Origin of the sequence: Kocuria sp. CPCC 205235, assembly GCF_040980905.1 — a bacterium.
GTDB lineage: Bacteria > Actinomycetota > Actinomycetes > Actinomycetales > Micrococcaceae > Kocuria > Kocuria carniphila.
The window spans coordinates 57,672-115,342 of record NZ_JAVKPR010000008.1 but is presented as its reverse complement, the minus strand read 5'-3'; the positions used below and the strand labels follow the sequence as shown (position 1 = coordinate 115,342).

Sequence of the window (57,671 nt, the reverse complement as noted above, 5' to 3'; positions counted from 1 at the left end):
GTGGGGCCCTGGACATGATGGGGAAGTGGGGGTTATAGGCCAAAATGTGTGTACGGGAGGGGTGCGGGGAGTCCCGGCATGCGAAAACCCCGGCACTTTCGTACCGGGGTTTTTCTTTGGTGCGCGATACTGGGATCGAACCAGTGACCTCTTCCGTGTCAGGGAAGCGCGCTACCGCTGCGCCAATCGCGCTCAAACAATCTCGTCGAGCGAGGGTGGTTAGCACCGAGGTGGAGACGGGATTCGAACCCGCGTAGACGGCTTTGCAGGCCGCTGCCTAACCACTCGGCCACCCCACCGGGACCAGATCCTTGTAGGACAGGGTCTCAGGTCTCGACATGGTTGTCGATTACTGCGAGCGGACGACGGGAGTCGAACCCGCGACCCTCACCATGGCAAGGTGATGCTCTACCAGCTGAGCTACGTCCGCATTGTTGGTTGAAAGACTTTCCGTGAACCGGTTTGCCGTTCTTCCGAGCGGAAACTCTATCACAGTCCGTCAGCGCCTGTTCCGTGAAGTTTTCAACCGGTGGGGGTTGATCGCTTCGCCGTTCTCGGCTGTGCCAACGAGCTAGAACATTACCCACACAATTTCGTTCGAGCAAATCGACGGTGACCCCAGCGGGTCCACCCGGTTAACCGATGTGAATGAGGCGGGGGTGAACCACAACCGATTGGCATGTGACCAAAAAGTGTTCTATGGTTTTCAACGTTGCAAGCGCGATTGGCGCAGCGGTAGCGCGCTTCGTTCACACCGAAGAGGTCACTGGTTCGATCCCAGTATCGCGCACAATGAAGGCCCCGATTCCAGTAGGAATCGGGGCCTTGTGCATTCCAAGACGAACACGTGGTGGGCGCTCGTGTGCCTGTCGGAACCGGGTCGTAGTCTGATGCCCATGACGCAACCACGCTTGGCCCAACAAACTCCCTACGGACGCATGTACGCGCGTGCGGAGGGGCAGGATCCGCAGGTTCCGTCCATCACCACGGTGATCGGCTGCGAGTCCAATGACCTGGGCGGCTGGTACGGCTACAGCGCTGCGCAGGCCTTGGCAGCGGACCCGCAGCTTCCCGACGCGCTGCGCGATTCACGACGCCGCCGCGCCCTGGTCAATCACGCGGCCAAGGCTGCCGAGCGCCACAGGGATCGCGCTGCCGAGCGCGGCGATCGCGTTCACGACTACTGCGAACAGTTGGCACTGCGAGCCATGGGGCGGGAGCATCGGGTCGAACAGGCCCGCGAGACGCTGGCCGAGAATCAGGAATCCCGTTTCGCAGATAGCGCTGACCAATGGTGGGCGCTGTACCGCCCTGAGCCGCTGGCCGCCGAAATCACCGTGTGGAACTCCACGGTGGGCTACGCCGGAACTCTTGACCTGGTGGCGCGCATCGGCGGGAAGGTCTGCCTGATCGACTACAAGACGCGCGGCACGGACCGCAATGGACGGGTCAAAGCTCCTGACGCCAAGGTGGTCACCCAACTCGTGGCCGGTTTGAAGGCGGAGGAGTCCCTGGTGGACGCTGCAGCCGGTGAATGGCAGCCGTGGGAGTATGCGAACGCGGATGTCCTGATGGCGGTGGCCATTGGTGACACAGAGGCCCTGTCCGTCCAGGCGGTTCCGGATCAGCTGCCGGCCCACTGGTTCAAGTTCTGTGCTCTGGCCAAGGTGTGGGCCCGATCAGCGGAGATCGAGGCCGCAGGCCAACAACTGCGAGCCATTGTTCCGCCGCCGCTCGACCACAACCCGGTGGGCAGGGGCGCCATGTCCGTGACCGTAGACTTGAAGGAAACCCAGATTCAGGCAACCGAGGAGAGCAATTCGCAGTGACTATCCTGCGCATTCGAACCCAGGGCGACCCAGTCCTCAGGACACCGGCACTCACCGTCACGGATTTCGACGAATCGCTGCGCACGCTGATCAGCGACATGTTCGAGACCATGTACGCAGTAAAAGGTGTGGGGCTGGCGGCACCTCAGGTGGGTGTGGGACTACAGATCTTCACCTGGGATATCGGCGATGATTCCGGCCACGTGATCAACCCCAGCATTGAAGTGGGGGACGAGCCCCAGGAAGGCGGCGAGGGCTGCCTGTCGGTGCCGGGGCCGGGTTATGACACGCCGAGAGCCAATCACGCGATCATCACGGGCGTGGACATGAACGGAGAACCCGTACGCCGAGAGGGTACCGGGTTGCTCGCACGCTGTTTCCAACACGAGACGGACCACCTGCACGGCACGTTGTTCGTCGACCGGCTGGAAGGTGAGGTTCGCAAGGAAGCGATGCGCGCCATGAGGGCTCCCGAGTACCAGGACATCGTGGACACCGTGACTCGGGAACGCGAAACTCAGCGACTCGGTGCCTCGGCCGATGCGACGTCTGCCACGAAATCATCCCTGCGGTCCAATGCCTTCCAGGGAGCTAACACGCGGTCGGGGTCGGCCACGAGCGGCTCGAAAGATTCCGTCGGTTCATCCTTTACCGGTTCCTCTTTCAGAGGTTCTCCCACAGGTTCCTCCTTCACAGGATCGGCCTTCAATCGCGGAAAGGACTCCTGATCATGACTGAGCGTCTCAAAGTTCTCTACGCCGGTACTCCGGCCACCGCGGTGATCCCCCTCGATGCCCTGGTTGACCGCGATGACGTGGACGTCGTCGCCGTCCTGACCCGCGAGGACGCACCCGTGGGCCGGAAGAAGGTCCTCACACCGTCGCCGGTTGCACAACGAGCCGACGAGCTGAACATTCCTACCCTCAAGGCCAACCGAGCCACGGCGGAGCTGGTCGACCAGTTGCGTGCCACCGGTGCGGAAATTGCGGCCGTGGTGGCGTACGGCGCGCTGCTGCCGCGTCCGGTGCTGGATGCCTTCGAACACGGATGGATCAATCTGCACTTTTCGCTCTTGCCGCAGTGGCGCGGGGCAGCCCCGGTGCAACGAGCCCTGATGGCCGGTGACACCATGATGGGCGCGACTACCTTCCTGCTGGATGAAGGTATGGACACGGGCGCCGTCGTCGGAACCCTCACCGACCCCGTCCGCAACGATGACACCGCCGGTTCCGTGCTGGAGCGGTTGTCCCACAGCGGATCGTCCTTGTTGGCGGATTCCCTGGTGGCCGTGGCCACCGGGCAGGCAAAGCCCGTTCCCCAAGAGGGAGAGGCCAGCACAGCCCCCAAACTGACCGGCGCCCAGGCACGGATCGACTGGAACCACCCTGCCGTGGCCATCTCCCATCACGTGCGCGGTGTGACCCCGGAACCGGGAGCCTGGACCGAGTACAACGGGCAACGGATGAAAATCGACCGCGTGATCCCCACGCCTGAGGTCACGGGAATGGCTCCCGGCCACGTGGAACTGCGGGACGGTGCGGTCTATGCGGGTACCGGTTCGTACGCGGTGGAACTCACCCGTGTGCAGCCCTCCGGCAAGAAACCCATGGCCGCCCTCGATTGGGCGCGCGGTCAGCAACGCAGTGAACAGGTGGTCTTCGGATGAGCGAGCGCGGTTACCGCAACGCCAAGGGACACGAGCGCAATCGGCGCGCGCAAAAGGATCGTTCATTCTCGGCGCAGGCCCCGGGGCAACGACGCCGCTCGTCCGACCCCGCGCGGCTCACGGCCTATCAAGCGTTGCGCGCGGTCAACGGCGAGGACGCCTACGGCAACCTGGTGCTGCCCCAACTCGTACGCAAGAACCGGTTGGACAAGCGAGACGCCGCCTTCGCCACCGAGCTGGCCTACGGTGCGATGCGCCGGCAGGGAACGTGGGACGCCGTTCTCGAACACTGCGTGGACCGTCCCCTCAAAGAATTGGATCCCCAGGTCCTGGACGCCCTGCGATTGGGAGTGCACCAACTCCTCGCGATGCGCGTTCCGGACCACGCGGCCCTCGATGCCACGGTGGGTCTGGTGCGAGGCGAGATCGGTCAGGGCCCGGCGGGTCTGGTCAATGCGGTGCTTCGCAAGGTCGCGCGCCAGAGCACCGAGGAGTGGCTCGATCAGCTCGAATCCGAGCAGTCGGATGACCTGCGCAAGCTGGGCGTGCGCTACTCCCATCCCGCGTGGGAGGTTCGTGCGCTGCGTCGTGCGCTGCGCATGAGCGGACGATCCCCGGAAGAGATCGAAGACCTCTTGGAGGCCAACAACGCACCCCCTCGAGTGCACCTGGTCGCACTTCCCGAGCTGGGGAGCCTGGACGCGGCCCTGGACGAGGGCGCAACGCCCGGAACACTCGTGGCGGACAGCGCCGAGAGCGCCGGGGGAGACGTGCATCGGATTCCCGGAACACGGGACGGCACCGTGCGCGTCCAGGACGCCGGCTCCCAGTTGGTGGCCCGCGTGCTCGCAGAAGTGCCGGTCGAGAACGACCACGGGAAGTGGGCCGATTTCTGTGCCGGCCCCGGTGGCAAAGCATCCCTGCTCGCCGCGCTGGCGGATCAACAGGACGCCCGGCTGTATGCCAACGAAGTCAGCGATCACCGGGCGGACCTCGTCGAACAGGCACTGGCCGCAGTGCCGGAACGGGCCTGGAGCCTCCGCGTGGGCGACGGTCGCGACATCCCCGGGGAGATGCCGGGTGGATTCGACCGCGTGCTCGTGGACGTGCCGTGCACGGGACTGGGCGCCCTCCGGCGTCGCCCGGAGGCGCGGTGGCGCCGCACCCCCGCGGACGTGGCCGAGCTGGGATCGTTGCAGCGGGAGCTCCTAACCGCCGCGCTGGATTCCACCCGCCCCGGTGGCGTGGTGCTCTACGCGACCTGCTCGCCGCACACCGCGGAGACGCTGGACGTGGTCTCGGACATCGTGGAGTCCCGTGATGACGCCCAGATCTTGGACACGGCTCGCTATGCTCGCGACGCCGCTCTGCCGGGAGCTCTCGACGGCGACCGGTCCGCCGAGCTCGACTGGCCGAACGGTGGCAGCAGCGTGCAGCTGTGGCCCCACGTGCACGGAACCGACGCCATGTTCATGATCGCCGTGCGGAAATCCGCCTGACCCTCACACCCCTGGAGACACCATGAGCCGTTGTGCCATCCACCCGTCCATCCTGTCCGCAGACTTCTCCCGTCTGGCCGAGGAACTGCAGCGCATTTCCAACGCCGATGCCGCCCACGTGGACGTCATGGACAACCACTTCGTGCCGAACCTGACGCTCGGGTTGCCCGTGGTGGAAAGCTTGCAGAAGGTCAGCCCCGTCCCCCTGGACATGCACCTGATGATTGAGGATCCCGACCGATGGGCTCCGGCCTACGCGGAGGCCGGATGTGCGTCGGTGACGTTCCACGCGGAGGCGGCCGCCGCACCGATCAAGCTCGCCCGTGAACTGCGGGCAGCAGGGTCTAGGGCGGGGCTTGCGGTGCGTCCGGCCACGCCTATCGAACCGTACCTGGACCTGCTGCCCGAACTGGACATGCTGCTCATCATGACCGTGGAACCCGGTTTCGGGGGGCAGAAGTTCTTGGACGTGACGCTGCCCAAGCTCCGCCGAGCGGCCCAGGCTGTAAAGGCCCACGGTGGCACGGTGGCGCTACAGGTGGACGGCGGGGTCACGGAGGAGACGATTGTGCGGGCCGCCGAGGCCGGTGCAGACACGTTCGTCGCGGGCTCCGCGGTGTACGGCAAGGATGATCCCGCCGCGGCAATCGACGCTCTGCGCGAAATCGCGAGGGCCCATCAGGACGGCTGAATCGAGTGCTCCATGCCGCGATTGAATCCCGTGTTCCTCGGTGCCAGCGCCCGCTATGAGCAGCGTACGAGCACGACGAACCGCGGCGAGAGTGCACTCTGGCGCGGGCGAACTTTCGTGCGAGTCCCGCGCACCGTGGCATAATTCAAATCACAACGTGTTCCGGGGTCGGTGTAAGTCCGAACCGGCGGTTACAGTCCGCGAACCGTGAACGCTCGTCGCACAGAGTCACGCGATGGAGTGGGAACGGCCGAACCGGTGAAATTCCGGTACCGACAGTCACAGTCTGGATGGTAGGCACACGTGGATATCGGCTCGCCACCCTTTTTCAGGGGTGCCGTTGCGATGCTCGTACCCATGGGCATGATCCGCTATCTCCGCCCCGGAGCCGCAAGGATTCAGGGCGAGAGGATGTTCCGTGGACGTATTGCGCTGGCTGTTCGACGCGCAACTGCAGGTGGGTAACGGATTCATCCTGTGGCGAGAAGTGCTGGGTAACGTCTTCGGTCTGCTGTCCGCGCTCGGCGGCATGCGCCGCAAGATCTGGGCGTGGCCCGTGGGCATCCTGGGCAATCTGATTCTGCTGACCGTGTTCCTGGGCGCGGTGTTCGACACCCCCAATCCGGTCAACCTGCTCGGCCAAGCCGGCCGCCAAGTCATGTTCATTGCGGTATCGGTGTACGGCTGGGTGCAGTGGCGTCGCTCAAGGGGTAACAACCAAGAGGCCGTGACGCCGCGCTGGGCTACCGGCAAGCAACGCTTCCTCCTGATCGCCGCGCTCGTGTTCGGCACCGCACTGCTGACCCCCGGCTTCCGCGCACTGGGCTCCTACGAACCGGTCTGGGCTGATGCCTGGATCTTCATGGGTTCACTGCTGGCGACCTACGGCATGGCCAAGGGCTGGGTCGAGTTCTGGCTGATCTGGGTGGCCGTGGACCTGGTCGGAGTGCCGTTACTGTTCTCCGCCGGTTACTACGCGTCCGGTCTGATGTACGTGTTCTACGGAGCGTTCACACTGGTGGGATTCTTCGTCTGGTGGCGCGTGAACTCCAAGCAGCGCAAACAGGCCACGATCGAGACCGGATTCCCGGATCTCCACCTGAAAGTGGGGGACGACTCGAAATGATCCCCTCGGCACAGGAACGAACGGACCCCGGCTTCACCTCCGCCGAGCACACGGCCATGACGGCCGCGCTCGACGCCGCGGCCCGGGGGGTGCGTGGCGCCAACCCCGTGGTGGGTGCGGCCCTGCTCCACCGAGATGGCCGCATCCTACACACCGGTCATCACAGCGGCGCAGGCACACTCCACGCCGAGGCGGACGCCCTGCGCAAGGCCAAAGAAGCAGGCACAGACCTTGCCCATGTGACCATGGTGATCACCCTGGAACCTTGCAACCACATGGGGCGGACCGGCCCCTGCACGGGCGCGATCCTTGACGCGGGAATCGACAGCGTTATTTTCGCCGTTCATGACGGCACGGAAGCCGCCAGCGGGGGAGGCGCGTTCCTCGCGGATCACGGGGTTTCGGTGCGTCACGGGCTGTTGGCCGAGCAGGCCGCCGATCTCAATGACCGGTGGTTCAACGCTCAGTTCCAGAACCGCCCGTTCGTGACGCTCAAGATCGCCCAGTCGCTGGACGGCAGGGTGGCTGCCCCGGACGGAACCAGCCAGTGGATCACGGGCCCGTCCGCCCGCGAGGCAGGCCACGAGATCCGCGCCCGAGTGGATGCCATATTGGTGGGCGGCGGCACGGCCCGCGTGGACAACCCCACGCTGACGGCCCGCGACGCTCAGGGCAACCCCCGAGACCACCAACCGCTGCGAGCGGTCATGTCTCGCACCCCTGTGGCCCACGACGCCCGGGTACGCCGCGGCGTCGTTGCGCGCGAGGACAGTGGCGAGACGTCCGACGGTCGCTTCGTCTGGCTCAACACCCACGATCCCGCCGAAGCCCTCGCCCGGTTGGGTGCGCTGGGCGTCGCCCACGTGCTCGTCGAGGGCGGTCCCACGGTCAGCGCCGCGTTCCTCGCCGCGAACCTCGTGGACGAGCTCTGGCTCTACCAAGCCCCCATGATTCTCGGCGATGGGAAAGCCGCACTGGCACCCCTGCCGACACAGACCCTCGCCGACGCCGCTCGCTGGCGTTCCGATCCCGTGGCCGGGCCGTCGGTCCGCACCTTGGGAAACGACGTCGCGTGGCATTTACGACCCGCCGCGGTCTCGGCCTCGAAGTAGTTCAGTACGAAGGAGCAGGACATGTTTACCGGAATTGTCGCGGCACAGGCCACGGTGGAGCGCATTGAGCGACTCGCCCAGGACGCCGCACGGCTGCACGTGGACGCTGGGCAGATCATCGCGGATCTGCCTCACGGTGGTTCTCTGGCGGTCAACGGTGTGTGCCTGACCGCCGTGCCCGCACCCGAGGCAGGCGCCGGACGTTTCACCGCCGACGTCATGGGCGAGACCCTTCGCCTGACCACTCTGGGAGAACTGTCCGAGGGCGAGAACGTCAACCTGGAACGCTGCACCGTTGCCGGCGAACGTTTGGACGGCCACGTGGTGCAAGGCCACGTGGATGGCGTGGGAACGGTGGTCTCCCGCACGGAGCACACCGGGTGGCACACGGTACGCATCCAGGTTCCCACCGAGCTCGCGAAGTACATCGCGGTCAAGGGATCCATCGCCGTGGACGGCGTGTCCCTGACGGTAACGGCCGTGAACCCTGCGACCGAGGACCCAGCGTGGTTCGAGGTGGGCCTGATCCCCGAAACCCTGCGTGCCACCACACTGGGACGCCGCACCGAAGGGTCCACCGTCAACATCGAGGTGGATGTGTTGGCCAAGTACGCCGAGCGACTGGCCTCGTATGCCGCACCGGCGGCGTCGGCACGGGTACGCCTGGATCCCGTACCCGCGGCCATTTCGGCCATCGCCGCGGGGCACGCCGTGGTGGTCGTGGACGACGAGGACCGCGAGAACGAGGGCGACTTGGTGTTCGCGGCCCAGCACGCCACGCAACAACTCATGGGTTTCACCATCCGCCACAGCTCGGGGGTCGTCTGCATCCCCATGCCTCACGAGCGAGCTGATGCTCTGGCACTTCCGGCCATGACCGTGCACAACGAGGACTCCAAGGGCACCGCCTACACGGTCACGTGTGATGCTCGGGTGGGCGTCAGCACCGGTATCAGTGCGGCGGATCGAGCCCTGACCTCGCGCTTGCTCGCCGACCCCGGAACCGGTCCGGCAGAGCTCACACGTCCCGGCCACATCCTGCCGCTGCGCGCGGTGGACGGTGGCGTGCGCGTGCGCCGAGGACACACCGAGGCCTCCGTGGAACTGGCACGCCTGGCCGGTTGTGAGCCGGTCGGCGCTATTGCGGAGATCGTGGATGACCAGGGTGAACTGTTGCGCGCCCCCGCGCTACGCGAGTTCGCGGACCGGCACGGGCTGTTCATGATCAGCATCGAGGACCTCGTGGACTACCTGGAGCAGCGCGCGGCGGGTGAGGCAGCGGCGTCGTCGCCGGTGGACGCTCCCACCGACACGCGGGACCTGTCCGCATGAGCACGGGACCCGAAACCCTGGACCACTCGGAAGCGGTGACCATCCCCACCGAGTACGGCACATTCTCCGTGATGGGTTGGTTGGTGCCTGAACCTAACGGCCGGGCCGCCGCCGAACACGTGTCGCTGAGTGCCGCGCCCACCAGCGCGGAAGAAGCGAGCAAGCCGACCCTGGTCCGATTGCACTCCGAATGCATCACCGGCGACGTGTTCGGCTCGTGGCGCTGCGACTGTGGGCCCCAACTGCACCTGGCGCTGGAGCGGATCGCTCAACACGGCGGGACCGCGCTGTACTTGCGCAATCACGAGGGCCGCGGTATCGGCCTGATCAACAAGCTGCGCGCCTACAAGTTGCAGGACCGCGGCGCGGACACGGTCGAGGCCAATACGATGCTCGGCCTGCCCGCCGAAGCCCGCGACTACACCGCGGCCGCCCGGATCCTCAAGGAAATGAGTCTGACGCGCATCCGCTTGCTCACCAACAACCCGGACAAGGTCAGGAAGCTGGAAGCTCTGGGGATCACCGTGGAATCCGTGGTGCCCCATGAAGTCCCGCCGCGTGAAGAAAACCTACGGTACTTACTGACCAAGCGCGACCGGATGCACCATCACCTGACCGAACTCGCGTCCATTGAACCCGGTGCCACCAAACACAGCACCGACACCACGAATCTCAACACCACGAACCCCAGCACAGGAGAAGAATCATGAGCGGACACGGAGCTCCCGTCACCAACGCCGGCGAACTCAACGGCGAAAACCTCACCGTGGCGGTTGTCGCGGCCAGTTGGCACGACCAGATCATGGACGGACTGCTGGACGGCACCCGTCGCGCGCTGACGGACGCGCGCGTGGGCAACGTGGTCGAGGTGCGCGTGCCCGGTAGCTTCGAATTGCCGGTGGCGGCGCGTCGACTGGCCGAGACCGCGGACGCCGTGGTGGCCCTCGGCGTGGTCATCCGCGGCGGAACGCCCCACTTCGACTACGTGTGCTCCGCCGCGACCACCGGTTTGACCGACGTCTCAGTGGTCACCGGCAAGCCCGTGGGTTTCGGCGTGCTCACATGTGACACCGAGGAACAGGGCCTGGACCGCGCCGGCCTGGAGGGCTCGAGCGAGGACAAGGGCTACGAAGCAGCGGAGGCTGCCGTGCGTACCGCCCTGACCCTGCGCGAACTCGGGGTCTGAGGCGGGCCCCGCGCCACGGTTCAACTGATAGGGCACGAAACCATTACCCTAAAGGGGTGAAGACCTTCGAAGCCCTGTTTGCCGAAATCACCCAAAAAGCCGCTGACCGTCCGGAGGGTTCCGGAACCGTCAAAGAATTGGATTCGGGAATCCATGGCATCGGGAAGAAGGTCGTCGAAGAGGCCGCTGAAGTCTGGATGGCCTGCGAATACGAAACCGACGACCAAGCCGCCGAAGAAATCTCGCAACTGCTCTACCACCTGCAGGTCATGATGGTGGCCAAGGGCCTGCGTCTCGAAGACGTCTACAAATACCTGTGATCCCGTGCCGGTCAGTTCCGGCCCTCCCCATTCCAGCCCTTTGGAAAGGAACCCCATGCTGCGAGTAGCCGTGCCCAACAAGGGCGCGCTGTCCGAAGCCGCCATCACCATGCTCACCGAGGCCGGTTACCGGCAGCGGCGCAACAGCCGCGAGCTGGTGTTGGTCGACAACGAGAACAACGTCGAGTTCTTCTACCTGCGCCCCCGGGACATCGCCATTTACGTGGGCGGTGGCACCCTGGACCTGGGGATCACCGGCCGCGACCTGCTGCTGGACTCCGGTGCCGAGGCCATGGAGGACCTGGGGCTGGATTTTGCTCGCTCGACCTTCCACCTGGCCGGGCCCACGGGACAATTCGCGTCCGTCAAGGAACTCGAGGGCAAGCGAGTGGCCACGAGCTACGAACTGCTGCTGAGCAAGTACCTGGAAAAGCACGGCGTCAACGCTGAGGTCGTCCGCCTGGACGGTGCCGTGGAGTCCTCGATCCGCCTGGGCGTGGCAGATGCCATTGCTGACGTGGTGGAAACCGGCAACACGCTGCGCGCGGCGGGCCTGGAAATTTTTGACGAGCCCATCATGCGCTCGGAGGCACTGTTGATCCGTCGTCAGGATCAGGGGGAGCCGGAGGGCCTCGAGGTGCTGCGCCGTCGACTGCGCGGTGTACTGGTCGCTCGCCAGTACGTGATGATGGACTACGACATTTCCGAGGATCTGTTGGAAGCCGCCACCAAGATCACCCCCGGGATGCAGAGCCCCACCATTTCCCCGCTGGACCGAGACGGGTCGGTGGCCGTGCGCGCCATGGTGCGCAAACGCGACACCAACAAGATCATGGACTCCCTCTACGAGGCCGGGGCCCGCGCGATCCTCGTCTCGCCCATTCAGGCAGCCCGGATCTGACGCGCGTACGCTACCCGTTTCAGCAAGTAGTTAGGACAGCACTATGGGTGTGGCCGTACGAGTGATCCCGTGCCTCGACGTGGACGCGGGGCGCGTGGTCAAGGGCGTGAACTTCGAGAACCTCCGCGACGCCGGCGACCCGGTGGAACTCGCCGCTCGGTACAACCTGGCCGGCGCGGATGAACTGACGTTCCTGGACGTCACCGCCTCATCGAGTGACCGCGCCACGATGTTCGACGTTGTCTCCCGCACCGCGGAGCAGGTGTTCATCCCGCTCACCGTGGGTGGTGGCGTGCGTACCCCGGAGGACGTCGACCGTCTCCTGCGCACCGGCGCGGACAAAGCCTCGATCAACACTGCGGCCATCGCCCGGCCCGAGGTCATCAACGAGATCACCAATCGATTTGGCAATCAGGTGCTCGTGCTCTCGTGCGATGCGAAACGCACGGGTAATACGCCGTCCGGCTTCGAGGTCACCACGCACGGTGGCCGACAGCTCACCGGCATCGACGCCCTGGACTGGTGTCAGGAGGCCGAGGAACGCGGAGTGGGGGAGATTCTCCTCAACTCCATGGACGCGGACGGCACCCGCGAGGGCTTCGATCTGGACATGATTCGCGCGGTGCGCGAACGCGTGTCCGTGCCGCTGATTGCCTCCGGAGGAGCGGGTTCCCCCGAGCACTTCCCGCCCGCGGTCGCAGCCGGGGCCGACGCCGTTCTGGCCGCCTCGGTCTTCCACTTCGGTCCCGTGGGTGCAATCGCCGAGGTCAAGGACGCCCTGCGATCAGCAGGGTACGAGGTGCGTTGATGCGCACGGAAGAGTTGAGCGTCGTGGACAACACGCCCCAAGAATTTTTCGACAGTCGTCTGGACCCGCAGGTCGCGAGCCGTCTCAAGCGGGACTCCACCGGGCTCGTGGCCGCCGTGGTCCAGCAGTACGACACCGGCGATGTGCTCATGCTCGGCTGGATGAACGACGAAGCCCTGCACCGGACTCTCACCGAGGGCCGGGTCACGTTCTGGTCCCGTTCGCGCCAGGAATATTGGCGCAAGGGTGATACCTCCGGCCATATTCAAAAGGTGCATTCCGTCAGCCTCGATTGCGATGGAGATGCCCTGCTCGTCAAGGTCGATCAAACCGGTGCCGCATGCCACACCGGCGCGCGTACATGCTTCGACGATCGTGACCTGAACGCTCACCAGGCGGTTTAAATGCAACAGCTCGGCACCATTACCCCCACCCTGCAGGAATTTCGCGAGTACGCCGCCACGCGCCGTGTGATTCCCGTGCGCACCACGGTGCTCGCGGATTCCATGACGCCCATCGGCCTGTACCGCTCACTCGTGGTGCGCGGTGGCAAGCCGGCTCCGGGTACGTTCCTGTTGGAGTCCGCGGCAGAGGGCGGCGTCTGGTCGCGGTACTCGTTCGTGGGCGCCCGTTCCTTCGCGACACTCACGGCCAAGGACGGCCAGGCGCACTGGCTGGGGGAGGCTCCGGCAGGTGCGCCGGTGGACGGCGATCCGATGGAGGCACTGCGCGCCACCATGGATCTGCTGCACACCGAGCCCTTCGAGGGCGTACCGCCGTTGACCTCCGGCATGGTCGGTTTCGTGGGCTGGGAAGCGGTGCGCCGTTGGGAGAAGCTGCCCAACCCGCCCGAGGATGACCTGAACATGCCCGAGCTGGCCATGAACCTGGTTGCGGACATGGCCGTGCACGACAGCACAGAGGGCACCGTGATGCTGGTGGCCAATGCCGTAAACGTCAACGGCACCGATGAGAACGTGGATGCCGCCTATCACGACGCCGTCTCTCGGCTGCGGGAGATGGTCAACCGCCTGGCTACCCCGCTCGAGCGTTCCACGGTCTCGGTCATGGACCCCAATGCCCAGGACATCACCGACATCGAGGGCGCGGCCCGACAGTCGTGGGATCGCAGCCTGTTCATCGACGCGATCAACCGTGGCAAGAAGGCCATCGTGGACGGGGACATCTTCCAGGTGGTCGTCTCACGGCGCTTCGAGGCCGAATGCCGCGCGGACGCGCTGGACGTCTACCGCACGCTGCGCCGGATCAACCCCAGCCCGTACATGTACTTGTATGCGTTCGAAGATGCGGACGGTCGGCCCTACTCCATCGTGGGTTCCTCTCCGGAGGCCCTGGTCACCGTGACCGGTCGGCAGGCCATGACGCACCCGATCGCGGGTTCGCGTCCCCGCGGGGCCACCGTGGACGAGGACGTCGCCCTGGGCCATGATCTGCTCGCGGACGAGAAGGAGCGTGCCGAGCACCTCATGCTCGTGGACCTCGCGCGCAACGATCTTTCCAAGGTAGCCGTGCCCGGTTCCGTGGACGTCAGCGAGTTCATGGAGATCGAGCGCTTCAGCCACATCATGCACCTGTGCTCCACAGTCGTAGCCAAGATGCGCGAGGGCGTTTCCGCCTACGACGTGCTCGCGGCGACCTTCCCCGCGGGCACGCTCTCCGGCGCGCCCAAGCCGCGTGCCCTGCAGCTGCTCGACGAGTACGAACCGCTGCGCAGGGCCGTGTACGGCGGCGTGGTCGGCTACATGGATTTCGCTGGGAACATGGACATGGCCATCGCCATCCGCACCGCGTTGCTCGTCAATGACACGGCCTACGTTCAGGCCGGCGGCGGTATTGTGGCTGATTCGGACCCGGAGACGGAAGCTCTCGAATCCTTGAACAAGGCGACCGCACCCCTGCGTGCCGCCCTGGTGGCCGAGTCCCTGCGCGATCTCTCGCGCTGACCTGCCCCCACTTTCAGCACTAGAAAGGACCACAGTGTTGCGTCGTACGGCACCCGCAGTTCTAGCCACCCTGGTGTGCGCGATCGGACTGTTCGCCGCCTCAGCCGCCACGTGGATCCATGCCACGGTCGAGACCACCCTGCAACCGATCACCGTTGATGTCGCGGGGTCCGACGCCGCTCCGGCCGTCACGGCCCTCGGTCTCGTCGCGGGCGCGGCCGCCGTGGCCTCGACCCTTGCGGGTCGAGTCTTGCGAACCATCGTGGGTGCGGTCGTCTCGCTGGCGGGAGTCGGTGCGATCTTCGCGGTGCTCTCCGTGACCGCGGACCCCGAGAACGCGTCTCGCGGCGCCGTCGGCACCCAGACCGGAGCCGTGGGCACGGGTGGCGAGTTCGTGCTCACCGTGTCTCCTTGGCTCGCCCTCGCTGCCGCGGTCGGTTTGATCCTGTGCGGGCTGTGGCTCGTGCTGGTAGCGCGCAACGCGCGGAAGAAATCAGGGCAGCGCTACGACCGTGAGGCACTGGCGGGTAACAAAGCGGCGTCGGCGGATGAAAAGACGGTGACCACCGAACACTCCGACGACATCGACGCCTGGGACGCCTTCACGCGTGGCGAGGACCCCACTCGCGGGCCGCGACAGCGCGAGTAACCTGAGTGTGGTGCTGAACCAGCAACGCCCGAGGTAATGGCACAATGGGAGCAAAAGAATTCTCGGGGCGCTCCGACGCGCGCCGATCACTGTATGAGCCGCACGGCTCAACCGGCACGGGAGAGTGGACACACATGTCGAACACCAACCAAGTCATCCTGGACCACACGGCCGCTGTCGGTCACGGCAATACCGTTGCCGCGTGGGCCTGCATCGCCATCATGGCCGTTGGCGTGATCGTGGGTTGCGTGGGCTTCACCATTGCCTCGACCCCCGTCACCGTAGTGGGCATCGGTTTGATCGTGGTGGGCCTCATCGTGGGTGCCGTCCTCAAGGTCATGGGCCACGGCAAGGGCAGCGAGAAGCACAACCACTGAGCAGCGTGATCTCAGGACCGGTGCGCGCCCATGTGCGTCACCGGTTCACCAGACCATGACCAGTTCCCAGCGCGGCGGAACTGGTCATCGTCATACGGGCGGGTTGTGACCTGACCGATGACGGAACAAATGTAAGTGAGGATTTGCATGAGTCAGCAACGCACCAACACGGTGCTCGACCAGATCATCGAGGGGGTGCGCGAGGATCTCGAAGCCCGCCGCGCCGTGGTGAGTCTGCAGCAGCTGCAGCGCACCGCCAAGGCTCAGGCTCCGGCGCTGGACGCGGAAAGTGCCTTGCGCGGTGAGGAGCCCGGTTCGGTCCAGGTGCTCTCCGAGGTCAAGCGGTCCAGCCCGTCCAAGGGTGCGTTGGCGGACATCGCGGACCCGGCTGCTTTGGCCGCGTCCTACGAACAGGGTGGTGCCTCCGCGATTTCGGTGCTGACCGAGAAGCGTCGATTCGGCGGTTCGCTCACCGATCTGGACGCCGTGCGCCAGGCCGTGAACGTCCCGGTGCTGCGCAAGGACTTCACGGTGGATGAGTACCAGATCTGGGAGGCCCGCGCGCACGGTGCGGACATGGTGCTGCTCATCGTGGCCGCCCTGGATGACGAGACCCTGCGTCGCTTCCTGGACCTGACCCACGAGCTCGGGATGCACGCGCTGGTCGAGACTCACACGCCCGAGGAGATCGAACGCGCCGTGGCCGTGGGCGCGCGGATCATCGGCGTGAACACCCGGAACCTCAAGACCCTCGAGGTGGATGTCCACACATTCGGTCGCCTTGCGGACCAGATTCCCACGGACGCGGTGATCATCGCCGAGTCCGGTGTCGCCGGCGAGGACCAGATCAAGCTCTATGCGGGTCACGGGGCCAACGCGGTGCTGACCGGTGAGGTCCTGGTCAAGTCCGACAATCCCGCACGCACCATTTCCCGGTTCCGCGACGTGGGTGCGGCCGCCCGCGCGGATTTCCTGGCGGGCAAGAAGCCCCCGGCCGCCCAGGCCGAGTTCGCAGCCCAGCAACTTGCCGCATCCGCCGACGGCGCTGCGTCGCCCGGTTCCGGCGAGGGTTCCCTCAAGAACGCCCCCGGCCCGTACTTCGGTGACTTCGGTGGCCGGTGGATGCCCGAATCTCTCGTGGCCGCGTTGGACGAGCTGACCGAGGTCTTCGACAAGGCACGGGTGGATGACGAGTTCCAGGACGAGTTCAAGCGGCTGTCCCGCGACTACTCCGGTCGCCCCTCCCTGCTGACCGAGGCCAAGCGCTTCGGTGAATCAATCGGCGCCCGCGTGTTCCTGAAGCGTGAGGACCTCAACCACACCGGTTCGCACAAGATCAACAACGTGCTCGGTCAGGCCCTGCTCGCCCAGCGCATGGGCAAGAACCGCCTGATCGCTGAGACCGGCGCAGGCCAGCACGGCGTGGCGACCGCGACCGCCGCGGCACTGTTCGGCATGGAATGTTGCATTTACATGGGCGAGGAGGACACTCGCCGCCAGGCCCTGAACGTGGCCCGCATGCGGCTGCTCGGTGCCGAGGTCGTGCCCGTCTCCCACGGCTCCGCCACGCTCAAGGACGCCATCAACGAAGCTCTGCGTGACTGGGTGGCCTCCGTGGACACCACGCACTACCTGTTGGGTACCGCTGCCGGTCCGCACCCGTTCCCCGCGATGGTGCGCTACTTCCACGAGCAGATCGGTGAAGAGGCGCGCGAACAGATCTTGGAGAAGGCCGGTCGCCTGCCTGACGCCGTGACGGCGTGTGTGGGTGGCGGGTCCAACGCCATCGGAATCTTCCACGGCTTCCTGGACGACGCCGAGGTCGAGCTCTACGGCAACGAGGCCGGTGGAGACGGCGTGGACACCGGTCGTCACGCGGCCACCATCACCCTGGGTCGTCCGGGTGTACTGCACGGTGCCAAGACGTTCCTGATGCAGGACACGGACGGCCAGACCATCGAATCGCACTCGATCTCTGCGGGACTGGACTATCCGGCCGTGGGTCCGGAGCACTCGCACCTGCACGCGATCGGCCGCGTGAAGTACGAGGCCATTACGGACACGCAGGCCATGGAGGCCTTCAAACTGCTGTCCCGCACGGAGGGCATCATTCCCGCGATCGAGTCCTCGCACGCCCTGGCCGGCGCCCGTGATCTTGCGGGCCGCTGGGTCAAGGACCTCGGCCCGGAGGCGGCCGCGGAAAAGATCATTGTGGTGTCCCTGTCCGGACGCGGCGACAAGGACGTGGCCACGGCCGCGGAATGGTTCGACATGCTCCCCGAGGACAGCCATGAGGAGCAGGTCGGTCAGAAAGGTGAACAACTGTGAGCGCCCCCGAATCCGTCCGTCCCGGAGTGGGCGGCTTGGCAGAACGCATCCTCCCCAAGGACCTCACCCGTAATCCCGACTCGAAGCTCGCCGCGCGGATCGCGCAGTGTAAGGCGGAAGGTCGTCCCGCGCTGGTCGGTTACCTCCCGGCCGGCTATCCGACCGTGGAAGAGTCCGTGGAAGCCGCGGTGGCCCTGGGCCAGAACGGCGCGGACATCATCGAGATCGGCATCCCGTATTCGGATCCCGTCATGGACGGCACCGTGATCCAGAACGCGACCACTCAGGCACTGGCCAACGGTGTGCGGGTTGCAGACGCGTTCACGGTCGTTCAGGCAGTCTCCGAGCGCACGGACGCCGTACCCGTGGTGATGACCTACTGGAACCCGGTGCTGCAGACCGGCGTGGACGAATTCTCCCGCCGTCTGCGCGAAGCCGGGGGAGCGGGCATGATCACCCCGGACCTCATTCCCGATGAGGCAGGCGACTGGTTTGAGGCTTCCCAGAAGTACGGTCTTGACCGGATCTTCCTGGTGGCCCCGTCCACCACGCGTGAGCGTATGGACATGACCGTCAAGGCGTCCTCCGGATTCGTCTACGCGGTCTCCATCATGGGCGTCACCGGGGCCCGTGACCAGGTGTCCTCGGCCGCCGAGGACGTCGTTGCGCGCGCCCGCGAAGCCGGAGCCGAGAACGTGTGCGTGGGACTGGGCGTGTCCAACCGCGGACATGTCGAGGAGATCGGCGCGTACGCGGACGGTGTGATCGTGGGAACCGCACTCGTGCGCGCCCTGGGCGAGGGCGGTCCCGAGGCCGTCGGCCGCTTGGCCGCTGAACTCTCCGGTCGCGGCTGATGCCTCCGGTGATTGCCGCAGCTATTCCCTCGCCGGATATCAGCAGCATCTCGCTGGGGCCGCTGACCATCCACTTCTACGCCCTGTGCATTCTGCTCGGCATGGCCGCGGCCGTGTGGCTCACCATGCGCCGCTGGAAGGCCCGGGACCAAGATCCCGACGTGCTGTGGGACATCGTGTTCTGGGCCGTGATCGCGGGCATCATCGGATCCCGCGCCTACCACGTGCTCATTACGGATCCCGTCGGCTACTTCGGTCCGGGAGCGAACCCCTTGGACGCGCTCAAGATCTGGGAGGGCGGCCTGGGCATCATGGGAGGCGTGCTCTTCGGGGCCGGTGCCGCATGGCTCGTGTCTCGGAAGAACGGTGTACCCCTGTGGTACTTCGCGGACTCCGTGGCACCCTCGTTGCTGTTGGCTCAGGGCATTGGCCGCTGGGGCAACTGGTTCAACCAGGAGTTGTTCGGCAAACCCACTGATGCGCCCTGGGGACTGCAGATCGACCCCACGTCCGCGAACTTCCCGGATGGTCTTCCCGCGGACACCCTGTTTCATCCGACCTTCCTCTACGAGAGCCTGTGGAACCTGGCGGGTGTGGTGATTCTCATCACACTCGGTAGGCGATTCCAGCTCACGCACGGCCGCGTGTTCGCCCTGTATCTGGTGTACTACGGCCTGGGGCGGCTCATGATCGAGCTGTTCCTGCGCATCGATCCCGCGCTGATGATCGCTGGTCAGAGGGTCCACGTGTGGACGTCATTGGCCCTGATCCTGTTCGGCATTGCATTATTTGCCGCAATAACTGTCAAAGTCCGCAGAAATCCAGAAATACCCGCGAACGGTGCCGCGCACTCGGCGCTCCGCTGAGCGGCGCGTACCACGTTGAACCCCCGGCCAACGCCGGGGGTTTTACGTTGGGTGTCGACGCTCACAATCGAATTTCGGATCGTGGTAAATTACCCGTGCGCCGCACCGGGGATTCGTCATCATGCGAGTCCCGCGTTCGGTGGTGATCCGTCGGTCTTTCCGAGCCCGACCCAGTGGTTCGCAGCGCCGCGGACACATTTGTCATCTGGATCAGATGATGTCCGTCCGCACTCCACCCCAGTTGCCCGGGCATCGTTGACACTTCAGACCTGCCCACCAACCCGGTGAGGAGCTCCCTATGAGCCACGTCAATCAAGTAGCCCCCGTGACCAACATCGTCACCGACGCGGTCAACCGCGACACGGGCCACCCTGACTCGCGTTCGGAGCTACCTCCCGCGGAATCCCCGTTCCGGGCGTTTTCCACACAGCCCGAGGACCACGGCCTGTACCGCGGCGAGGACGAGAAAGACGCATGCGGCCTGGCCGTGGTGGCCACCCTTGACGGCAACTCCACCCACGACATCGTGGAAGCCGCTCTCACCGCCCTGCGCAACCTCGAGCACCGCGGTGCCGTGGGCGGCGACGAGGGCACCGGCGACGGCGCCGGCATCCTCACGCAGATTCCCGACACATTCTTCCGGGACACCGTGAACTTCCAGCTGCCCCCGATGGGCGCCTACGCGGTCGGCACCGCGTTCATGCCCACCGGTGGCCAGCACCTCGAACCACTGCAGCGCGCACTTGAGGATCTCGCCGTCATGGAGGGTCTGCGCGTGCTTGGTTGGCGTGACGTCCCGGTCGTCGACGACGCCGTGGGCGCCTCCGCTCGCGCCGTCATGCCCACGTTCGTGCAGTTCTTCGTCGCGGACGAACGCCACAACGCACGGGGCGCGAGCCTGTTCGAACCCGGCGCGGCGGCGTCGTTCGATCCGACGCACTTGCAGCTGGAACTGGACCAGAAGGTGTTCCGCGTGCGTAAGCGCGCGCAGAACAAGTTCGGCGTGTACTTCCCGAGCTTCTCCTCACGCACGCTCGTGTACAAGGGCATGCTGACCACCGCTCAGTTGCAGCCCTTTTATCCTGATCTGTCCGACGAACGGTTCACGACCAAGCTCGCCGTGGTGCATTCGCGGTTCTCGACCAATACGTTCCCGTCGTGGCCGCTCGCTCAGCCCATGCGCACCCTGGCGCACAACGGCGAGATCAACACGGTCATGGGAAACCGCAACTGGATGCGCGCGCGCCAGTCCTCGATGTCCGGTGCCGTGCTGGGACGCAACCCCGAAGAGCTGTTCCCGATCTGCTCGGAAGGTGCCTCGGACTCCCAGTCCCTGGACGAGGTTGCGGAGCTGCTGCAGCTCGCCGGACGACCGGTCACCGAAACCATGCTGATGCTCATCCCGGAGGCGTGGGAGAACCACGAGAGCATGGACCCGGATCTGCGGGCGTTCTACCAGTATCACTCGACGCTCATGGAGCCGTGGGACGGCCCGGCGTGTGTGTCCTTCACGGATGGCAAGCGTGTGGGTTCCGTGTTGGATCGCAACGGTCTGCGCCCGGGGCGTTTCTGGGAGACCGAGGACGGTCTGGTGATCTTCGCGTCGGAGGTCGGTGTCATCGACATCGGTGACCGCAAGGTGGTGCGTAAGGGCCGCGTGTCCCCGGGCACCATGTTCCTGGTCGATACCGAAGAAGGCCGGATCGTCGAGAACCACGAGATCAAGGCCGAGTTGGCCGCCGCCAAGCCGTGGCGCGAGTGGGTCCAGGACTCGATTGTTCCGATCGGCGAGCTGCCCGAACGCGAGCACATGACCCACCCGGCGTCCTCCGTGCGGCTGCGTCAGAAGACCTTCGGCTACACCGAGGAAGAACTCAAGAAGATCATCGGTCCCATGGCCGTGGCCGGCGCGGAACCCATTTATGCGATGGGTACCGACACCCCCGTGGCCGTGCTGTCGGACCGCTCTCGGCTGCTCTACGACTACTTTGTGCAGTCCTTTGCACAGGTGACCAACCCTCCGCTGGACGCCATCCGCGAGGAATTGGTGACCTCGCTGACCGGAGCGGTGGGCCCCATGGCCAACCTGCTGGCCACACAACAGGCGAAGACACGCTTGATCAAGGTGGACTTCCCGGTGATCAACAATGATCAGTTGGACCAGATCCTTCACCTGGACGACGAGGACGGCGCCGCACTCACGCTGAAGGTGCGCGGCCTGTACCGCCCCGATGGCGGCGAAGAATCGCTTCGGACGCGCATCGCGGAGATCTGCGAAAAGGTCTCCACGGCTGTGAACCGCGGCGTGCAGTTCGTGATCATCTCCGATCGTGACTCCAATGGTGCCTGGGCACCCATCCCGTCCCTGCTGTTGACCTCTGCGGTGCACCACCACCTGCTGCGCTCAGCTACCCGCACCAAGGTCGCGCTGATCGTGGAATCCGGTGACGTTCGCGAGGTGCACCACCTGGCGCTGCTGCTGGGTTACGGCGCTTCCGCTGTGAACCCCTACCTGGCCATGGAATCGGCCGAGGAACTGGTGCGCCGCGGCGAGATCACCGGCGTGACCGAGGAAGAAGCCGTCTACAACCTGATCAAGGCGCTCGGCAAGGGCGTCCAGAAGATCATGTCCAAGATGGGTATCTCCACCGTGCAGTCCTACTGTGGCGCCCAGACCTTCGAGGCGCTGGGATTGTCGAGCGAGCTGATCAACGCGTACTTCTACGGAACGCGCACACAGATCCAGGGTGTCGGTCTGGATGTGATCGCGGAGGAAACCGCGTCCCGCCATCGCCTGGCCTACCCCGAGGACGGCGTCACCGAACCCCACCGTGACCTGGCCATCGGCGGCGAGTACGACTGGCGCCGCGAAGGACCGCGTCACCTGTTCGACCCGCACACGGTGTTCCGACTGCAGCACGCCACGCAGACGGGCCGCTACGACATCTTCAAGTCCTACACCGCACGCGTGGACGATCAGGCTCGGGAGATCGCCACCCTGCGCGGTCTCATGAGCTTCACCTCGGATCGGAAGCCCATCTCGATCGATGAGGTGGAGCCCGTGAGCGAGATCGTCAAGCGATTCTCGACCGGTGCCATGAGCTACGGCTCCATTTCCATGGAGGCTCACGAGACCCTCGCGATTGCCATGAACCGGTTGGGCGGCAAGTCCAATACGGGTGAGGGCGGCGAGGACCCGGAACGTCTGATGGACCCCGAACGTCGCTCGGCCGTCAAGCAGATTGCGTCCGGTCGCTTCGGTGTGACCAGCCTGTACCTGGCCACCGCGGACGACCTGCAGATCAAGATGGCCCAGGGTGCCAAGCCCGGTGAAGGCGGCCAGCTCATGGCGCAGAAGGTCTACCCCTGGGTGGCTCGTACGCGGCACTCGACACCGGGCGTCTCCCTAATCTCACCCCCGCCGCACCACGACATCTACTCGATCGAGGACCTCGCGCAGCTGATCTACGATCTCAAGCGCTCGAACCCCAAGTCGCGCGTGCACGTCAAGCTCGTGTCCGAACGCGGGATCGGCACGGTGGCGGCGGGCGTGACCAAGGCCAAGGCCGACGTCGTCCTGATTTCCGGTCACGACGGCGGCACCGGTGCGGCGCCGCTGAACTCGCTCAAGCACGCGGGTATGCCGTGGGAGTTGGGTCTGGCCGAGGCGCAGCAGACCCTGCGGCTGAACGGGTTGCGCGAACGCGTGGTCGTACAGGCGGACGGTCAGCTCAAGACCGGCCGTGACGTGGTGATTGCGGCACTTCTGGGTGCCGAGGAGTTCGGTTTCGCCACCGCGCCGCTCGTGGTCGAGGGCTGCATCATGATGCGCAAGTGCCACTTGGACACCTGCCCCGTAGGCGTTGCAACCCAGAATCCCGAACTGCGGAAGCGGTTCACGGGCAAGGCCGAGCACGTGGTGAACTTCTTCGAATTCATTGCCGAAGAAGTGCGTGAGTACCTGGCTCAGCTGGGCTTCCGCAGCATCGAGGAGGCCGTGGGGCACGCCGAGGTGTTGCGCACCCGCGACGCCATCGACCATTGGAAGGCCAAGGGCCTGGACCTGAGCCCCATCCTGGACTCGTTCCAGTCACCGGGTGTCAAGGACGGTCTGCGGAACACGCGCACGCAGGATCACGAGTTGGAGGATCATTTCGACAACAAGCTGATCCCGCTGGCATCGCCCGCGATCGAGAAGGGCGAGCCCGTGCGGGTCATGGAAAAGGTGATCAACACCGATCGCGCCGTGGGAACGATGCTCGGGTACACGGTGACGAAGGCCTTGGGCCTCGAAGAACTCGCTGACGACACCATCGACGTCACATTGACCGGTGAAGCGGGCCAGTCACTGGGCGCGTTCATTCCGCGCGGCATCACGCTGCGGCTGGAGGGCGACGCCAATGACTACACGGGTAAGGGCCTGTCCGGCGGGCGCATCGTGGTGCGACCACCCCGTGACGCGAGCTTCCCGACCCACGAGAACGTAATTGCCGGCAACGTGATCGGCTACGGTGCAACGAGTGGGGAAATGTTCTTCAGCGGCACCGTGGGCGAGCGGTTCCTGGTGCGTAACTCGGGTGCCACCGCAGTGGTCGAGGGCATCGGTGACCACGGCTGCGAATACATGACCGGCGGCGTCGCCCTGATCCTGGGGGAGACCGGCCGGAACTTCGGCGCGGGCATGTCCGGCGGCGTCGCGTACGTGCTGGACCTGGACGAATCGGATATCAACAAGCAAGCCCGGGAGACCGGTGAACTGCTCGTGGCCACCCTGGACGAACAGGATAGGGAACTGGTTCTGGGGCTGATCAAGCGCCACGGCGAGGAAACCGAATCGGACTGGGCGGCCACGCTGCTGCAGAACGCCGACGACACCATCGCGCGCATGACCAAGCTGCTACCGCGGGACTACTCCGCGGTGCTGTCGCTGCGTAATCAGGCCGAGGCCGCCGGGGACGACCCGGACGGCGACGGCACCTGGCTCAAGATTTTGGAGGTGACCACGCGTGGCTGATCCCCGTGGTTTTCTGAAAGTTCGACACCGCGAAGACCGTCCCAAGCGTCCGGTTCCCGTCCGCATCATGGACTGGAACGAGGTCCAGGAACGGCAGAATTCCCAGACCCTGCACGAGCAGGCCGGTCGCTGCATGGACTGCGGCGTACCGTTCTGCCACCAGGGTTGCCCGCTCGGGAACCTGATTCCCGAGTGGAATGACCTGGTCTGGCGCGGCCAGACGGATGAGGCCGTTGTGCGGATGCACGCGACCAATAATTTCCCGGAGTTCACAGGCCGCGTCTGCCCGGCTCCGTGCGAGTCCTCGTGCGTGCTGAGCATCAATCAACCGGCCGTGACCATCAAGCAGATCGAGTACGAGATCGGCGAAATGGCCTTCGACGAGGGCTACGTCAAGCCGTTCCTCCCCGCACGTCTGGTGGGTAAGACCGTGGCCGTGGTCGGATCGGGTCCGGCGGGTCTGGCGGCCGCACAGCAATTGACGCAGGCCGGGTTCACGGTGGCGGTGTACGAACGTGATGATCGCATTGGCGGTCTGCTGCGTTACGGCATCCCCGATTTCAAACTCGAGAAGTCCGTGGTGGATCGTCGCTTGGACGTCATGGCAGCCGAAGGAACCCGCTTCCGTACCGGCATCGAGATCGGTAAGGACATCACGTGGGACGTCCTGCGGCGCCGCTACGATGCCGTGATCGTGGCCACCGGTGCCACACGCCCCCGCGAATTGGGCATCCCCGGGCGCGATCTGCAGGGCATCCATCACGCCATGGACTACCTCGTGCGTTCCAACCGCTTGTCGGCGGGGGACGAGGTACCCGATCTGATCGACGCACGGGGTAAGAACGTGATCGTGCTCGGCGGTGGCGACACCGGATCAGACTGCATCGGCACCGCACACCGGCAGGGCGCGGCGTCGGTGACGTCACTGGCGATCGGTCGCAAGCCGCCGGTGGACCGCGCGGACGAAGAACCGTGGCCCATGATGCCCAAGGTCTTCGAGGTTTCCTCGTCCCACGAGGAAGGCGGTGAACGCACCTACTTGGCGTCCACGGTGGAGTTCGTGGGCGATGAGAACGGCCACGTCACGGGGCTCAAGGTTGCCGAAACCGAGTACCTGGACGACGGCCGCCGTGTTCCCAAGGAAGGGACCGAGAAGATCATTCCGGCCGACCTCGTGTTCCTGGCGCTGGGCTTCACCGGCAACGAGTCCGACGAGCTGACCTCGCAGCTGTCCGTGGAACTCGACCGCCGCACCAACGTGGCGCGCGACGAGCAGTACATGACCGCCGTCGACGGCGTATTCTCGTGCGGCGACGCCGGCCGCGGTCAGTCCTTGGTGGTCTGGGCGATTGCGGAGGGCCGCGCGTGCGCTGCCGAGGTGGAGCGTCACCTGACCGGACAAACGCGCCTGCCGCAGCCCGTGACGCCGTCGGAACGTGCTATTGATTTGAGCCTGTAGCTAAAGCCGGGCGAACCGCCGCCCTGGCCGTATCAATACATGGCCCCCGTTGCTAAGCTGGGGAGTGAATTCCGGCAAAGTGGCCGTGCTGGAGCAGCTTCGCGCTGTTTCATCGCGGCCATTTTGCTGTTTTCCCCCTGTAGTCTCCGACCGAAAGGGAATCACCCATGCGTCGAGCGAAGATCGTGGCCACCATTGGCCCGGCTATTTCCTCGTACGAGCACATCACCCAGGCCATTCAGGCCGGTATGAATGTGGCTCGCCTGAACATGAGCCACGGTGATCACAACGTTCACAACGCCTCTTACGAGAATCTGCGACGGGCCAGCCAAGAACTCGAAACCACGGTGGCCATCCTCGCCGATCTGCAGGGCCCCAAGATCCGTCTGGGCGCGTTCGCCAATGGTCCGCACAACCTCGAGGTGGGGGACACGTTCTCCATCACCACCGATGACGTTGAGGGCTCCCAGAAACTGGCCTCCACGACTCACAAGGGTCTGCCCGGTGACGTCAACGTGGGCGATCCGCTGTTGATCGACGACGGCAAGGTGGCGCTCAAAGCCACCAAGGTCACCGACAACACCGTGGAGACCGAGGTCATCGTGGGCGGGCCCGTGTCCAACCACAAGGGCATCAACCTCCCCGGCGTGGCCGTCAATGTCCCCGCGCTGAGCGAGAAGGACGAGGACGACCTGCGTTGGGCGCTGCAGCGCGGCGTGGACATCATCGCTCTGTCCTTCGTGCGCGACGCCAAGGACATCACCCGCGTGCACGAGATCATGAAGGAAGAAGGCCGGAAGATTCCGGTCATCGCCAAGATCGAGAAGCCGCAGGCCGTGGACAGCCTCCACGAGATCATCGACGCGTTCGACGGCATCATGGTCGCACGTGGTGACCTGGGTGTGGAGCTCCCGCTCGAGGCCGTGCCGATCGTGCAGAAGCGCGCCATCGAGTTGGCCCGCCGCTGGGCCAAGCCCGTGATCGTTGCGACTCAGGTGCTCGAGTCCATGATTGACAACCCGCGCCCCACTCGCGCCGAGGCCTCCGACTGCGCCAACGCCGTGCTCGACGGTGCGGACGCGGTCATGCTCTCCGGTGAGACCTCCGTGGGCAAGTACCCGGTCCAGACCATCGAGACGATGGCCAAGATCATCGAGGCCACCGAGACCCAGGGCATGGACCGCATGCCCCCGCTGGGCACCGAGCCCCGTACTCGCGGCGGCGCCGTGACCCGGGCGGCCGTGACGATGGCCCGTCAGTTGGACGTGAACTACATCTGTACGTTCACCCAGTCCGGTGATTCGGCTCGTCGCTTGTCCCGACTGCGCCCCAGCCGCCCGATCCTGGCGTTCACGCCCGTGCAGAACGTGATGGCCCTGCTGTCGCTGCTCTGGGGCGTGCATCCCATCATGGTCAAGCAGGTTCACCACACCGATGAGATGACCAAGCAGGTGGATCACTACATGCTCGAGAAGGGCCTGGCCGGTCCCGACGATTTGGTGATCATCTGCGCCGGCTCACCTCCTGGTGTGGCCGGTTCCACGAACCTGGTCAAGGTCCACCGCGTGGGAGATCTGGACGACGCCGGCGAGGCACCCGTGCGCGAAGAGCACGAGCGCGTCGGCCCCTGGCGTGAGAGCCTTCCCGGTTCCGCCGCCTGGCGCGAACCGTGATCGGTTAGTTCCGCTGCGTGAATGACCTCGGCGACCCGTGCACTCAGGTGCGCGGGTCGCCGTCGTTGTGTGGGCGGTGGGTTTCACGTCGGCTGGCCCTGGATTCTCGTGCCGGTGCCCTTCTCTCGGTTCCCTGCCTTCGGTGCCTTTCCCTCGGTGCCCTTCCCGCGGTGCCTCCGGGCCCCTGCGCGACATGTGGCGCGCCGTCAGAACCGTGCCGAACACCTGTTGCGCCGCTAGAACCCCTTCGGCGCCTCCAAGAGGGTTCTCACGAAACATCAGCCGTGATGGAGGGTTCCAATAGCGCCTGACGTGTGCACTAGAAATGCTCGTGATTCCGACAGCGGCGTGAGGGCACCTAGGTGGGAGTCCCTGGGCCTGCCCCGAACATTTGGGGCACGGGTTCGTGTCCTGGGCCTTCGCGCGGCATTCTTGGCAGAGGTTCGTAGCGTTGACGGGGTTTGAGTGGCGAACCTCGTCCCCAGATGTTGGCCGTGCGTTTCTCTGCCACAGATGCTCACGGCCGTGGGTTCTGGAAAAGTTCTCGGGTTCATCGCAGGCCCCAGATCCCGGCGTCTACTTTTTATCGCGCTACCGGCCGCCGACGACGCCGCCGCGCCCCGGTTCCATCCGCGGCGACACTAGGATTCCGCCGACGACGCCGCCGCCCCGGGATTCCACCACGGCCCGCTCACATTCTGGGCGCCTCTAGAACCCTTTGTTACGCCTGAAACGTCGTTAGAACCTTTTGGGGGAGCTGGAAGGGCTCCAGTGGCGCATGAGGTGTTGATGAGGGTCCTCCCGCCACCTGGAACGTGGGCAGCTCATGACTCCGAGTTCGCCTATGATCTCCCGTTGCTCCAGCCCCAGTACCGGCAAGGCCCGCTCACATTCTGGGCGCCTCTAGAACTCCTTGTTACGCCTGAAGCGCCGTTAGAACCTTTTGGGGGAGCTGGAAGGGCTCCAGTGGCGCATGAGGTGTTGATGAGGGTCCTCCCGCCACCTCAGTCGCAGGGGAGCAAGAATTAGCCTGTCCGCACCAACGAAAAACGGCCCCGTGTCAACGAGGCCGTTTCTCTACCGCTTTCACTAGGCGGTTTATGGTGCCCAAGGTGGGACTCGAACCCACACATGTTTCCATACTGCATTTTGAGTGCAGCGCGTCTGCCAATTCCGCCACTTGGGCAAGTGTCGTGCAGATTCACAAGCCATTGGCTGTGAGCAGCGGGTAACAGCTTACACGATGAGCGGTAGGCTGAAGACCAACGCACCGCGCACGGCTTCTCGTGTGGCGTGTCTCATGCGAGACCTGTCGTCATGACGTGGTTTGATGCGGTGTTCAGTTCGATTCCCCAGCTAACCAAGGAGTTCCCTCGTGACGGAATCGCCCGAAGCGTCCACTCCGGCTCCATCGAGTGCCCCCACCAAGACCGTTGTGGTCGCCGAGGATGAGGCGTTGATCCGCATGGACATCGTCGAGATGCTCCGCGAAGCCGGTTACAACGTGGTGGCCGAAGCCGAGAACGGTCAGCGCGCAGTGGACCTCGCTCGTGAGCACACACCAGACCTCGTCCTCATGGACGTGAAGATGCCCGTCATGGATGGCATCACCGCGGCGGAACACATCGCCGAGGAGCGGATCGCTCCCGTCGTGCTGCTCACGGCTTTCAGCCAGCGTGAACTCGTGGAGCGAGCCCGTGAAGCGGGGGCCATGGCGTATGTGGTCAAGCCATTCACCGTGGATGACGTGGTGCCGGCCATTGAGATCGCCATGTCCCGCTTCGAGGAGATCTCCGCGCTCGAGAACGAGGTCGCGGACATGAAGGAACAGTTCGCCACGCGCAAACTCGTGGAGCGTGCCAAGTCCCTGCTGCAGACCAAGATGGGCCTGTCCGAACCCGAGGCGTTCCGCTGGATTCAGAAGACCTCGATGGATCGCCGCTTGTCCATGCGTGAGGTCGCCGAGGCGATCATCAACCAGGTGGCCTGACCGCGCACTTCTCCGAGCGCTGAGGATGAGCGCCTAGGATGGACGCGTGAGTGAGACGAGCGACGCCCAGACCAACGCAAGCCAGGAAACCTCCGCCGATCCCGTGGTGGTGATCGGGGAGAAAACCGATTCCCCCCAAGAGATCACGCTGCCCGCGACGGTCAGCCGTCCGGAGCAGCGCCTCCTGCTGATCGACGGCCACTCGCTGGCTTTCCGCGCGTTCTTCGCGCTCTCACGTGCCGCCGAGTACGGGAACGGCCCTGCCTTTGTGACGTCCGAGGGCGTGCACACCGAGGGTGTCTACGGCTTTGTGAACACCATGGTCAAGCTGATCCGGGACTATCAGCCGACCCACCTCATCGTTTCGTTCGACCTCGAGGGCCCCACGCTGCGCTCCCAGGAGTACGGCGACTACAAGGGCGGCCGTGATGAGACTCCAGAGGAGTTCCACGGCCAGGTCCCCAACATCGAACGCATCCTCAAGGCGCTCGGGGTTCCGGTCGTTACGCTTGAGGGCTACGAGGCCGACGACGTTCTGGCCACCTTGGCCACGCGCGGCGCCGCTGAGGACTTCGAGGTCCTCGTCTTTTCCGGAGACCGTGACGCATTCCAGATGGTCAATGACCACGTGAACATCGTGTACCCGGGTCGCACCCCGTCCGATCTGCGGCGCATGGATGCCCAGGCGGTGTACGAGAAGTACAAGGTGGCACCCCAGAACTATCCCGACCTCGCCGCGCTCACGGGTGAGCAAGCGGACAATCTGCCCGGCGTTCCCGGCGTGGGACCGGGCTTCGCGGCCAAGTGGATCACCTCTTACGGCACCGTGGAGTCCGTGCTCGAACACGCGGACAAGATCACCGGCAAGAAGGGCGAGGCGCTGCGCGAGAACCTGGACCTGGTGCGCCGCAACCGTAAGCTCAACCGGCTGGAAACCGATCTCGATCTCGACATCGACTTCGAGCGGGCGGCACTTCCGACTCCGGACACCGACAAAGTGGACGAGGTTTTTGATGAACTCGAATTCGGTTCCGGCCTGCGCGGTCGACTTCTCGACGCCTTCGAGACCGGCGACGGCGGCCCCAGTTCCGATGCCCCCGTGGTGAGCACGGTCCGCCCCGTGACGTCGGCGGAGCAGTGGCAGGAGTGGCTCGACGAGAACAAAGACACCGAATCACCCGCCGTGGTGCGGCGCCTACTGCCGGATCCCAAGGCGGCGTCGGGCGGGGAAGTCACGGCCCTCGTCTTCACCGCGAACACTGCAGCCGTGGTCGACCTGGTCGCTGCGGACCAGGATCTGGCCAACGCCGTGGATCAGTGGCTCGAGGACGACCGGCAGCTCAAGATCGTGGACGGCCTCAAGGATCTGTTCCACGGTCTCGTGGACCGCGGCGTCACCCTGGACGGCGTGTACGACGACGTTCAGCTGTCCGGTTATCTCGTGCGCCCCGCGCTGCGCAGCTACGACCTGGAGGCGCAACTGGCCCAGCACCTGGAACTGGAGGTGCCCGAGGTCGGTGATGCGGCGGCGTCGTCGGCCAAGGGAAAAGCTGCCCAAACGGAACTGGACCTGGGCGAGGACAAGGGCCTGGACGCCATCCCGGACGACGTCCTGAACCGCGAGGCCAGCCTGGGCGCGGCATGCGCTCAGTTGAGTCACCACTTGCGTGCCCTGCTGGAGGCCGACGGACAACTGCCGCTGCTGCTCGATCTGGAAATGCCGCTCGCGGTGATCCTGGCGCGCATGGAGAACGTGGGTGTCGCGATCGACAAGCCGGGGATCGATCAGCTGTACAAGGACTTGCAGCAGCCCATCGACCAGAACAAGGAGATGGCGCAGGAGCAGATCGAAGACACGGTCAATCTGGGTTCACCGAAACAGTTGCAGACCGTGATGTTCGAGGAACTGGGGCTGCCCAAGACCAAGAAGACCAAGACCGGTTACACCACGGACGCCGCCGCAGTCGCGGATCTGCTGGGCCGGGTGGATCCGGAAACCCCGGGATCCCGTTTCCTGGTGGCGCTCATGAACTGGCGCGAGTACTCCAAGCTCAAGCAAATCGTGGAGGGCCTGCGCAAGGCGATCGCCGACGACGGCCGGATCCACACGACCTACATGCAGACGGTTGCGGCCACGGGACGCCTGTCTTCGACCGACCCCAACCTGCAGAACATTCCGGTGCGCACGGAACAAGGCCAGCGGATCCGCAACGTGTTCGTGGTCGGCTCGGACGAAGAAGGTCCTTTCGAGACCCTCATGACCGCGGACTATTCGCAGATCGAAATGCGCATCATGGCGCACCTGTCCGGGGATGAAGCGCTCATCGAGGCGTTCCGGGCGGGGGAGGACCTGCACCGTTTCGTGGGCTCGCGCGTGTTCAACGTGGCGCCCGAAGAGGTCACCGCCCAGATGCGCTCGAAGGTGAAGGCCATGAGCTACGGCCTGGTCTATGGGCTGAGCTCCTACGGCCTGTCGCAGCAGCTGAACATTCCGGTGGACGAAGCCCGGACCATGATGAGCGAATACTTTGAGCGATTCGGTGGCGTGCGGGACTTCCTGCGAGGGGTCGTGGACGAGGCTCGCGAGAAGGGTTACACGGAAACGATCGAGGGTCGACGCCGCTACCTCCCGGACCTCACGAGCGACAACCGATTGGCCCGCCAGTCCGCGGAGCGCGCGGCGCTGAACGCGCCCATCCAGGGATCCGCGGCGGACATCATCAAGAAAGCGATGATCGGGGTGGACCGCGCACTCGGTGAGCAGGACCTGCGATCGCGCGTCCTACTGCAGGTCCATGACGAACTGATCGTGGAAGTGGCCCCCGGCGAGGTCGAAGCTGTGGAGAAGATCCTGCGCGAAGAAATGGCCAACGCCGCCGAGCTGACGGTTCCGCTGGACGTCAACGTGGGCACGGGCCGCACGTGGCAACAGGCCGCGCACTAAGAATTATTCGACGACACCCAGGAGACACGCACGCATGACCACGCATCCGGCCAATGAGCCCCGGTCCGAGCAGTACAGCGCCAAGGGCAACTCCTACGAGGTGAAGTGCTTCGGCGCGGGACCCGGTGGAATCGACGAGAACGCGGAAGCGGTCGAATGGTTGCGCGCGGTCAGCCAGGGCTTCCACGGACCGGAACCCTCCAAGGAGTCGTTGGAAAAGGATCTCGCGTGGTTGCACGGTGAAGGCGTTCGACTGCGTGCCGTCTACAGCCAGGACCCGGTGCCGCCCGCGGCCCTGAGTGATGAACGGCCCGTGGCCACGTACTGCTCGTGGAATTCGAGTCTCACCCTGGGTGCCCAGACCCAGATTCCCGCGTGGTTGGTCTCCGAAGTCACGGTGCGTCCCACTCATGCGCGCCGCGGGATCCTGCGCCGCATGATGACCGCTGATCTCACCGAGGCCCACGAAGCGGGCTTCGCCATTGCCGCGCTGACGGCCTCCGAAGCAACCATTTACGGTCGGTTCGGATTCGGTGCAGGCACGTTCAACACGTCGGTTGCGGTGGCTGCCGAGTCCGGGCTCAAGCTCAAGGCGCCGTCCGTGGGACGCGTGGAAATGGCCGACAACAAGGCCGTGGCGCAGCTGGCACCTCAGATCTTCGAAGACTTCCATGAGCTCACCCCCGGATCGTTGAAGCGCACCAGCAAATGGTGGGATTACGTGAGCGGCCAGTTCGATTGGCACACAGGCAAGACCGACCCCGAAGTCCGCACCGCGGTCCACTATGACGAGAATGATCGAGCGGACGGCTACGTCAGCTACAAGTTCGTTCGCGGCAGCGGCTTCAAGGGAACGTTGGAGGTCGTTGATCTCGTTTCGCCGAGCGCGCAGGTTCGCATCGCCCTGTGGGAGTACCTGTGTGGTCTGGACCTGGTCACTGAGGTTCGACACCCCAACGCCCAGATGGAAGACCCGCTGATGTGGGGCATGGTCGATATGGCGGACTACGAGGTGCGCAAGCGCTACGAGCGTCTGTGGTTGCGCATTCTTGACCCGGTCGCTGCGCTGTCCGCGCGCCCTTATCGTTCGCACCGCAAGGTCACGGTCTCGCTCGTGGATTCACTAGGTTTCGCCGACGGCCTCTACACGATCGACACGACCGGCCAGCAGACGGTCGTCGAGCGCGTGGGGGACCGGCCCCGAACCGACGACGACGCCGCGGGCAAGTCCATGCCTCGCGTCGAGTTGCCGGACGGTGCAGATGTCGCCATGAACATCGATGCCCTGGGATCGCTCTACTTGGGAGCCGTCAAGGCCTCCACGCTGTACTACGCGGGGTTGATCAAGGTGCGTGACCTGGACGCGCTGGATGATTTGCAGTCGCTGATGTCCACGTCCGAGCACCCTTATTGCATCTCGCCCTTCTAAGGAGCTTGAACCGCCCGCCCTTGATGCCTAGACTGGTGCAGTGCGTATTCATTCGCGCGCCCAAAGCACGTTTCGTTCACTGCCCTACGCGCCTTACAAGGTGCGAGTGGTGAACACAGACCATTCAAACTAATCCATCGGAGTCCCTACTACATGACCACCACCACCCCGCAGGTTGCCGTCAACGACATCGGAAACGAAGAGGATTTCCTCGCCGCTGTCGACGCAACCATTAAGTACTTCAACGACGGCGACCTCGTGGAAGGCACCGTCGTCAAGGTCGACCGCGACGAGGTCCTCTTGGACATCGGCTACAAGACCGAAGGCGTAATCCCCTCTCGCGAGCTGTCCATCAAGCACGACATCAACCCTGACGATGTTGTTGCCGTGGGTGATGAGGTCGAGGCTCTGGTTCTCACCAAAGAGGACAAAGAAGGTCGCCTGATCCTGTCCAAGAAGCGCGCTCAGTACGAGCGCGCCTGGGGCGATATCGAGAAGGTCAAGGAAGACGACGGCGTCGTCACCGGTACCGTCATCGAGGTCGTCAAGGGTGGCCTCATCCTGGACATCGGCCTGCGTGGCTTCCTGCCCGCCTCCTTGGTCGAGATGCGTCGCGTCCGCGACCTGGCTCCCTACATCGGCCAGCAGCTCGAAGCCAAGATCATCGAGCTGGACAAGAACCGCAACAACGTGGTTCTGTCCCGCCGTGCATGGCTCGAGCAGACCCAGTCCGAGGTTCGCGCCAACTTCCTGCAGCAGCTGCAGAAGGGCCAGGTTCGCACCGGCACCGTGTCCTCCATCGTCAACTTCGGTGCCTTCGTGGACCTCGGTGGCGTCGACGGCCTGGTGCACGTGTCCGAGCTGTCCTGGAAGCACATCGACCACCCCTCCGAGGTCGTCGAGGTTGGCCAGGAAGTCACCGTCGAGGTTCTCGACGTGGACATGGACCGCGAGCGTGTTTCGCTGTCCCTCAAGGCAACCCAGGAAGATCCCTGGCAGTTGTTCGCACGCACCCACGCCCTGGGTCAGGTTGTGCCGGGCAAGGTCACCAAGCTGGTTCCCTTCGGTGCGTTCGTGCGCGTCGAAGACGGCATCGAGGGCCTGGTGCACATCTCCGAGCTGGCACAGCGTCACGTGGACATGGCCGAGCAGGTCGTCTCCGTGAACGAGGAACTGTTCGTCAAGGTCATCGACATCGACCTGGACCGTCGCCGCATCTCGCTGTCCCTGAAGCAGGCCAACGAGGGCGTGGATCCCGAGTCCACCGAGTTCGATCCCGCTCAGTACGGCATGGCTGCCGAGTACGACGATCAGGGCAACTACAAGTACCCCGAGGGCTTCGATCCCGAGACCAACGAGTGGATCGAAGGCTACGAGGAGCAGCGCGCAGCGTGGGAGCAGCAGTACGCCGACGCTCAGGCTCGATGGGAAGCTCACAAGGAGCAGGTGCAGAAGCACCTGACCGAGGATCAGGAAGCTGCAGTTTCCTCCTCGAACTCCAGCTCCAGCAGCAACAGCGGCCCCGCCGCTCCGACCAGCTACTCTTCCGAGGCTCCGGCCGAGGACGCGGGCACCCTGGCTTCTGACGAAGCACTGGCTGCTCTGCGCGAGAAGCTGACCGGCAACTGATTCACGGATGAGCTGAACCGCCCCGGTGGTTCGGACCTCTGAATCACAGAACCCCGCACGGATTCCGTGCGGGGTTCTGTCATGCCCGGGTAACGTTCGGGAGATTTACGGATCAGGATTCTTGCGGGTGCCCAGCATCCGGGGAGAGGGCCACCCTGGGGAGGGTGCTAGAGCAGAGGGACGTCGTACCAGTCGATATCGCCGAGTTCCGGTGTGTACTGACCGGAAGTCAGCGAGGTCACGGTGTCCAGGGCATTCTGGACGTCGATTTCACGATCAGGGACCGCGATGGTGAGGACGGCGGCGTGGGCTTCGTAACGGGTGGGCAGCACCGTGAACCCGGCCGTGCGCACATCGTCCTCGATGCGTCCGGCGTCCGAGTGGGCCAGCGGCACGGACAGCGAACGGGAGCGCATGCGGGTCTCCAGGGGCGCGGTCTCGAGGGCCTCGGCGACCGCGCCGGAATAGGCCCGGACCAGCCCGCCGGCGCCGAGTTTGACCCCACCGAACCAGCGCACCACTACGGCGCAGACATCCGAGAGATCGCCCTCGAGTCCCTCCTCACGCTGCGTGGGGGACTTGTAGGCGCTCAACGACTGCATCATGGGCATGCCCGCTGTACCAGACGGTTCGCCGTCGTCGGAGGTGCGGCCCGTCTCGCGAGATGGGCCGACGAGGAACGCCGAACAGTGGTGGCGGGCGTCGCGATGCTGGGCCTTGACCTCGGCAATGAAATCGAGTGCGGCAGCTTCCGAATCGACCCGTTTCAAGAGCGCCAGGAAGCGGGATTTCTTGATCTCGATCTCGTGAGCGTGCGCGGAATGCGCGCGCAGCACCGTGTAAGAGACGTTCGGATCAATGGGCATGGGCTTCAGTCTAGGGCGCGGTCAGAGGCGGATGCCGGACCAGCCGCACAAGGTTACTACTGAGAAGCTTTCTCGTGTGTCTTGTATCACGGCGTCTCGTGGAGGAATATGTCGTGCAAGAGCACTGGAGAAAGCGGTACCGACCATGAGTGAGACAATACGGCGTGCGGAATCCCAGGGTTCATCGGCACGCAACAGACAGATCGACCCCGAGGTCGACAAACACGTGAGGACACTGCTGACGCTGACCATCGTCTCCGGTGTCTTGTACCTCACGACTATCCTGACCAACATTGTCACCGGCCAGATCACCCATCGAGCGTTCGAGGACGCACCGTTCGGCGCACCACCCGAGAGCGCGTACTGGGTCGGGGCCGTGGTCGGTTTGATTCTGCTGGTCGGAATGTACCTGGCTGTGTACATTCCGCTGCGCAAGCGACTGCGCGAAGGCTGGTACGCGGGTGCGGTCTTCGCAACCGTCGGTCTCATCCATGCGGCCTTGTCCGCGGTAGTGGCACCGGGAAACCTGCTGCTCGGACTGCCCGGAATCATTTTGGTGATCGTGAACGGAATCTGGCTGTTCGTCGCATTCCGCCCGGGCGTGAGAGAAGGGCTCGGCTGAACTCGGACCGCTCCGTGACGGGGAACAACGGAACGTTACGAACAAGTAACGGTCTCCGTTGCCGGTGCGCCAATTGGGGGCTGCCAAAAAACTGGTCGGTACAGTTGTGGACCGTGATCTGCCGCCCGTGAGGGAACTCACGGGCGGCGCCGCCAATCCGGAAGTCATGGAACATGCTCAATCGCTTGCACGATCGACTAGGCCTGAGAACCACACCCCCCATCTTCTTCATCTCCGCCTGTGTGATTGTCCTCTTCACCGCCGCGATGGGACTGTTCCCGTCGCAGGTGCAGGGGTTCTTCGGCACCGTGTCCAGTGCCTTGAGATACCAGGTCGGCTGGTTCTTCACCTTCAGCGTGACGATCATGGTGATCTTCGCGATCGGCCTGGCCCTCAGCCGTTACGGGCGCTTGAAAATCGGCGACGACGATTCCGAACCCGAGTACTCGGGCATCGCCTGGTTCGGCATGCTGTTCGCGGCCGGCTTGGGCGCAGTCCTCATGTTCTGGGGTGTCGCGGAGCCCATGAACCATTACGCCAATCCGCCGATGTACGGGACTGAACCGTTCTCGGACCAGGCTGCCGTGGAAGCGTTGAACATTTCCAACTTCCACTTCGGGTTGCACATGTGGGGCATTTTCATTGTCCCCGGGTTGGCGTTCGGCTATTTCACGTACAAGCGGAAGCTACCCCCGCGGGTGTCCTCCGCTTTCCAACCCCTTCTGGGCGACGGTATCCACGGCCCGATCGGCAAGGCCATCGACATCATGGCGATCGTGGCCACGGTGTTCGGCCTGGGTGTGTCCGTGGGTCTGGGTGCCATGCAGATCAACAGCGGCATGAACTACGTGTACGGCATCCCCATGGCCGGGTGGATCCAGGCGGCCATCATCGCGGTGGTCACCGCGGTAGGTCTCATGTCCGTGCTGGCCGGTATGGACAAGGGCGTGAAGCGGCTGTCCTACCTCAACATCGTGGCGGCTGTGGCGCTCCTCGTCTTCATCTTGATGGCCGGCGCGAGCATGTCGCTGATGCGCGGAATGGTCGAGTCCGCCGGTAGCTACCTCAATGCACTGCCCACACTGGCGTTCTTCAACGACACGTTCGGCAATGGCGAATGGTCGGGTGACTGGACGGTCTTCTACTGGGCATGGACGGTGACCTGGGCGCCGTTCGTCGGCATGTTCGTGGCCAAGATCTCCCGCGGCCGCACGATTCGCCAGTTCGTGGTCGGCGTACTGGGCGTGCCGTCCGTGTTCGTGGTGATCTGGATGGCCATCTACGGCTTGAGCGCCTTCCAGATCGATCGCGCCGAAGGCACGGAACGCTCCATGACCGAAACGATCGTGGAAGAGGGCAACGTGGAAGCGGCCCTGTTCCAGTTGCTGCAGAACTTCCCCTTGTTCGAAGCCACTGCAGTCCTTGCACTGGTCGTCATCACCATCTTCTTCATCACCTCCATCGATTCGGGCGCCCTGGTCATGGATTCCATGGCATCGGGTTACGAGGACCAGGGTCCTAAGCGGCAGCGCGTCTTCTGGGCGCTGTCCGTCGGTGCCGTGTGTGCTGCCATCATCACGACCTCGGGTGAGGGCGGGCTTGCGGCACTGCAGGAAGTGATCATCGTGATCGGTGCACCCGTCATGCTGATGTCCCTGTTGCAAGCCATCATGTTGTTTCAAGCGATCCGTGAAGATGCGGGAACGGCAAAGCCCATTCGGACGCGCCAGTGGAAGCAGGTGTTGCCGGTAGAGGAGTACCACCGTCGGGCACAGGAAGGTTCCACCGCCGTGGACGATTTCGTCATGCGTCCCGAGTACGAGGTGGGAACGGAGCCGGAGCACAATACCCACCAGCCCCGGACGTGGCACTGGCAGCGCGAGAAGGAAGGTCAGCCGGTCCTGCAGATGGCACTCATCGGTGGGTTCTCGGCGGGCAAGACCACGGTCGCCCAGGCCTTCGCGGACCTTGGTGCCACGGTGGTCGACAACGACGAGATCTGGGCTCATGTCCTGCGACCGGGCACCGAAGCTCACGATGAGATCGTGCGGATGTTCGGTGACTCGGTCACCGCACCGGACGGTTCCATCGACATGGACGCCTTGATCGATCTGAAGTCGAACAACCAAGCGGCACGGACCCGAATCAACGAGCTCGTGCTGCCGCTGGTGCGGGAAGAGTCCCGCCACCGAGGCCGCCGCGCGGGCCCGGACACCGTGCTCGTCCAGGATGTCCGCGACCTGGTGGAATCCGGTCAATCGGAACGGTTCGACGTGGTTATTGCCGTCGAGGCTCCCGCCGACATCCGCGTGCAGCGCATGGTCCAGGAAACGGGCATGACTCGCGAAGAAGCCTGGGAGCGCGTCGACGATTCGAGCAGCGACGACGAGCGCCGCGAGATCGCGGACGAGGTCGTGGTTAACGACGGCGACAACGAGTACCTCCGCGCCCAGGTCCAGCGGATCTGGGATGAGTACGTGGTGCCGGCCGTTCCGGAAATCGTCGGGGAAAAGGATGCCGCACGTGAGTGATCGCAATATCAAGGCCGGGGATCGTTCCGTCATGACGGTGGGTCTGACCGGTGGAATAGCCTCCGGTAAGTCCACCGTCTCGCGGCGCCTCGGCGAGCTGGGTGCCGTGGTGATCGACGCGGATGCCATCGCCCGCAACCTCCAACAACCAGGGGAACGGGGTCACAGTGCCATTCGCGAACACTTTGGCGATGCGGTGATCGATCCGACCACGGGTGAGCTTCTCCGGCAAGAACTCGCCAACATCGTGTTCAACGATCAAGTTCAACTTGAAGCCCTCAACGGCATCATTCACCCTATGGTCCGCGAAGAAACGGCACGTTTAATCGAGGCCGCCGCGCCCGGGTCGGTGATCGTCTACGACATGCCGCTGCTCGTGGAGACCGGCCAGCACTCGGACATGGACCAGGTTCTGGTGGTCGAGGCGCCGGTCGAGGAGCGGGTGCGTCGAATGGTTACCGACCGGGGGATGGCCGACGACGACGCCCGGAGGCGGATCGCTGCGCAGGCCACGGACGAGCAACGGCGAGCCGCTGCAACCACCGTGTTCGACAATTCCGGCACGGTCCAGGACCTCGTCCGTCAGGTCGATGAATGGTGGCGGTTACAGGGCAGTTAGCGTGTCGGAGGTGGCGCGTATTCTGGGGGCATGTCCCTGGCTCAGAAAATCAATCGCGTCGTCGCCCCCTTCGAGGTGGTCTCCGAGTTCCAGCCCGCGGGCGATCAGCCCAAGGCCATTGCGGAACTGACCGAGCGTATCCAGGGTGGCGAAAAAGACGTCGTCTTGATGGGCGCCACGGGTACCGGTAAGTCGGCCACCGCTGCGTGGCTGATCGAGGCGGTCCAGCGACCCACACTGCTTCTCGTGCAGAACAAGACGCTGGCCGCACAGCTGGCCAACGAGTTGCGCGACCTGCTGCCCAATAACGCCGTCGAGTACTTCGTCTCGTACTACGACTACTACCAGCCCGAGGCGTACGTTCCGCAGACGGACACCTTCATCGAGAAGGACTCCTCCATCAACGAGGAGGTCGAGCGACTGCGGCACTCGGCCACCAATTCGCTCCTGACCCGCCGGGACACCGTGGTGGTGTCCACCGTGTCCTGTATCTACGGCCTGGGTACTCCGGAGGAGTACGTCAAGCAGATGGTCACCCTGGCCGTGGGGCAGGAGATGGACCGTGACGACCTGCTGCGTCAATTCGTGAACATGCAGTATGCCCGTAACGACGTCGATTTCCACCGTGGCACGTTCCGCGTGCGCGGTGACACCGTGGAAATCATCCCCATGTACGAAGAGCTGGCGATCCGGATCGAATTCTTCGGGGACGAGATCGAATCGATCTACACGCTGCATCCGTTGACGGGGGAAATCGTCAACGAAGAACAGGAAATGTACGTCTTCCCAGCGTCTCACTACGTGGCGGGTGCGGAACGGATGGCGCGAGCCGTGGAAACCATCCAGAACGAACTGCAGAACCGGCTCCAAGAACTGGAATCCCAGAACAAGCTCGTCGAGGCCCAGCGGTTGCGCATGCGCACCACCTACGACCTCGAAATGATGGAGCAGATGGGCTACTGCAACGGCATCGAGAACTACTCGCTGCACATTGACGGTCGTCCCCGCGGTTCCGCGCCCCACTGTCTCCTCGACTACTTCCCGGACGACTTCATGCTCATCATTGACGAGTCCCACGTGACGGTGCCGCAGATCGGTGGCATGTACGAGGGCGACATGTCCCGTAAACGCACCCTGGTGGAACACGGGTTCCGTTTGCCGTCTGCCATGGACAACCGGCCGCTGAAGTTCGACGAGTTCCTGGAACGCATCGGCCAGACCATGTACATGTCCGCCACCCCCGGCAAGTACGAGATGGCCAAGGTGGATTCCGTGGTCGAACAAATCATTCGTCCTACCGGGCTCGTGGACCCCCAGGTTGTGGTCAAGCCGACCAAGGGGCAGATCGATGACCTTCTGGAGCAGATCGAACTGCGCGTGGAACGCAACGAGCGTGTGCTGGTCACCACGCTCACCAAGCGCATGGCCGAAGATCTCACGGAGTACTTGATGGAACACGGGATCCGGGTTCAGTACTTGCACTCGGATGTGGACACGCTCAAGCGCGTGGAACTGCTGCGGGACCTGCGCATGGGCACCTTCGACGTTCTGGTGGGTATCAACCTGCTGCGTGAGGGTCTGGACCTGCCGGAGGTCTCGCTCGTGGCCATTCTCGACGCTGACAAGGAAGGCTTCCTGCGCTCCACCACGTCACTGATCCAGACGATCGGCCGTGCCGCACGTAACGTCTCCGGTGAAGTGCACATGTACGCGGACCGGATCACGGATTCCATGGAAACAGCCATTGAGGAAACCAATCGTCGGCGTGAGATTCAAGTGGCCTACAACAAGGAACACGGGATCGACCCGCAACCACTGCGTAAGCGCATTGCGGACATCACTGATCAATTGGCCCGCGAGGACGAGGACACACGCACGCTCCTGGCTCAGCGAGCGGCCGCCAACGATCACACCGCCCCCGTCAAGGGCGGCAAGAAGAAGAGCGCGTCCGAGTCTCAGCGCGAAGCCGCGTCCAAGGCCGAATCGAAGCTGTTGCGAGATGGCGTGCAGGCGGCTCCCGCGGAGGATCTCGTGGAGCTCATCGAGCAACTGAGCGAACAAATGCGTAACGCTGCCGCCGAGCTGCAGTTCGAACTTGCCGCCCGGCTGCGGGACGAATTGTCGGATCTCAAGAAGGAACTGCGCCGCATGAAAGATGCCGGTCACGCCTGACCTGTGCACCGTCTGTGTAAACTAGGTCGAACCATCAAACGTGGGGGAGTATCCCTAAGAGCTGTGAACGTCAGCACGAGCGGCAAAGTTGTCACTCCGGGCGCAGCAACCGATTACTCATGGTGCCAAGACCACTGTCACAGGTGAGTCGACCGAGCACCGATCGGTGGAGAGACCCACGGTAATCATCCGGATCTCGCAACGGAAAGTGCTGACACATGGAAATTACCGGTCTGCAATGGGGCATCACCCTTGCATTGATTTTGGGCCTGCTGGCCTACGACTTCTTCTTCCACGTGCGGAAACCGCACGAGCCCACCATCAAAGAGGCCGCGATTTGGTCGGCCGTGTACGTGGGTATTGCCCTGCTCTTCGGCCTGGTCATCCTATGGATGGACGGCCCGCAGCTCACGGCGGAGTACTACGGCGGTTACATCACCGAGAAGGCGCTCTCGGTCGACAACCTGTTCGTCTTCTTGATCATCATTGCGTCCTTCAAGGTGCCGCGTGCTGATCAGCAGAAGGTCTTGCTGTTCGGTATCGTGTTCGCACTGATCGCCCGTACGGTGTTCATCTTCATTGGTGCCGCCGCGATCAACGCCTTCTCGTGGGTGTTCTACCTGTTCGGTCTGATCCTGATTTACACCGCCGGCAAACTCATCAAGGGCGAAGTCACGGATTCGGAATCGGACGAGGCCGACAACTTCGTGGTCCGTTTGGCCAAGAAGCTCCTGCCGACCACCGACTACTACGACGGCGACAAGCTGTTCACCATTGAGAACGGCAAGAAGGTCATGACCCCCATGCTGTTGGTCATGGTGGCCATCGGCGGTACGGACATTCTTTTTGCGCTCGACTCCATCCCCGCGATCTTCGGCCTGACCCAGGAACCGTACATCGTGTTCACGGCCACGGCGTTCTCGCTCATGGGTCTGCGCCAGCTGTACTTCCTGATTGACGGTCTGCTGGATCGCCTGATCTACCTGTCGTGGGGTCTCTCGCTCATCCTGCTGTTCATTGGTATCAAGCTGATGCTGCACGCTCTGCACGAGAACACCTTGTCGTTCATCAACGATGGTCAGCATGTTCCGGTTGCCGAGATCGGCATTGGTACCTCCCTGACCGTGATCATCTCGATCCTCGTCATCACCGTCTTGGCATCCCTGTTCAGCCCCAAGGGCCGTGCCCTGCGGATCATCCAGAAGACCCAGGACCTCTCGGAGAAGTACCTGGCTCTGCCCAAGGATGCTCCCGCCGAGGAACGCAACCGCATCTCCACCAAGATCGCGGAACTCACCCAGCAGTTCCCCAAGATCTCGGAGAAGCACAAGGAAGAGCTCATCGACTCCCGTGCAAAGTTCCGCAAGATGGTGGATACCGTGCACGGCCAGCAGAGCGAGTTCGAATCCACGGGCGAGGTCAAGACCCCGTCCCCGGATCTCGACCAGGAGGATGTGGAATCCGCAGCCCCCACCGCCACGGTGCAGCCCACCGGTAAGGCCGCAGACGGCAACGGTCCTGAAGGCCACTCGTCCGGAGGCTCGAGCTCGGTCCGCTGATGGATCGAAGACGGTCTGAGTAGGCCGCCACATTAACGACGTCGCCCGCGCACCTCAGGTGCGCGGGCGACGTCGTTTTCATGGGTGGGTATTAGCGCCAGGCGGCGAACGGCCCGGGGTCCGTGGTGCACCACAGGGCCGTGGCAGCGAAGAGTGCGGCCCACAACAGCGAGGCCAGGGTGCCGATGATGAACTGCTCGCGTTGCCGTGCATTGGTGAATTCGCCGTAGCGGGCCAGGCCCTTGACGGCCACGACCACGCCGATGCCGGCCACGTGGCCGGTGAGAAGGGAGGCAATGGTGGCGGCGCGTTCCAGGAAACCGATCACCAAACCGCCGCGCAACGGTGGAGTCACCGGCTCAGGGGGCGGGTCCTGACCGTTCCACGGATCGGAACCGGGGGTGGGTCGCTCGTGGGACACGTCCGCCAAATTGAACACCCACCGCACCACGAGGTCTCCGGAGAGCGTTCCTGCTACCAGGAGCGCCGGGTAGGCCACTTCACGGGGAGCCGTACCGGCCACCGCGGTCCATACAAAAGTGGTCAGGACCAGAGTGGCCGGGAGAACCGCGTCCAGGAAAATTCGGGAGATTTTCACGGGGCCTCCGGCTGCTCGTTGGCCAATTCCAGGAACGTGAGAACCGTCGGGTGCACGGCCTGCTCCTGGCTCCACAGCGCGGAGGACAACCGGCGGGACACCGAGGACTGAGCAATGTCCAGCTCCTGGGCAATCTGTTGCTGGGTGAATCCCTGCTGGGCCAGAACGGTGGCCTGCTTGGCCGTCTCGGTTCGACGTTCCCGCACGGCACAGGCCAGGCTGAGGACGGCTTCCGCGTGGGTTGCCCAGTCGGAGCCGCGCACGGCGGGGTAGCCAGTGTCTTTGGAAGCGGTCACGGCTTCTCGGGCGGACACGAAGGCCTGACCGGTGGCCTCGTTGACGTTCTCCGGGAGCGGGGTGTCCACGTGTCCGATGCCCAGACCGACGTGCCATTCCTGCTCATCCGCCAGGGCCAGCACCACGTCCAGGACGCACTGCGGCTCGTCATAGAGTGCTTGCAGTTCGTCTCCGGCGCTGATCTGCCAGCCGAGGACTGCCCCCGGAAACGAGCTCCGGAAGCGGTCGCGGTGTTCGAGCATGGCCAGGGACTCGGGATCCTCGCGTGATCCCCTGCGGTCCACGGTCAGTGCGTACACGGTGCCTCCTCGCTGTCCGTCCGCTTGGCGTTATGCTACATGCGGTTCCCACTGCATAGAACTCACTTATGCGTTGATAACTGCATATGCTGGGGTGAGTTTCAGCCACGACCCGTTTCGGCGATATTGCCCACGTTGTCGACCAGTACCGCGGGGAAACCTTCCTCGTCCGAGGCGGCCAGATCGATGCGGGCGTTGATCCCCCAGTCATGGTTGCCGTCGGGATCGTCGAAGACCTGGGCCACGGTCCAGTACCCGCTGAGTCCCTCGGGCTTCTCATTGATTCGAATCAGCGCCGGGCCGCGGGACTGGACGTCCGTGTAGATGTCGTCGTATTCGCCGAAATAGGCGTCCATGGCGTCCGCCCAGCGATCGCGATCCCAGCCCGTGCCTTCGTCCAGGGCACCGAGGACCTTCTCCTTTTCCTGGGCAAAAAGTTCCACGCGCTGGAACAGCGCATTGCGGACCATGACCCGGAAGGCCCGAGGGTTTCTGGTGACACCCTCAGGCTGTTCCTCCACAAGCTCCTCGAGGGAATCCGCGCTGGTTCCCATGGGGGATTCCTCGCCTGCAGCGAGCTTCTCCCACTCATCGAGCAGGGAGTTGTCCGTCTGCCGGATGCTTTCACCGAGCCACTCGATCAGATCGGTCAGCGTTTCAGTCGTGGCATCCATGGGGACGGTCTGTCGCAGCGCCTTGTAGGCGTCCGAGAGATAGCGCAGCAGGATGCCTTCGGAGCGGGCCAGCCCGTAGAACTGGACGTAGTCACCGAAGGTCATGGCGCGTTCGTACATGTCCCGCACCACGGACTTGGGGGACAGCTCGAACTGGGACACCCACGGCGCCGAACTCGAATAGGTTTCGAAGGCCTGCTCCAGGAGTTCCCGCAAGGGTTGGGGATACGTGATCTCGTCCAACTCACGCATCCGCTCGATGTACTCCACGCCGTCTGCCTTCATGACGGCCAGCGCTTCGCCCTTGACCTTCTTCTCCTGCAGGTTCAGCACTTGACGCGGCTTCTCGAGAGTCGCTTCAATCACGGAGACGACGTCGAGCGCGTACGTTTCCGACTCGGGGTCCAGGATGGTGAGCGCGGCCAGTGCGAACGGGGACAGCGGTTGGTTCAGGGCAAAGTTGTCCTGCAATTCCACCGTGACCTTGTAGCGGCGCCCGGTCTCGTCCGGTTCGGGCAGCCGCACGACCACTTCCGCGCGGATGAGCTCCCGAAGGATCGCGAGTGCCTGCTTCAGCAGTTCACGCTTGCGCGCATGCACTTCATCAATGTTGCTGAGCAGGTGGTAGCCGGCGGCCACGTTGTTGCCGGGTCGCTGCAATAGGTTCAACACCATGGAGTGAGTGACCGTGAAGGAGGACGTCAACTGCTCGGGTTGGGCCGCGACCAAGCCGTCGAAGGTTTTATTGCTCCAGGAGACGAAACCCTGCGGCGGCTTCTTCTTGGTGACCTGCCGCAGCTTTTTCTGATCGTCGCCGTGTTTGGCCCGTGCCTTGGCCATAGCGCGTTCGTTCTCGATGACGTGTTCGGGGGCCTGCACCACCACGGTGCCCGCGGTGTCATATCCGGCTCGACCGGCGCGGCCGGCGATCTGGTGGAACTCACGAGCGCTCAAGCGGCGGGTCCGTTGGCCGTCGAACTTGGACAGCGCGGTGATCAGTACCGTGCGGATGGGTACGTTGATGCCCACGCCCAAGGTGTCGGTACCGCAGATGACCTTGAGCAGCCCGGTCTGTGCAAGTTGTTCGACCAGGCGACGGTATTTGGGCAGCATGCCCGCGTGGTGCACACCAATGCCGTGTCGAACCAGACGATTCAGCGTCTTACCGAATCCCGCCGAGAACCGGAATCCTGCGATCAGGTCCGCTACGCGCTGCTTCTCGTCCTTGGTCAGCACGTCCACCGACATGAGGCTCTGTGCCTGTTCCGCGGCCTGTAGCTGGGAGAAATGCACCACGTACACGGGAGCTTGGTGCGTGCTCAACAGTTCTTCGAGTTCCTCGTGAATGGGGCGCTCGGAGTAGTAGTAGTGCAGGGGAATGGGGCGGTCCGCGGAGGTGACCAGCTTGGTGGCGCGGCCGGTGACCTCCGTGAGCCTGTCCTCGATACGAGTCACGTCACCGAGCGTGGCGCTCATGAGCACGAACTGGGCCTGGGGGAGTTCGATGAGGGGTGCCTGCCACGCCCACCCGCGCTGCGGGTCCGAATAGAAGTGGAATTCGTCCATGATGACCACCCCGAGGTCCGCGTCCGCTCCCTCTCGTAGTGCCACGTTGGCGAGGATCTCGGCCGTGCAGCACACGATGGGAGCGTCCTGGTTGACGGAGGAGTCACCGGTGACCATGCCGACATTCTCGGCGCCGAAGATTTCGCACAGGTCGAAGAACTTCTCAGACACGAGCGCCTTGATGGGCGCGGTGTAGTAGGAGCGCTGGCCGCGAGCCAGGCCGGCGTAATGCGCCGCTACCGCCACGGTGGACTTACCGGAACCGGTGGGAGTGGCCAGAATGACGTTCGAACCACCGGCAACCTCCAGGACGGCCTCGTCCTGGGCTGGATACAGCCCCATGTCCCGGGACGAGATCCACCCGAGGAACCCCTCGTAGATCTCGTCGTCGCTGAGCGGGTTCGAGGCGAAGTCCCCGCGCAGGTAGTGGTGACCGGGGGAAGAGAGTTCGGGGGCAAGAGCGTCCAGGAGTTTCATCACCGCAAGCCTATCGACACTTGCCGACAGGCATAGACCGCGGCGTCAGGAACGGACGCGAGCGGCGTCGTTGTCCTCGGCAAGAGCGGAGCGCGCTGCGGCGCGAGCGTCGGCCCGGCGGCAGAGCAGCGCGAAGACCGCGCCGGACAAGTTGTGCCACACCGAGAACACGGCTCCCGGCAGTGCGGCGAGCGGGGACATGTACTGCGCGGCCAGGCCGGCCGCGAGACCCGAGTTCTGCATGCCGACCTCCACCGCGGTGGCACGCCGCACGGGAACGGGTTGACCCGTGACGCGTCCGATCAGATAACCGAGCGTGTAGCCGAGCACATTGTGAATCGCCACGGCGAGTAGGACAAGCAGACCGGCCTGGACGATGCGATCGGCGGAACCGGAGACCACGATGGCCACAATCGTCGCGATCCCGAGAACCGAGAGCCAGGGCAGCACGGGGAGAAGTCGCTCGACCAGCCGTGCCAGAACCAGGCGCACCACGATGCCCGCGATCACGGGAATCAGGACGATCATGACGATGGACATTGCCATGGACGCGCCGTCCAAGGGCATGTACTGCCCGGCGAGCCACAGGGTGAGCAGGGGAGTGAGCAAAGGTGCGAGCAATGTGGAAATGGACGTCATGGTGACCGACACGGCCACGTCACCGCGCGCCAGGAACGTCACCACGTTGGACGCCGTGCCGCCAGGGGCGCAACCGACCAGGATCACGCCCGCCGCAATTTCGGGCGGCAACTGCAGGAGCCAGGACACGAGGAGTGCGAGCAACGGCATCACGATGTACTGGGCTGCGACGCCCACCGCGATGGGCACGGGGCGCTTGGCGACCAGGGCGAAGTCGACGGGACGCAAAGTGAGGCCCATGCCGAACATGACCAGACCCAGCAGGGTATTGGTCCAGCCGGAGGCCTGCTGAATCGTCGGAGCGAAGAAGTATCCCGCGGCGCCACCGGCAAGAACCAGGATGGGGAAGACCAGAACCGCCACGTAGGCGGCTCGGTCTGCGGTAGCGGCCGCAGGACCGGACTGTTGCGCGGGTGAAGTCACCAACCGCGCTGCTTCCATTCTTCGAGCTGCGGGCGTTCGGCACCGATGGTGGTGGGCTTACCGTGACCCGGGTGAACAACGGTGGCGTCGTCGAACTGGTCGAAGATGCGCTCGGTGACGTCCTGGTAGAGCTGCTGGAAATCCTCGGGGGAGTTGGTCTTGCCCAGGCCACCCGGGAACAGGGAGTCGCCGGAGAAGATGTGGTCCGGACCCTGCGGGTCGCGGTAGACGAGTGCAATGGAACCGGGAGTGTGGCCGCGCAGTTCGATGACTTCGAGCTCGAAACCGTCCAATTCGGCGGTGTCACCGTTGCTGAACGTGAGGTCCATGGGAACATCGATGTCGTCCTCGTCCGCCGCACCGCACGCCGTCATCGCCTCGGAGTGGGTGGCCACGCTACCCAGGGCGCGGACGTGGTCCCAGTGGGAATGCGTGGTGATGATGAGCTGAAGGTTGGCCCAATCAGTGCAGTCGGTGGAACCGGCGGCCACCATGCCGGCGATGGCACGGGCGTCGTCGGCGGCGTCGATGAGCACCTGAGTGCCGTGTTCCTTGGATGTCAGGAGGTACACGTTGTTGTCCATCTCGCTCACCGAAATGCGGCGGATGGTGATCTCAGAAAGCTCGGTTACCTCGGTCTGGGTGGCGATCATGCCACGAGTGTAGGCCCACTACGGCGAGAGGGGCCAATATGGGCCCAGCATTTCACCCGTGGTGTCCATCGCACCGTGATGGAACCCACCCTCGTATTAGTTAGACAGCCTACAGATGGGGGGCATATAGTTGCATGTTGCAAGCAACTGTTTGAGGATTCTGAACCGGTGTGTCGACCCGGCCCCACGGTTGACGGCACATTCCTTTAAGACAAACACAGCCCACACCGGGGGGAGTCCATGAGCGTTTCTCAAGAGACCGCAGCCGCGCTGGTGCAGGAGCTCTTCGAGTTGCAACGCGTGATGCGACGCGTCCTGAAGGAGTCCACCGCAGAGCGTGACCTGTCAGTCGTGCAAATGAGTCTGTTGAGCCATTTGGCCTCCGTGCCCGCACGCCGGGCCAAGGACATCGGCGCAGATTCCGGGTTGGGAGCATCGGTCATGAGCCGTCAGCTCAGTCATCTCGAGAAGCTCGGATTCATTGAGCGAGCACCCGACCCGGAGGACGGCCGCGCCCAACTCGTGAAGATCACGGAGCAGGGCCGGAGAGCCGTGGCGGATCACCTGGAAGCGGACACGCAGCGCCTGATCGAGCGGCTCGGTGTCTTGAGCGAGGACGACGCCGCGCAGACCCGCGAGGGCCTCAACCGGTTGACCGACATTTTCTTGACCTCTCTCGGCTTGGAACGCATGACCACGTGCCTTCCGCAGGTCGACCCCGAGAGCGCGCACGGCGCACGTATTCCGCACGCCCCGCAAGGACCTGCGACACACACCACTACTACTGAGACGACGCATCGTCTGGAGGACAACGTTCTATGACAGCAGCCGACACCTCGTCTGCGGGCGGCAAGGATCAAGCCACGAACCACGGCACGAATCGAGCCAACAACCAAGGCCGGGGCCGCAACGACCAGAAGACCCGGGACGAAGAACACCGCAATGTCCTGCGGGCCCTGACCGGCATTCTGGCTGCCTTCTTCATGGCCATGGTCACGCTGACCATCATCGGTACCGCTCTGCCCGTCATCATGGCGGACCTGGGCGGCGATCAGACGGCCCTGTCCTGGACCGTGACGGGCACCCTGTTGGCCAACGCCATCTTCACCCCGATCTTCGGCAAGCTCGCGGACCTCTTCGACAAGAAGAAGCTGCTGTTGCTCGCCATCCTGATCTTCGTGATCGGCTCTGGTGCGGCGGGTCTGTCCACGTCCATCAGCATGTTGGTCATGGCCCGCGTGATTCAGGGCATCGGCATGGGCGGCCTGATGGCTTTGGCCCAAACGATCCTGGGCACCATCATCCCGCCGCGCGAGCGCGGCCGGTATGCCGGGTACATGGGCGCGGTCATGGCCGTGGCCACCTCGCTCGGCCCGCTGCTGGGCGGCCTGATCGTGGACCTGTTCGGTTGGCGCTGGTGCTTCCTGATTCCCGTGCCACTGTCCATCCTGGCCGCGGGTCTCATCATCAAGACCCTGCACATCCCGCCGCGTGAGCAGGAGCGTAAGCCGATCATCGACCTGGGCGGTATGACGTTGCTGGCCATCGGTACGGCATCGCTCGTGCTGTGGGTGTCGTTCGCCGGCAAGCTCTTCGACTGGGCGTCATGGCAGTCCATGGGATTGGTCGCCCTCACCATCGTGGCGGCCGTGCTGTTCGTGATCGTGGAACGCCGCGTGACCGAGCCCGTGATGCCGTTGAGCGTCATGACCGAACGCACCACCGTGCTCGCCACGATCGCCGCCATTGCGACCGGCGCCGCAATGTTCGCCTCTACCACCTACCTGGGCCAATACTTCCAGCTCGGCCAGGGCTTCACGCCCACCGAATCGGGGCTGCTCATGCTGCCGCAGGTAATCGGCTCGTTCGTCGGATCCATGGTGGCCGGCCAACTGATCACCAAGTTCGGCAAGTGGAAGCGGATTTTGATCGTGGGCACCGTGATCCTGGGCGCCGGTTTGTTCTCCGCGGCCACACTGACGCACACCACGCCGGTCTGGCTCGTAGGTATCTTCATCTGCCTGGTGGGTCTGGGCGTGGGAACGCTCAACCAGAACCTCATCCTGGCGGTCCAGAACACCGTGGGTCTCAAGGACATGGGCGCGGCCTCGTCAGGCGTCGCGTTCTTCCGGACGGTTGGCGGCGCGCTGGCGGTCTCGCTGTTCGGTGCCGTGCTCACGCGTCACCTGACCAGTTCCATGGAGACGTTCGCGCGGGAACACAACGTGGACGCTTCGCAGATGGGCGACGCCGCTTCCATCGACCTGTCCGGCTTGCCGCCGGCCGTCGAGGAGGCCCTGCGCTCGGCCTACGGAACCGGCACCGGCCTGCTGTTCCTGATCGCCGCGATCGCCTCGGTGGTCACGCTCATCTGCGTGCTGCTCATGAAGGAGATTCCGCTGCGCACCACCGTGGACGTCGTGGAGGTCGATCCGGAGACGGGTGAGCTCTCCGTGGTCTCCAAGAAGGTGGATCCCGTAGAGGCCGCCGGCTTGCGCATGCACACCGCGCAGACGGGTTCGCTCCCGGTGATCGACCCGCAAGCGTCCGGCTTGCGCCGCTCCGCCGCAGAGGAGGACGACGACGCCGCACGCTCGAGTTCCAGCGCGGCGTCGGCCAGGTCCGACTCGAGCCGCGGCCCGCGAAACTGAGACAATAGAAGTTCGTCGATCGTTGCGCTGAGCGAGGATTCACCCTCGCTCAGCGTTGCATGTCTGAGGTGAGTAATAGAGTGACTGCCGTGTCCGAGCAAACCCGCGAAGCCCCCGTGAAAAAGCACTCGTCTACCGGTCTTGCCCAGCAGGTCGCGTCCGATCACGCGCCCAAGCTGAGAGCCTCCGGAGCGTCCGACCTGACCGAAATCGTGGTCCAGGGCGCCCGTGAGCACAATCTCAAGAACGTGGACCTGACCATTCCACGCGACTCCATGGTCGTGTTCACCGGTCTGTCCGGTTCGGGAAAGTCCTCGCTCGCGTTCGACACCATTTTCGCCGAGGGACAGCGCCGCTACGTCGAGTCGCTGTCCTCCTACGCCCGGATGTTCCTGGGACGCGTGGACAAACCAGACGTCGACTTCATCGAGGGGCTGTCCCCGGCGGTGTCCATCGACCAGAAGTCCACGTCCCGCAACCCGCGCTCCACGGTGGGCACCATCACCGAGATCTACGACTACATGCGTTTGTTGTGGGCGCGCATCGGTCACCCGCACTGCCCCGTGTGTGGCGAGCCCATCACCAAGCAGACCCCGCAGCAAATCGTGGATCAGTTGCTCGAGCTGCCCGAACGCACCCGTTTCATGGTGCTCGCACCCGTCGTCAAGGGGCGCAAGGGCGAATTCGTTGATCTGTTCCAGCAGTTGAGCACCCAGGGTTTCTCGCGAGCGATCGTGGACGGGGAAACCGTCCAGTTGGATGATCCTCCCAAGCTCAAGAAGCAGTACAAGCACACCATCGACGTGGTCGTGGACCGGCTCACGGTCAAGGCTGAAGCCCGGCAGCGACTCACCGATTCGGTGGAAACCGCGCTGAATCTGGCGGAGGGCCGCGTGGTGATCGAACTCGTTCCGCGCGAGGGCGAGGAAACCGCGTGGGCCGGCAACAGCCGGATGTTCTCCGAACACCTGGCGTGCCCCAACGAGCACACGCTCCAGACCGACGAGATCGAACCGCGGTCCTTCTCCTTCAACGCGCCGTTCGGTGCCTGCCCCGAGTGTGACGGCATTGGTTCGCGTCTGGAAGTGGACGAGGACCTGGTCATTCCGGATCCGGACCTGTCCATCATCGAGGGTGCGGTGGCCCCGTGGTCCCTGGGTAAAGCCACGAGTGACTACTGGAACCGGTTGCTCGCGGGCCTGGCCGAAGAGGTCGGATTCGACCTGCTGACCCCGTGGAAGGACTTGTCGACCAAGGCAAAGAAGGCCGTGCTCAACGGCAAGGACTACAAGGTCACGGTGTCCTACAAGAACCGTTGGGGTCGCGAACGCCGTTACTCCCAGGGTTTCGAGGGCGTATTCGGTTACATCAAGCGCAAGCACGAGGAAACCGAATCGGATCACGCCAAGGACCGCTACGAGCAGTACATGCGGCAGGTCGCGTGCCCCGCGTGCGACGGTGCCCGGCTGAACCCCACCATCCTGGGCGTGACCGTGGGCGGTCTCAACATCGCCCAGGCCACCCGCCTGCCCATGCGTGATTCCCTGGCGTTCTTCCAGTCGTTGGAGCTCTCGAATCGTGAGGCTCAGATCGGCGACCAGGTGCTCAAGGAGATCGTGGCTCGTCTGACGTTCCTGATCGACGTGGGACTCGACTACCTCAACCTGGAACGCGCGGCAGCCACCCTGTCCGGTGGCGAGGCACAGCGCATCCGGCTGGCCACGCAGATCGGTGCCGGGCTGGTGGGCGTGCTCTACGTGCTGGACGAACCGTCCATCGGTCTGCACCAGCGCGACAATCGGCGACTCATCGAGACCTTGGCGCGACTGCGGGACATGGGCAACACGCTGATCGTCGTCGAACACGACGAGGACACCATCCGTGAAGCGGACTGGATCGTTGACGTTGGTCCCGGTGCGGGTGTGCACGGCGGCGACGTGGTGCACTCGGGCACCTACGAGGGCCTGCTCGAGAACAAGAACTCCATCACCGCGGACTACCTCTCGGGACGCCGCGCGATCGAGGTGCCAGAGCGGCGTCGTCCGATCGACAAGAAACGCCAGCTGACCGTGGTGGGCGCGCGCGAGAACAACCTGCAGAACCTCACGGTCGACTTTCCGCTGGGCGTGTTCGTGTCGGTGACCGGTGTTTCCGGCTCGGGCAAATCCACCCTGGTCAACGACATCCTGTACACCTCGCTGGCCAATAAGCTCAACGGCGCCAAGCAGGTGCCGGGCCGCCACAAGCGGATCGACGGCGTGGACCACCTGGACAAGGTGGTGCACGTGGACCAGAGCCCTATCGGTCGCACCCCGCGCTCCAACCCAGCGACCTACACGGGCGTATTCGACCGGATCCGCAAGCTGTTCGCGGACACCCAGGAAGCGAAAATCCGCGGTTACCAGCAGGGCCGGTTCTCGTTCAACGTCAAGGGCGGGCGCTGCGAGGCGTGCTCGGGTGACGGCACGCTCAAGATCGAGATGAACTTCCTGCCGGACGTCTACGTTCCGTGTGAGGTCTGCAAGGGTGCTCGGTACAACCGGGAAACCCTGGAGGTCCACTACAAGGGCAAGAACATTGCCGAGGTTCTGGACATGCCCATTGAAGAGGCAGCAGAGTTCTTCGCACCGTTCACCGCGATTGCGCGCTACCTCAACACCCTGGTCGAGGTGGGGCTCGGTTATGTCCGCCTGGGACAACCCGCCACCACGCTCTCCGGTGGTGAGGCCCAGCGTGTGAAGCTGGCTGCGGAACTGCAGAAGCGCTCCAACGGTCGCACGATTTACGTGCTGGACGAGCCCACCACGGGCCTGCACTTCGAGGACATCCGCAAACTGCTCATGGTGCTGCAGTCATTGGTGGACAAGGGCAACAGCGTGATGACCATTGAACACAACCTGGACGTGGTGAAATCTGCGGACTGGGTCATCGACCTGGGACCCAATGGCGGTTCGGGTGGTGGCACGATCGTTGCCGAGGGAACACCGGAAGACGTGGCCAAGAACAAGGACAGCTTCACCGGTCAGTTCCTGTCCGAAGTACTTCAGACATCGGCGGACCGTAAGGCAGCCGCACACGCCTGACCAGTGACCATCCAGCAGTAACTCCGCAGCAACCGAGAGAAGGCGCCCGTGAACCCTCAGACTCCCGTGGTGTTGTGGGACCTGGACGGAACCATTCTGGATCCGGCCGGTGCCATTACCGAAGGTATTGCCGATGCACTGTGGACGTGCGGTTTCCCCGTCCCGGAGAATCTGGAGCGTTTTGTGGGCCCTCCCATCGGCGAGTCTCTGAGGCACTTCACGGAGGTGCCGGAGGATCAGATTCCTCAGGTCGTTTCCGTCTACCGCGCCGGGTACCTCACGGAAGGGCTACAGCGCACCCGGGTCTACCCGGGGATCGAACGCGAATTGGGCCGGTTGCAAGGTCTGGGCGTTCGTCAAGCGGTTGCGACCCAGAAGCCCGAACGGATCGCGACTGAAGTGGTCGAGCGGTTCGGTCTGGCGGATTACTTCGAGACGGTCAGCGGCGCGGCGGATGATCTGGCGCAGCCCAAGGAAGGCCGCACCGCCATGCACGACAAGCCCGAGATCATCGGCGAGGCGTTGCGCAGGCTCGGTATTGGTACCCCGGATCCGACACGCACGGTCATGATCGGGGACCGCAGTTACGACGCCGAGGGTGCGCACGCGCACGGGCTCGATTGTTTAGGTGCCGGGTGGGGTTTCGGACAGCCCGGTGAACTCGACGAACTGTGTGTGGCGGTGGTCAGTTCTCCCTCGGAGCTGGCAGCATGGACTGACCGGTACAACGATTCCGGGGAGGGGTAGCTCGCACCATGGATAAATATCGGTTGTTGCAGACCTCGGTCACCAGGGCCTTCAAGGCGCTGTGTCGACCCGTGGTCACGGGTACCGAGAAGGTCCCCGACCACGGACCAGTGATCATCGCGTCCAACCACCTGTCGTTCCTGGACTCCGTGATCCTGTCGGTCATGATGCCCCGGCGCGTGAAGTTCATTGCCAAGGCCGAGTATCTGACGACCCCGGGCCTCAAGGGTCGAATCATGCGTGAACTCTTCGAGATGATCGATGTGATCCCCGTGGAGCGCGGTCAACAGAGTGACTCTGTAGCGGCGCTGGCTCCCGCACTCGAACACTTGGAACAGGGCAACATTTTCGGCATCTACCCGGAGGGCACTCGCTCCCGTGACGGTTATCTGTACCGGGGCCGCAACGGCGTGGCGTACCTCGCCTACATGACCGGCGCTCCCGTGGTGCCGGTGGGGCTCGTGGGTACCCAGCGGCTACAGCCGCCCGGATCCAACGTGATTCGTCCCGCGCGCTTCGAACTGCACGTGGGCGACCCCATCCACGTTCCCAAGACCGGGCCCCAGCACAACGGTCGCATGCGCAAGGAACTGACCAACCAGGTCATGGACGCCATTGCCGAGCTGTCCGGGCAACCCCGCAAGGACACCTACAACCAGTCGCCGTCCGCGGAGAAGGATCCCGAACGTGGCTGATCCAGCGAGCTACAAGCCGGCTCGCCAGGACATCCCCACCAACCCCGGGGTGTACCGCTTCCGGGACGAGCACGGCCGAGTCATTTACGTGGGAAAAGCCAAGAACCTGCGCAACAGGTTGTCCTCATACTTTGCGCCGTTGCATCAGCTCTCACCCAAGACACGGACCATGGTCACCACCGCCGCTGCGGTGCAGTGGACCGTGGTCGGATCCGAATTCGAGTCTCTACAGCTCGAGTACACGTGGATCAAGGAATTCTCCCCGCGCTTCAACATCGCCTACCGCGATGACAAGTCCTACCCGTACCTCGCGATCACCATGTCCGAGCCCGTTCCGCGCGCCATGGTCATTCGCGGGGACAAGAAACCCGGCAACCGGTATTTCGGCCCGTATTCGCAGGCATGGGCGATCCGCGAGACCCTGGACGCCCTGCTGCGCGTGTTCCCCGTGCGCACCTGTACCAAGGGTGTCTTCCAGAGAGCCGAGCGAACGGGACGGCCATGCCTGCTCGCCCACATCGACAAGTGCTCCGCCCCCTGCGTGGGCACCATTTCCCGTGAAGACCACCGGGCCCTGGCGGAGGACCTGTGTCGTTTCATGTCCGGGCACGCCAAGCCGTACATCCGCGAACTCGGCCGCCAGATGCAAGAAGCTTCCGAGCGCATGGACTTCGAAACCGCGGCCGCTCGCCGCGATGATGTGGTGGCCTTGGAGAAAGCGTTCGAACGCAACACCGTGGTGCTGGCCGACAACACGGACGCGGACTTCTTCGCGCTTGCGGAGGACGAGCTGGAAGCCGCCGTGCAGGTGTTCTACGTGCGTGGCGGCCGCATCCGCGGTCAGCGCGGCTGGA

At 64.2% G+C, this 57,671-nt stretch carries 44 protein-coding genes, 5 tRNA genes and 1 riboswitch (1 of these 50 only partly in view); of the genes, 39 read left to right on the top strand and 10 right to left on the bottom strand.

Annotated features, from left to right (window positions below; genetic code table 11):
* Positions 1–117: 117 nt before the first annotated feature.
* The 3 genes from RF638_RS07880 to RF638_RS07870 form a co-directional block, all read right to left on the bottom strand.
* Positions 118–192 (bottom strand) — tRNA-Val (locus RF638_RS07880).
* Positions 193–228: 36 nt separating this feature from the next.
* Positions 229–299: transfer RNA gene (locus RF638_RS07875), tRNA-Cys, on the bottom strand.
* A gap of 58 nt (positions 300–357) precedes the next feature.
* Positions 358–430 (bottom strand) — tRNA-Gly (locus RF638_RS07870).
* 288 nt (positions 431–718) lie between these two features.
* On the opposite strand from RF638_RS07870, the gene RF638_RS07865 reads away from it, so the two are divergent.
* The 24 genes from RF638_RS07865 to pyk all read left to right on the top strand — a co-directional run bounded on the left by RF638_RS07865 (position 719) and on the right by pyk (position 27,654).
* Positions 719–790: transfer RNA gene (locus RF638_RS07865), tRNA-Val, on the top strand.
* A 106-nt stretch (positions 791–896) separates the two neighbouring features.
* Positions 897–1,829 (top strand): cytochrome, encoded by a 933-nt coding sequence (locus RF638_RS07860; protein ID WP_238662982.1) that lies wholly within the window; start codon positions 897–899, stop codon positions 1,827–1,829.
* Positions 1,826–2,557 (top strand): peptide deformylase, encoded by a 732-nt coding sequence (def, locus tag RF638_RS07855; RefSeq protein WP_095798161.1) that lies wholly within the window; start codon positions 1,826–1,828, stop codon positions 2,555–2,557. Before RF638_RS07860 ends, def begins: the two co-directional genes overlap by 4 nt.
* A 2-nt stretch (positions 2,558–2,559) precedes the next feature.
* A complete protein-coding gene (gene fmt, locus RF638_RS07850; protein WP_095798160.1) occupies positions 2,560–3,495 on the top strand; it encodes a methionyl-tRNA formyltransferase in 936 nt (311 codons plus the stop codon).
* Positions 3,492–4,994, top strand: a complete 1,503-nt coding sequence (locus RF638_RS07845; protein ID WP_095798159.1) for an RsmB/NOP family class I SAM-dependent RNA methyltransferase — start codon at positions 3,492–3,494, stop codon at positions 4,992–4,994. The genes fmt and RF638_RS07845 overlap by 4 nt, the downstream gene beginning before the upstream one ends.
* Before the next feature lie 22 nt (positions 4,995–5,016).
* Complete coding sequence (gene rpe, locus RF638_RS07840; RefSeq protein ID WP_129699460.1) at positions 5,017–5,685, top strand: ribulose-phosphate 3-epimerase; 669 nt, start codon at positions 5,017–5,019, stop codon at positions 5,683–5,685.
* 154 nt (positions 5,686–5,839) lie between these two features.
* A riboswitch (FMN riboswitch) is annotated at positions 5,840–5,991 on the top strand.
* Between the two features lie 112 nt (positions 5,992–6,103).
* Entirely contained in the window at positions 6,104–6,811 is a 708-nt protein-coding gene (gene pnuC, locus RF638_RS07835) for a nicotinamide riboside transporter PnuC (protein ID WP_129699459.1), read from the top strand.
* Positions 6,808–7,923, top strand: coding sequence for a bifunctional diaminohydroxyphosphoribosylaminopyrimidine deaminase/5-amino-6-(5-phosphoribosylamino)uracil reductase RibD (gene ribD / locus RF638_RS07830; RefSeq protein WP_254049380.1), 1,116 nt, complete (start codon positions 6,808–6,810; stop codon positions 7,921–7,923). Before pnuC ends, ribD begins: the two co-directional genes overlap by 4 nt.
* A gap of 21 nt (positions 7,924–7,944) precedes the next feature.
* The gene (gene ribB, locus RF638_RS07825) at positions 7,945–9,255 is read left to right on the top strand and encodes a 3,4-dihydroxy-2-butanone-4-phosphate synthase (protein WP_368841716.1); all 1,311 of its coding nucleotides are present in this window, start codon (positions 7,945–7,947) and stop codon (positions 9,253–9,255) included.
* Positions 9,252–9,965 carry a GTP cyclohydrolase II gene (gene ribA, locus RF638_RS07820; RefSeq protein ID WP_368841715.1) on the top strand — a complete coding sequence of 238 codons (714 nt, stop codon included), beginning with the start codon at positions 9,252–9,254 and terminating at the stop codon, positions 9,963–9,965. Before ribB ends, ribA begins: the two co-directional genes overlap by 4 nt.
* On the top strand, positions 9,962–10,441 hold the full coding sequence (gene ribH / locus RF638_RS07815) for a 6,7-dimethyl-8-ribityllumazine synthase (RefSeq protein WP_095798154.1): 480 nt from the start codon (positions 9,962–9,964) through the stop codon (positions 10,439–10,441). The genes ribA and ribH overlap by 4 nt, the downstream gene beginning before the upstream one ends.
* Before the next feature lie 56 nt (positions 10,442–10,497).
* On the top strand, positions 10,498–10,761 hold the full coding sequence (locus tag RF638_RS07810) for a phosphoribosyl-ATP diphosphatase (protein ID WP_095798153.1): 264 nt from the start codon (positions 10,498–10,500) through the stop codon (positions 10,759–10,761).
* Positions 10,762–10,816: 55 nt separating this feature from the next.
* Positions 10,817–11,662, top strand: a complete 846-nt coding sequence (gene hisG, locus RF638_RS07805) for an ATP phosphoribosyltransferase (RefSeq protein WP_368841714.1) — start codon at positions 10,817–10,819, stop codon at positions 11,660–11,662.
* Between the two features lie 43 nt (positions 11,663–11,705).
* Positions 11,706–12,470: an imidazole glycerol phosphate synthase subunit HisF gene (gene hisF, locus RF638_RS07800; protein ID WP_095798151.1), complete on the top strand. Its 765-nt coding sequence runs from the start codon at positions 11,706–11,708 to the stop codon at positions 12,468–12,470.
* Positions 12,470–12,874 carry a phosphoribosyl-AMP cyclohydrolase gene (gene hisI, locus RF638_RS07795; protein ID WP_129699458.1) on the top strand — a complete coding sequence of 135 codons (405 nt, stop codon included), beginning with the start codon at positions 12,470–12,472 and terminating at the stop codon, positions 12,872–12,874. The genes hisF and hisI overlap by 1 nt, the downstream gene beginning before the upstream one ends.
* Complete coding sequence (locus RF638_RS07790; protein ID WP_259915878.1) at positions 12,875–14,434, top strand: anthranilate synthase component I; 1,560 nt, start codon at positions 12,875–12,877, stop codon at positions 14,432–14,434. It begins immediately after the preceding gene.
* A gap of 34 nt (positions 14,435–14,468) precedes the next feature.
* Positions 14,469–15,083: a Trp biosynthesis-associated membrane protein gene (locus RF638_RS07785; RefSeq protein ID WP_129699456.1), complete on the top strand. Its 615-nt coding sequence runs from the start codon at positions 14,469–14,471 to the stop codon at positions 15,081–15,083.
* Positions 15,084–15,217: 134 nt separating this feature from the next.
* A complete protein-coding gene (locus tag RF638_RS07780; protein WP_095798147.1) occupies positions 15,218–15,460 on the top strand; it encodes an HGxxPAAW family protein in 243 nt (80 codons plus the stop codon).
* Positions 15,461–15,607: 147 nt separating this feature from the next.
* The gene (trpB, locus tag RF638_RS07775) at positions 15,608–17,788 is read left to right on the top strand and encodes a tryptophan synthase subunit beta (RefSeq protein ID WP_368841713.1); all 2,181 of its coding nucleotides are present in this window, start codon (positions 15,608–15,610) and stop codon (positions 17,786–17,788) included.
* A gap of 98 nt (positions 17,789–17,886) precedes the next feature.
* Positions 17,887–18,642 (top strand): tryptophan synthase subunit alpha, encoded by a 756-nt coding sequence (gene trpA, locus RF638_RS07770; protein WP_238662993.1) that lies wholly within the window; start codon positions 17,887–17,889, stop codon positions 18,640–18,642.
* Positions 18,642–19,508 (top strand): prolipoprotein diacylglyceryl transferase, encoded by an 867-nt coding sequence (gene lgt, locus RF638_RS07765; protein ID WP_129699455.1) that lies wholly within the window; start codon positions 18,642–18,644, stop codon positions 19,506–19,508. Before trpA ends, lgt begins: the two co-directional genes overlap by 1 nt.
* A 298-nt stretch (positions 19,509–19,806) precedes the next feature.
* Positions 19,807–24,522: a glutamate synthase large subunit gene (gene gltB, locus RF638_RS07760; RefSeq protein ID WP_095798144.1), complete on the top strand. Its 4,716-nt coding sequence runs from the start codon at positions 19,807–19,809 to the stop codon at positions 24,520–24,522.
* Positions 24,515–25,981, top strand: a complete 1,467-nt coding sequence (locus RF638_RS07755) for a glutamate synthase subunit beta (RefSeq protein WP_095798143.1) — start codon at positions 24,515–24,517, stop codon at positions 25,979–25,981. The genes gltB and RF638_RS07755 overlap by 8 nt, the downstream gene beginning before the upstream one ends.
* 167 nt (positions 25,982–26,148) lie before the next feature.
* The gene (pyk, locus tag RF638_RS07750) at positions 26,149–27,654 is read left to right on the top strand and encodes a pyruvate kinase (RefSeq protein ID WP_368630382.1); all 1,506 of its coding nucleotides are present in this window, start codon (positions 26,149–26,151) and stop codon (positions 27,652–27,654) included.
* A 1,101-nt stretch (positions 27,655–28,755) separates the two neighbouring features.
* On the opposite strand, the gene RF638_RS07745 is transcribed toward pyk, so the two are convergent.
* Positions 28,756–28,840, bottom strand: a tRNA-Leu gene (locus RF638_RS07745).
* Positions 28,841–29,029: 189 nt separating this feature from the next.
* On the opposite strand from RF638_RS07745, the gene RF638_RS07740 reads away from it, so the two are divergent.
* From RF638_RS07740 to rpsA, 4 genes are all read left to right on the top strand, one after another.
* Entirely contained in the window at positions 29,030–29,644 is a 615-nt protein-coding gene (locus RF638_RS07740) for an ANTAR domain-containing response regulator (RefSeq protein WP_095798141.1), read from the top strand.
* A gap of 46 nt (positions 29,645–29,690) precedes the next feature.
* Positions 29,691–32,588: a DNA polymerase I gene (gene polA / locus RF638_RS07735; RefSeq protein WP_259915872.1), complete on the top strand. Its 2,898-nt coding sequence runs from the start codon at positions 29,691–29,693 to the stop codon at positions 32,586–32,588.
* A gap of 34 nt (positions 32,589–32,622) precedes the next feature.
* Positions 32,623–34,017, top strand: a complete 1,395-nt coding sequence (locus RF638_RS07730; protein WP_259915871.1) for a GNAT family N-acetyltransferase — start codon at positions 32,623–32,625, stop codon at positions 34,015–34,017.
* Between the two features lie 153 nt (positions 34,018–34,170).
* A complete protein-coding gene (gene rpsA, locus RF638_RS07725; protein WP_095798139.1) occupies positions 34,171–35,646 on the top strand; it encodes a 30S ribosomal protein S1 in 1,476 nt (491 codons plus the stop codon).
* 167 nt (positions 35,647–35,813) lie between these two features.
* Here the strand turns inward: rpsA and RF638_RS07720 are convergent, their stop codons facing one another.
* On the bottom strand, positions 35,814–36,512 hold the full coding sequence (locus RF638_RS07720) for a YigZ family protein (RefSeq protein WP_368841712.1): 699 nt from the start codon (positions 36,510–36,512) through the stop codon (positions 35,814–35,816).
* A 145-nt stretch (positions 36,513–36,657) separates the two neighbouring features.
* Here RF638_RS07720 and RF638_RS07715 point away from each other — a divergent pair, with 145 nt between their 5' ends.
* The 5 genes from RF638_RS07715 to RF638_RS07695 all read left to right on the top strand — a co-directional run bounded on the left by RF638_RS07715 (position 36,658) and on the right by RF638_RS07695 (position 44,015).
* Entirely contained in the window at positions 36,658–37,134 is a 477-nt protein-coding gene (locus RF638_RS07715) for a hypothetical protein (protein ID WP_129699451.1), read from the top strand.
* 173 nt (positions 37,135–37,307) lie between these two features.
* Positions 37,308–39,665 carry a dephospho-CoA kinase gene (coaE, locus tag RF638_RS07710; protein WP_368841711.1) on the top strand — a complete coding sequence of 786 codons (2,358 nt, stop codon included), beginning with the start codon at positions 37,308–37,310 and terminating at the stop codon, positions 39,663–39,665.
* Positions 39,658–40,284, top strand: coding sequence for a dephospho-CoA kinase (gene coaE, locus RF638_RS07705; RefSeq protein WP_368841710.1), 627 nt, complete (start codon positions 39,658–39,660; stop codon positions 40,282–40,284). Before coaE (RF638_RS07710) ends, coaE (RF638_RS07705) begins: the two co-directional genes overlap by 8 nt.
* 30 nt (positions 40,285–40,314) lie before the next feature.
* Positions 40,315–42,456 carry an excinuclease ABC subunit UvrB gene (uvrB, locus tag RF638_RS07700; RefSeq protein ID WP_259917577.1) on the top strand — a complete coding sequence of 714 codons (2,142 nt, stop codon included), beginning with the start codon at positions 40,315–40,317 and terminating at the stop codon, positions 42,454–42,456.
* A gap of 218 nt (positions 42,457–42,674) precedes the next feature.
* Positions 42,675–44,015 carry a TerC family protein gene (locus tag RF638_RS07695; protein WP_259917579.1) on the top strand — a complete coding sequence of 447 codons (1,341 nt, stop codon included), beginning with the start codon at positions 42,675–42,677 and terminating at the stop codon, positions 44,013–44,015.
* Positions 44,016–44,106: 91 nt separating this feature from the next.
* On the opposite strand, the gene RF638_RS07690 is transcribed toward RF638_RS07695, so the two are convergent.
* The 5 genes from RF638_RS07690 to RF638_RS07670 all read right to left on the bottom strand — a co-directional run bounded on the left by RF638_RS07690 (position 44,107) and on the right by RF638_RS07670 (position 49,641).
* Positions 44,107–44,613, bottom strand: coding sequence for a hypothetical protein (locus tag RF638_RS07690; protein WP_368841709.1), 507 nt, complete (start codon positions 44,611–44,613; stop codon positions 44,107–44,109).
* The gene (locus RF638_RS07685) at positions 44,610–45,209 is read right to left on the bottom strand and encodes a SatD family protein (RefSeq protein WP_095798131.1); all 600 of its coding nucleotides are present in this window, start codon (positions 45,207–45,209) and stop codon (positions 44,610–44,612) included. Before RF638_RS07685 ends, RF638_RS07690 begins: the two co-directional genes overlap by 4 nt.
* Before the next feature lie 101 nt (positions 45,210–45,310).
* The gene (locus tag RF638_RS07680) at positions 45,311–47,926 is read right to left on the bottom strand and encodes a DEAD/DEAH box helicase (RefSeq protein WP_368841708.1); all 2,616 of its coding nucleotides are present in this window, start codon (positions 47,924–47,926) and stop codon (positions 45,311–45,313) included.
* A gap of 45 nt (positions 47,927–47,971) precedes the next feature.
* Positions 47,972–48,988 (bottom strand): bile acid:sodium symporter family protein, encoded by a 1,017-nt coding sequence (locus RF638_RS07675; RefSeq protein ID WP_368841707.1) that lies wholly within the window; start codon positions 48,986–48,988, stop codon positions 47,972–47,974.
* Positions 48,985–49,641, bottom strand: coding sequence for an MBL fold metallo-hydrolase (locus tag RF638_RS07670; RefSeq protein WP_095798128.1), 657 nt, complete (start codon positions 49,639–49,641; stop codon positions 48,985–48,987). Before RF638_RS07670 ends, RF638_RS07675 begins: the two co-directional genes overlap by 4 nt.
* A 240-nt stretch (positions 49,642–49,881) precedes the next feature.
* On the opposite strand from RF638_RS07670, the gene RF638_RS07665 reads away from it, so the two are divergent.
* From RF638_RS07665 to uvrC, 6 genes are all read left to right on the top strand, one after another.
* On the top strand, positions 49,882–50,463 hold the full coding sequence (locus RF638_RS07665) for a MarR family winged helix-turn-helix transcriptional regulator (RefSeq protein WP_259915369.1): 582 nt from the start codon (positions 49,882–49,884) through the stop codon (positions 50,461–50,463).
* Positions 50,460–52,292, top strand: coding sequence for a DHA2 family efflux MFS transporter permease subunit (locus tag RF638_RS07660; protein ID WP_368841706.1), 1,833 nt, complete (start codon positions 50,460–50,462; stop codon positions 52,290–52,292). Before RF638_RS07665 ends, RF638_RS07660 begins: the two co-directional genes overlap by 4 nt.
* A 116-nt stretch (positions 52,293–52,408) precedes the next feature.
* Entirely contained in the window at positions 52,409–55,375 is a 2,967-nt protein-coding gene (uvrA, locus tag RF638_RS07655) for an excinuclease ABC subunit UvrA (protein WP_259915409.1), read from the top strand.
* 48 nt (positions 55,376–55,423) lie between these two features.
* A complete protein-coding gene (locus RF638_RS07650) occupies positions 55,424–56,122 on the top strand; it encodes an HAD hydrolase-like protein (RefSeq protein ID WP_254049377.1) in 699 nt (232 codons plus the stop codon).
* 8 nt (positions 56,123–56,130) lie between these two features.
* Complete coding sequence (locus RF638_RS07645) at positions 56,131–56,817, top strand: 1-acyl-sn-glycerol-3-phosphate acyltransferase (RefSeq protein WP_095798124.1); 687 nt, start codon at positions 56,131–56,133, stop codon at positions 56,815–56,817.
* Positions 56,810–57,671 carry the 5' end (the start) of an excinuclease ABC subunit UvrC gene (gene uvrC / locus RF638_RS07640; protein ID WP_129699444.1) on the top strand. 1,202 nt of this gene lie beyond the right edge of the window, so the window shows 862 of its 2,064 coding nt (coding positions 1–862); the start codon lies at positions 56,810–56,812; the stop codon falls past the right edge of the window. The genes RF638_RS07645 and uvrC overlap by 8 nt, the downstream gene beginning before the upstream one ends.

What these genes read in the sequence shown, in the direction of transcription:
- RF638_RS07715 (WP_129699451.1), top strand. Translation starts at nt 36,658, where the DNA reads ATGAGTGAGACAATACGGCGTGCGGAATCCCAGGGTTCATCGGCACGC.
- RF638_RS07845 (WP_095798159.1), top strand. Translation starts at nt 3,492, where the DNA reads ATGAGCGAGCGCGGTTACCGCAACGCCAAGGGACACGAGCGCAATCGG.
- RF638_RS07680 (WP_368841708.1), bottom strand. Translation starts at nt 47,926, where the DNA reads ATGAAACTCCTGGACGCTCTTGCCCCCGAACTCTCTTCCCCCGGTCAC.
- ribH (WP_095798154.1), top strand. Translation starts at nt 9,962, where the DNA reads ATGAGCGGACACGGAGCTCCCGTCACCAACGCCGGCGAACTCAACGGC.
- gltB (WP_095798144.1), top strand. Translation starts at nt 19,807, where the DNA reads ATGAGCCACGTCAATCAAGTAGCCCCCGTGACCAACATCGTCACCGAC.
- ribB (WP_368841716.1), top strand. Translation starts at nt 7,945, where the DNA reads ATGTTTACCGGAATTGTCGCGGCACAGGCCACGGTGGAGCGCATTGAG.
- RF638_RS07645 (WP_095798124.1), top strand. Translation starts at nt 56,131, where the DNA reads ATGGATAAATATCGGTTGTTGCAGACCTCGGTCACCAGGGCCTTCAAG.
- rpe (WP_129699460.1), top strand. Translation starts at nt 5,017, where the DNA reads ATGAGCCGTTGTGCCATCCACCCGTCCATCCTGTCCGCAGACTTCTCC.
- uvrB (WP_259917577.1), top strand. Translation starts at nt 40,315, where the DNA reads ATGTCCCTGGCTCAGAAAATCAATCGCGTCGTCGCCCCCTTCGAGGTG.
- pyk (WP_368630382.1), top strand. Translation starts at nt 26,149, where the DNA reads ATGCGTCGAGCGAAGATCGTGGCCACCATTGGCCCGGCTATTTCCTCG.
- RF638_RS07660 (WP_368841706.1), top strand. Translation starts at nt 50,460, where the DNA reads ATGACAGCAGCCGACACCTCGTCTGCGGGCGGCAAGGATCAAGCCACG.
- ribD (WP_254049380.1), top strand. Translation starts at nt 6,808, where the DNA reads ATGATCCCCTCGGCACAGGAACGAACGGACCCCGGCTTCACCTCCGCC.
- rpsA (WP_095798139.1), top strand. Translation starts at nt 34,171, where the DNA reads ATGACCACCACCACCCCGCAGGTTGCCGTCAACGACATCGGAAACGAA.
- RF638_RS07860 (WP_238662982.1), top strand. Translation starts at nt 897, where the DNA reads ATGACGCAACCACGCTTGGCCCAACAAACTCCCTACGGACGCATGTAC.
- RF638_RS07665 (WP_259915369.1), top strand. Translation starts at nt 49,882, where the DNA reads ATGAGCGTTTCTCAAGAGACCGCAGCCGCGCTGGTGCAGGAGCTCTTC.
- lgt (WP_129699455.1), top strand. Translation starts at nt 18,642, where the DNA reads ATGCCTCCGGTGATTGCCGCAGCTATTCCCTCGCCGGATATCAGCAGC.
- trpB (WP_368841713.1), top strand. Translation starts at nt 15,608, where the DNA reads ATGAGTCAGCAACGCACCAACACGGTGCTCGACCAGATCATCGAGGGG.
- ribA (WP_368841715.1), top strand. Translation starts at nt 9,252, where the DNA reads ATGAGCACGGGACCCGAAACCCTGGACCACTCGGAAGCGGTGACCATC.
- hisI (WP_129699458.1), top strand. Translation starts at nt 12,470, where the DNA reads ATGCGCACGGAAGAGTTGAGCGTCGTGGACAACACGCCCCAAGAATTT.
- RF638_RS07730 (WP_259915871.1), top strand. Translation starts at nt 32,623, where the DNA reads ATGACCACGCATCCGGCCAATGAGCCCCGGTCCGAGCAGTACAGCGCC.
- RF638_RS07790 (WP_259915878.1), top strand. Translation starts at nt 12,875, where the DNA reads ATGCAACAGCTCGGCACCATTACCCCCACCCTGCAGGAATTTCGCGAG.
- RF638_RS07695 (WP_259917579.1), top strand. Translation starts at nt 42,675, where the DNA reads ATGGAAATTACCGGTCTGCAATGGGGCATCACCCTTGCATTGATTTTG.
- RF638_RS07670 (WP_095798128.1), bottom strand. Translation starts at nt 49,641, where the DNA reads ATGATCGCCACCCAGACCGAGGTAACCGAGCTTTCTGAGATCACCATC.
- coaE (WP_368841711.1), top strand. Translation starts at nt 37,308, where the DNA reads ATGCTCAATCGCTTGCACGATCGACTAGGCCTGAGAACCACACCCCCC.
- RF638_RS07720 (WP_368841712.1), bottom strand. Translation starts at nt 36,512, where the DNA reads ATGCCCATTGATCCGAACGTCTCTTACACGGTGCTGCGCGCGCATTCC.
- hisG (WP_368841714.1), top strand. Translation starts at nt 10,817, where the DNA reads ATGCTGCGAGTAGCCGTGCCCAACAAGGGCGCGCTGTCCGAAGCCGCC.
- fmt (WP_095798160.1), top strand. Translation starts at nt 2,560, where the DNA reads ATGACTGAGCGTCTCAAAGTTCTCTACGCCGGTACTCCGGCCACCGCG.
- hisF (WP_095798151.1), top strand. Translation starts at nt 11,706, where the DNA reads ATGGGTGTGGCCGTACGAGTGATCCCGTGCCTCGACGTGGACGCGGGG.
- RF638_RS07780 (WP_095798147.1), top strand. Translation starts at nt 15,218, where the DNA reads ATGTCGAACACCAACCAAGTCATCCTGGACCACACGGCCGCTGTCGGT.